The organism is Idiomarina xiamenensis 10-D-4 (assembly GCF_000299895.1).
GTDB classification, from domain to species: Bacteria; Pseudomonadota; Gammaproteobacteria; order Enterobacterales; family Alteromonadaceae; genus Idiomarina; species Idiomarina xiamenensis.
The window spans coordinates 55467-103337 of the sequence record NZ_AMRG01000013.1; the positions used below are offsets into that span (position 1 = coordinate 55467).

Consider the following 47871-nt stretch of genomic DNA (forward strand, 5'->3'; position numbering starts at 1 on the left):
ACGAAATTCGCTCATGTTTAAGACTCCCAGTTTAATACGACTTTACCCGACTGACCGGAACACATGATATCAAAGCCTTGCTGAAAATCATCGATCGGCAGTTGATGAGTCAATATCGGGCTTAAATCTAGGCCAGATTGCAGCAAACTTGCCATTTTATACCAAGTTTCAAACATCTCACGGCCGTAAATACCTTTGATAACCAGCCCTTTGAAAATGACCTGATTCCAGTCGATGGCGACGTTCTCTGGTGGAATACCCAACATGGCGATTTTGCCGCCGTGGTTCATCGTGGCTAGCATTTGTGAAAACGCCGAGGGTACGCCGGACATTTCTAAGCCAACATCAAAGCCTTCCTTCATTCCCAATTCTTGCATGACGTCGGTGAGTTTTTCTTTGCTGACGTCGACGGTGCGGGTAGCACCCATTTTACTCGCGAGCTGGAGGCGATATTCGTTAACGTCAGTAATCACCACATGGCGAGCACCGACATGACGAGCAACCGCAGCGGCCATAATGCCGATCGGGCCGGCACCGGTGATCAACACGTCTTCGCCGACCAAGTCAAAAGCTAGCGCAGTGTGTACGGCATTGCCAAAGGGGTCAAAAATCGCAGCTAACTCATCGCTAACGTCGTCGGGCAATTTAAAGGCATTTTCTGCAGGAATCACTAAGTATTCAGCGAACGCACCGGGGCGGTTAACGCCCACGCCGACCGTATTGCGGCATAAATGGCGACGTCCGGCACGGCAGTTGCGGCAATGACCGCAAGTAATGTGGCCTTCGCCAGAAACTCGGTCACCGACGCTAAAACCGCGTACGCCATCACCCATAGCGGCGACTTCACCGACATACTCGTGACCGACGACCATGGGGACCGGAATGGTTTTTTGTGACCAATCATCCCATTTGTAAATGTGCACATCGGTACCACAAATCGCGGTTTTTTTGATTTTGATGAGTAGGTCGTTGTAACCGTATTCAGGTTGCTCAACATCGGTCATCCAAATACCGGGTTCGGCATGTAATTTCGCTAAGGCTTTCATGGTGTTCTCCTTAAATCACGCCGAGTTCTTTACCAATACGAATAAACGCATCAATAGCACGGTCTAGCTGTTCGCGGGTATGCGCAGCCGACATTTGCGTACGGATCCGTGCTTTGCCTTTAGGTACTACCGGGAATGAGAAGCCGGTGACATAAATACCCTCGGCTAATAAGCGATCCGCCATCTGCGAAGCCACTTTGGCATCGCCCAACATGACCGGAATAATGGCATGGTCAGCACCGCTAAGGGTAAAGCCAGCAGCGGTCATTTTTTCGCGGAAGTAAGCGGCGTTCTGCCACAGTTGTTGGCGTAGTTTATCGCCCTCAGTCAGCATATCTAATACGCGAATAGACGCTTGTACGATAGCTGGCGCAACCGAATTAGAGAACAAATACGGACGCGAGCGTTGACGCAACCAATCGATGACTTCTTTTTTACCCGAGGTATAACCGCCTGAGGCGCCACCCAACGCTTTGCCCAAGGTGCCGGTGATAATGTCAACGCGACCCAGCACATCGCAATATTCGTGAGTACCGCGACCTTTATCGCCCAAAAAGCCAGTGGCGTGACAGTCATCCATCATCACCAGCGCGTTATATTTTTCGGCTAAGTCACAGATACCCTTTAGATTGGCAATCACGCCGTCCATCGAGAACACACCGTCGGTGGCGATCAATTTGAAACGCGCGCCATCGGCGTCTGCTTGCTGTAATTGCTTTTCCAGCTCCGCCATATCATTATTTTTATAGCGATAACGTTTAGCTTTGCTTAAGCGAATACCATCAATAATGCTGGCATGGTTTAATTCGTCGCTGATGATGGCATCTTCTGGGCCCATCAGGGTCTCGAATAAACCGCCGTTGGCATCAAAGCATGAGGAATAAAGAATGGTATCTTCGGTGCCTAAAAATTCACTCAACTTTTGTTCTAGCGTTTTGTGAATGTTTTGCGTTCCGCAAATAAAGCGTACCGATGCGGTACCAAAACCGTGCTCGTCTAAGCCTTTTTTAGCGGCCTTGACCAATTCTGGATGATTAGCCAAGCCCAAATAGTTGTTGGCGCAAAAGTTTAAAACCGACTCGCCGTTACCCACCTGAATTTCGGCACTTTGTTCGCCCAGAATAATTCGCTCGTTTTTATACAAGCCATCGTTCTTTAATTCTTCAAGCTGCTCGCTTAATTGCTGATAAAAGCCGTTGTTCATTACTGTCTCCATCGTTACTCCTTAATCGACGCTGACGGTCGCTGTGGCGGAGCGTGGGTTAACTGATTTAATGCGCACCATTTTACTGATCATCGGCGGCGTCCGCATCCTCAATTTTTACTTGGCATTTTACCTGCTGTAAGTTTCTGTATACTCTACTGCAGCGAATGACGGAGACCAATATGCACAAACGGGCTATTTATCCAGGCACTTTTGACCCCATTACCAACGGTCACGCCGACTTGATCGAGCGGGCGGCCAATTTGTTTGCCGAAGTATTAGTCGGGGTCGCTGCAAGCCCCAGTAAAAAACCATTATTCGACTTAGATGAGCGCGTGCAACTGGTGCGGGAAGTGACTGCCGATTTACCTAACGTGAGCGTGATTGGATTTTCCGGACTATTGGTTGAGTTTGCTAAGCAGCAGCGTTCGACAGTGCTGATCCGCGGACTGCGCGCGGTGTCAGACTTTGAATATGAATTTCAGTTGGCGAATATGAATCGACGCTTGGCGCCGGGGTTAGAGAGTGTATTCCTGACACCTGCGGAAGAGAATTCGTTTATTTCGTCTTCGTTAGTCAAAGAAGTCGCCTTGCACGGTGGTGACGTCAGTGGTTTTGTCGATACGCGGGTGGCGACAGCGCTCAAGCATAAATTCGCCGAGCGCTGATAGGCGCTGGTTACAGGGCAACGTGCACGAACACCCACAGCATCAATAACGGACATAAGTAGCGCATGTGGCAACGCAGTATACGCATGCGCCAATCTTTTTGTGCGAGTTCGCGCAAACGATTGCCACGTTGCCAAAACCATCCCACCACTAAAAAGTAAAAAACTCCCGACAGCGGTAATTGGAATTCCGTGATCAAACTCACTGCGGCGCCAAATAATGGGTCAAAAAATACGATCAGCAAGACCGCTAGCAGGGCGATAGCCGCCATCACTCGCCAAGTTGCTTGATGCCGTTTTAGGCCATGTTGTTCGAGTAAATAGGCAACGGGTACCTCGGCCGTCGCAATCGTGGAGGTCAGCGCGGCGATACTCAGTAAGGCAAAAAAGGCAAAGCCCAGCCATTGGCCACTATCGCCCATTTGCGCAAACAATTGCGGCAATACCCCAAAAATTAACTGTCCCTCAGCCACCAACTGTCCCTGCTCGGCGACGCTTAAACCTTGCGCCATAGCTACATAAAGTGCAGGAATAATGAGCAGCCCGGCAAGCAATGCAACGACAGTATCTAATGCCGCGACCGATAGGCTCAAACGGCCCAAGTTCGCGCCCGGCCGTAAGTAAGAGCCGTAAATCATCATGCCGCCTAAGCCGATAGACAGGGAAAAAAACGCTTGTCCCATCGCCGAAACAAATAGCTCACTTTGTTGCCAGTGACTAAAATCGGGGATGAGATAATGTTTAAAGCCTGCCATCGCACCGGGGAGGGTGGCGATGTATCCGATCAGGCCCAGCAGTAATATCAGTAATAATGGCATCAGTCGCCGCGAGGTTTGCTCGATACCCCGTTCCACCCCACGCGTAATGACGACACCGGTAGCGACAATGAATAGGCCGGTGAAAGTTAAATCGCGTAGTAGTGAGCCTTCACTTAGCCAATCGGCTGCTGCGTTCAAGCCAAAAGCGGAGCACAACGCCGCTAAACCGTGTGCCACCATCCAGCCGGCGACGATGTGGTAAAAGCTCAACATGAGCAAGGCACCGACCACGTTGAGCCGGCCCAAACCCGCGCCCCACGGGCTGCTACGACCTTGGCAAAGCTTTTTTAGCGCGCCAACGGGATTAGCTTGTCCTGCGTGGCCAATGAGTAATTCGGCGTATAGCGCGGGCACCGCAAGAATCAGTACCACGGCTAAATAAACAATGAGAAAAGCGGCACCACCGTGATTGGCGACTTGAGTCGGAAAGCCCCAGATATTACCCAGACCAATGGCTGAGCCGGCGGCAGCTAGAATAAAACCAAGACGGCTGTGAAAGGATTCGCGCATAATTATCTTTGCTAAAAATTTGCGCGCCATTCTAACCAATAACCGTCGTTTCACTCTATCTTTTTTGTTCATTTCACGGTAATATTCGCGCCCAATTTTTAACCGAAAAGAATGCGTTCCAACCCATTCATTGCATGATGTATTTTCAGGAGCCAGCACAATGACCGATCTGGATTTAAGCCAATACGGCATCACAGACGTCACGGAAATTGTTCATAATCCCTCTTACGAACAACTTTTTGAAGAAGAAACCCGCACCGACCTACACGGTTACGAAAAAGGCACAGTGACCGACTTGGGCGCAGTGGCGGTTGACACTGGTATCTTTACTGGCCGTTCGCCAAAAGATAAATACATCGTTCGAGATGAAACTACTGCCGACACCGTGTGGTGGTCTGATCAAGGTAAGAACGACAATAAAGCAATTGATCAAGCGACTTGGACGTCGTTAAAAGGCTTAGTTGCCGAGCAGCTTTCTCATAAACGTTTGTTCGTTGTTGATACCTATTGCGGCGCTAATGAAGACACGCGTTTAGCGGTGCGCTTTATTACCGAAGTTGCATGGCAAGCGCATTTCGTCAAAAACATGTTCATCCGTCCTTCAAGCGACGAACTGGCACAGTTCGAGCCAGACTTTGTAGTCATGAATGGCGCTAAGTGCATAAATCCTGATTGGCAAGCTCAAGGCCTGAACTCAGAAAACTTTGTAGCTTTTAATCTGACCGAGAAAGTGCAGCTGATTGGTGGTACCTGGTACGGCGGTGAAATGAAAAAAGGTATGTTCTCGATGATGAACTACTTTTTACCATTGCAAGGTATCGCCTCAATGCATTGCTCGGCGAATGTCGGCGAAGCCGGTGATGTCGCTATTTTCTTTGGGCTATCAGGCACCGGTAAAACGACCCTGTCTACCGACCCTAAACGCGCGCTGATTGGCGATGACGAGCACGGCTGGGATGATGATGGCGTGTTTAACTTCGAGGGTGGTTGTTACGCGAAAACCATCAATTTGTCGAAAGAAGCCGAACCAGATATTTATAACGCGATTCGCCGCGATGCCTTATTAGAAAATGTCACCGTTGACGACGCTGGCGTGGTCGACTTTGACGATGGTTCGAAAACCGAAAATACTCGCGTTTCTTATCCGATTTATCACATCGATAATATTGTTAAGCCGGTATCGAAAGCCGGTCACGCGAAAAAAGTTATCTTTTTGACTGCTGATGCGTTTGGTGTATTGCCACCGGTTTCTAAGTTGACTAAAGAACAAACTAAATATCACTTCTTATCGGGCTTTACCGCTAAATTGGCGGGTACCGAGCGTGGTATTACCGAGCCGACACCAACCTTCTCGAGCTGTTTTGGCGCGGCTTTCCTGAGCCTGCATCCAACTCAATACGCTGAAGTATTGGTGAAGCGTATGGAAGCCGCTGGCGCTGAGGCGTACTTAGTTAATACCGGTTGGAATGGCACGGGTAAACGCATTTCAATTAAGGCGACTCGAGCCATCATTGATGCCATTTTAGACGGCAGCATTGAACAAGCCGAGTTTGTTAATTTGCCGTACTTCAATTTATCTATGCCGACCGCGTTAGCTGGCGTAGAAGATAGCGACATCCTAGACCCGCGCAATACTTATGACGATTTAACCGATTGGGATTTAAAAGCCAAAGACTTGGCTGCGCGTTTTGTGGCGAATTTCGAGAAATTCACCGACAACGCAGACGGTCAGTCCCTCGTAGCGGCAGGTCCACAACTAGAATCGTAAGTTGTAAATAAAACTTACAATTGTTAGGCCTTGTAACATTGTTGCAAGGCCTTTTTGTTTTTATGATAGCGCCTGTTTTTATTCACAGGGCTGACACATGACAATTCAAGTGACCAATGTGGTCAAACGATACGCTACCGTAACCGCGGTTGATCACGTATCGCTGCAGGTCGAGCAGGGCCAAATTCTCGCTTTATTAGGACCCAATGGTGCTGGTAAGTCGTCGTTAGTACGGATGTTGGTTGGATTGACGCAACCCGATAGCGGTGAGTTAACGGTGCTAACGCCGGGGCGTTTCGGTTATCTACCCGAGGATCGAGGTTTATATCAAGATCGTAGTATCATCGATAACCTCAACTACATCGCCAAGCTACGCGATTTAGATAGCGCCCAGGCGCAGCAATCGATAGAGCAATGGTTAGCGCACTTTTCACTGAGTGATCGTAAGAAAGAGCCGATGCGGCAACTGTCCAAAGGTAATCAGCAGAAGGTACAGCTGATTGCTACGCTGATGCATGATCCCGACGTGGTGATCCTAGATGAACCGTTCTCCGGTTTAGACCCGGTCAATCAGGAAATTGTGTTGCAAGTACTCACGCAGTTGCGTGAGGCTGGTAAAACGGTGCTACTCAGTGCCCATCAAATGGCTCTAGTCGAGCGCTTGGCCGATAGCCTGGTGCTGATGAATCATGGCAAGGTACTGGCGCAAGGTTCGTTGTCGCAAGTGCGGCAACAACTCAAACCGGTGCCTCAACTATTGCTCAGTTGTGCCGAGCCCATTGATTTAAGCCAGCAGCAAAAACCCGCCGGTGTTAGCCAGTGGCAGCCTGTTGATACCGATCCAAAACAGCTTTATTTGACGCTACATGCTGAGGTTGACCGCCACCAATTACTGCAGCAATTGGTCGCGCAGTTGCCGGTTGTCGCCTTGCAAGAGGTGCAACAAAACCTGCATGAACTGTATTTGCAAGCGGTTAAACAACAGGAGCAATCATCATGAGTGCTATGAAAAATATGCGTACCGTTGCCCTGTGGGAGTTCAAACGGTTCTTTAAGTGGAAGCAGGAAATTATTTCGTTAGCTATCTTCTTGATCACTTTTTTGGTGGTTAGCTTTTGGGGCACTATTAACGCCGTGTTGGACCATGCCAAGCAGGTGGCGGTTGTCAGCGATAGCGGTGAAACCGTGGCGCTGGGTGAACTACAAGGCTTCGAGCTGCGCCAAGGTGGGCGAGTCGAGTTAGCAAAATGGCAGCAAGGCGAGCTTAGCGACGACTTGGATGCCGTGGTCATCATTCATGAAGACCTGAGCGCGACCTTGATCAGCGCCAAAGAGAAGAGCTGGATGGTGGATCTGAAAGCGGCGGTTAGCGCTTATATTCGTCAGCAAAAGTTGGATCAGTTACCGTTGAGTGCTGAACAAATCGCTGCGCTTGATGCCAAGCCGGTCATCAACACGCGGTGGTTAGATGCTGGCGAAAATGATAATAGTCGCGGATTGGCTGGCGCTGTCGGCTTTATCATTCTCGGTGCGGTGGTCATGTCACTGATGGCTGGTTTTGGCTTAATGATGATGTCGATAACCGCAGAAAAGCAGCAGCGAGTGACCGAGCAGTTGTTGACGTTAATGACTCCACAAACCTGGATGGACGGCAAAATCTTAGGTATTACCCTGCATGGGATTAAAGCCATTTGCACCATGGGCGCCTTCGTTGGCTTGATTATTGTCGGGGTAGCGGTGATAGGTGGTGAAGGATTTCCCGAGCTGTCGATTAATCTTTGGCTCATCGTTAATGTGATTGTCTTTCTGCTGTTGGGGTTATTACTTAATAACGCCATGTTGGCCGGTTTTTCTGCCACCATTGATGATCCTAACCACTCCTCCCGTGCAAGTATTATGATGTTGCCGGTATTACCCGTCGGTTTATGCTTTACCTTGGTCGAAACACCGGACAGCGTATTGGCGCAAATCATGAGCTTGTTGCCTATCAGCTCGTTTGCGATGATGCCGATTCGTTTGGTCAGCGGCGATGTACCTTGGTGGCAATGGGCATTGAGCCTGGCCTTGTTAGTGGGTTTTTTAGTGGCGGTGCGCAACGCGGCCGGGCGCTTGTTCGCCATGGGCATTAATATGTACGGTAAAGAACCCAAATGGGGCGACATTGGCCGCGCCATTCTGGGTAAAAATCAGTCATAACGACATATGAATGCATAGCCCGCGCATTGACCGCGGGCTATGTATGTCTATGCGGCGATGATTTAACGCTTACAGTTGCTCGGCATGAGGCAGTTCATGCGGTGGTTTGTCCTTAGCTTGCTGTACTAAGAAGTTATCCATCCAACGCATGAGTCGCATGCTGTAGTCCAACTGCGCTGCGACTTTACGGTTACCATGGCCTTCGCCAGGATATAGAACTAAGCGTACTGGCACTTGTCCGCGAGTTTTCATATAACGATATAGCTCCATCGACTGGCTAGGATGCACGCGAGTATCTTCTTTACCGTGTAGGATCAACAGTGGCGTTTGGGTATCGGCGGTATGGTAAATTGGGCTGCGCTCCAAATACCATTGCCACTTATCCCATGGATAGCTGCGCGCATGCACCGCGTGCATCTCTTTGGCGATATCGGTGGTGCCAAATTTGGACAGGTTATCGCTAATGCCAACAAACATGACGCTAGCGGCAAAGTGCTCGGTCAACGCCGTGGCTCCCCAAGCCGATGCATAACCACCATAAGAGCCGCCAGTAATGCCGACGCGTTTATCATCGACCAGGCCCTCTTGCACTAAATAGTCTTTACCATCGACTAAATCGTCAAACTCTTTGCCAGCGTAATCGTTTTGACCCAGTTTAGAAAAGGCCACACCACGGCCCGTGCTGCCTCGGTAATTGGGGAAGAATAGTGCATAGCCTCGTTGCGCCGCATATTTTACCGGGCTGCTGTAACTATCTAACCAGCCATTACTGTAATGTGACTCGGGACCGCCGTGCACGACCATGATCAACGGGTAACGCTGACCTTGCTGATAGTCTGTGGGATACACCACGATGCCCTGAATTGATTGTCCATCTCTGGCCTTATACTCAATACTGGCTTGCTGCGGCATGTCGATGTCGCTAAGCCAAGGGTTGGAGTCGGTTAAGCGCTTAAGCTGTCCACTAACCAACGCAAAGGCTTCGCGCGGGTGTTCAGCACGGTGTCCAATCAGGTTGATGACGGCACCATTAGCAGATACCTCAAGGTCGGTAAAAATGGCTTCGCCGGCAGGCACTAAGGTGCGGTTTTCGAGAAAAGTCAGCGTTAACGCTTGTACTTCAGATTCAGTACCTCGATGGCCCAGCCAAACTAACTCATCGCTGGCACGCCAGGCAAAATCAACGACCTGTCCCTGATAGTCTGGCAGCACATCGCGCATATCGTCACTGCGCGAGTCATACACGCGTAAACGTCCTGCCGCTGGATCGTTATAGTCCGCAGCGCTGATCATGGCTAAATAGCGACCGTCTGGTGAGAACGCGGCGGCGCCCAGTTTGCCGTCGCTGGCGTAAGTTTTTTGCTGTTCACCGGTTAAGCTAATCAACTCGTACCGACTGCTCATATAATTGTCGTCAATAAGCGCGGTCGGCGCAGTACGAATTAATAATGCTTGACCATTCGGATGAAAGGCCACCGATAATACCTGTCGATCACTCACTAAGGTTTTAACATCGGCACTTGTCGGAGGCTGGTCACCGCTTAAGCTTAATAAATAAAGCTCGGTAAAACGATTATCTTCCTCGTAGACCTCGGCTTTAAAACCCTTTTTAGCTAGAGTTTTGGCATTATCGTCAGCAGCAGCTGTAGCACGAAAGGCAACATACTGGCCATCGTTACTGAGGGCATAACTGGCGATGCTGGCATCGTGTTGAAACACGCGCTGCGCTTCACCACCGTTGACTGCAATACGATACAGTTGGCGTTGTTTGTCAGCGCCGCGTTTAGTCAAAAAATAAAGCCAGTTACCAGCCGCATCAAATTGCACTTGAGAGACATTGACGGCGCCGCTGATAAAGGCCTTTTCTTGACCATCACGGTTAACCAAATAAAGCTCGCTATAATCGCTACCGTCGTCATCGACATAGGGCTGCCGTGGTTGGTTTTTTATAACCGCAGTCCATTGTCCGTCGGCAGAACTAGCGATGGCTTGCACATAATTAACGCTAACCGTCTCTTGTAAACTGATGTCGCGTGCCTGAGCGGTGCTCAGTAAGCTGCTGGCAGCGAGGCCTAACGCCATCGCTGCTAACCACTTACGTAGTCGCTGTGGGGTAGCCTTAGTTTGCATGTTTCGACCCTTATTGTTATTGAACTGCTTGCAATACTAGCAATAAATGGCGCTTTTAAACACGACGTGTGGCTTCTGCGCCGCGAGCGACAATGCGGACTTGTTGAATAGTGTCTTCGGTAATTTTTTGGCGCGCTTCGTTGTCGACGTCTAAACAGTCGGCGCCGGCACTAAACACAATGCGCACGATGGCATCGGCTTGTAATTCGGCAATGGCGCTAGTGAACCCTTGTTCGTCGACGAGGTAGTCGATCAACTCCGCTTTAAAGTGTGATACTTCGCGCGCCACGGCTAAGCGAAAATCGCGGGAAGTGCCGGAGCGCTCTTGCAGTAATAGGCGAAAAATCGCTTTATGGTCATGTACAAACTGCATAAAGGTTTCTACCGACACGCGAATGATCGAGCCCCCCTTAGCAATTTGTTGTCGCGCCTGACGCAGCAGTTGACGTAAGGCAAGGCCACTTTCGTCGACCAAGGTCAGGCCGAGTTCTTCCATGTTACGAAAGTGACGGTAAAACGACGTCGGAGCAATACCCGCCTCGCGCGCGACTTCGCGCAGACTTAAGCTGGCAAAACCGGTTTCTGCGCTGAGTTGGTTCATTGCCGCGCTGATCAGCATACGTCGGGTTTTCTCTTTTTGCTTCGCGCGAACGCCAGCCATAAAACAATCCCTGTGATATCAGTATGTCGGCCAGTTTAGCACAAAGTTTCGACAGCTCACGCTTGAGTTTTACCCTCGAACAGGGTAGATTCGGCGAACACGTGTTCGCTCACGTGTTATTATGTTTACCTTGTCGTGTTTTAACAGGTTATTTTATGAAAAAACCGCCACTGATTTGGCTTAATGTCATTTTGTTTACCGTCACCTTTTTGCTGGCGGTTTTGGTTACCCCTTGGTATGGCTTCAGCCATGGCCTATCCGCCGGTTTATGGTGGGCAATGCTGGCAACGGTTCTGTTTGCTGGCTTATCGATCACCGCAGGTTATCACCGCTTATGGTCGCATCGCGCCTATGATGCGCATCCGATTGTTCGGGTGTTGTGGATGATAGGCGGTACGCTGGCATTACAAAACAGCATTTTACATTGGGCTTCTGATCACCGCGAGCACCACAAACACGTCGATCACGATGACCACGACCCTTATTCGGCCAGCCGTGGCTTTTGGTTTTCGCACATTGGTTGGATGCTACGTCATTACCAAGCCAACCGTTATCATGATTACGGCAACGTCAAAGACTTACAGAAAGATCCGATTGTCATGTTTCAGCACCGCTACTATTTGCCGTTGGTGTTGGTATTAAACTTTGGTTGGCCGCTGCTCATTGGCTGGCTACTAAACGATGTGGTTGGTGCGTTATTGCTGGTAGGTGTTGTGCGTATTGTCATCAATCATCATACGACCTTTTTCATCAATTCTTTAGCGCATATCTGGGGTGGGCAACCCTATACCGACCGCAACAGTGCACGTGACAACGGCTTTTTGGCGTTATTGACCTATGGCGAAGGCTATCATAATTACCACCACATTTTTTCGAACGACTATCGTAACGGTATTCGCTGGTGGCAGTTTGATCCGACTAAATGGTTAATTCGGGCATGTTCTTGGTTGGGCTTAGCCAGCAACCTGAAACGCTGCTCCGGTTATCAAATCGAAAAAGCCAAGCTAACCATGCAGTTTAAGCGCTATCAGGCTCGTTACGAAGCCAAACAGCCAACCACTTCACAGGTCGTTCTGGAGCGCTTACAGCACGACTACGAGCAAGTACTACAAAAATTGAAAGCTTACTACCAAGCACGCAAAGTGTTGTTAGATAGCAAAACGGCACGTTTGCGTGATCATGTACACGCCGACATCGACCAGCTTAAACATCAAGCTCAAGAGTTGCGTAGTGCCTTTCAGTTGCATCGCAAACGCTGGCGCGCAGCGTTAGCTGAACAACTGGCTTAATTCTCATCAGGCGGCAATCAATTGCCGCCTTTTTATTGATCGATACCGATTTTTGTTCAATAATTACCCAATTAGACGTTAGTCATTAAAAGGTTGGGGCTGTTATGGACATTTCAGGGGCGATTAATACTGCCGTGATTGGTATGGAGCGCAGCAGTCAGCAGGTTTCGCAAGCGAGTACTGAGATTGCTCAAGCGCCGGTGCGCGATGCCGAGCGGCAGCAGCGTATTAATGCCGGTGGCACCGAAACCGCAACACAAACACCGAGCGAGAGTGAACAGAGCGTGAATGCCAATGCCAGCGTCACCGACGCCTTGGTCGATTTAAACGTGGGCAAGAATGTGTTTCAGGCGAATGGCCGTGTATTAGAAAGCGCCGATGAAATGCTCGGCACATTAATCGATACCACCGCATAACTCCCTGCCTGGTTGCTATGAACATCACCACGGCACTGCCTAACATTCCATTTCCGCCAGCTCCGGCGGCGGAAGCCGTGCGTAAAGATAATCAACAACGTGAGCTGGTGCGTCAGCCCAGCGCCAATCAATCGTCGCAAGATAGCTTGCAAGGTGATAAGCAAGCTGAACCTCAGGCTGCAGGCGTCGCTAGCAATGCTAAAGCGCGTGGTCGGGAAGATGTCGAACGGGATGCTCGGGGTCGTTTAAGCGAGCGCAATGGTGCGGCTGAGCAACAACTTAGCGACGAAGAGTTGCAGCAGTTGCAAGACTTGCAAAGTCGTGACCGTGAGGTGCGTGTGCATGAGCAAGCGCATGCGGCGGTAGGTGGTCAGCACGCGGGATCTCCCAGTTACAGCTATGAGCGAGGGCCCGACGGTAAGTCTTATGCAACGGCTGGTGAAGTGCCGATTGATGTCTCTGTGGTGGCGAATGATCCACAAGCTACCATTCAAAAGATGCAGCAGGTGCAACGTGCTGCGTTAGCGCCCGCGCAACCCTCTGCCGCAGATCGGGCGATTGCCGCTGATGCGGCGATGAAGCTTAATCAGGCACGAGCCGAGTTAGCGCAATCGTCAGCGCCGCAGAGCCAGCAACAAACGCAAGATGAAACATCGGCTAGCAGTACTGATGAAACTGACCAGACCAGCGCTACGGCGAAAGCGACCGCGCGAAGCGATAACCTGAGCGATGCTGACAATCCGTTTATGCGACAAGCTGCCGATGTTGTCGCCCGCAGTGAGCGTATCGCAACGCACTATCAAGCAAGTTCGCGAGCGAGCGAAAACGCATTTAGCGCTTTCGCCTAACTCGCGCTGTCAAACCGTTAACCTTTTTTGGCTTTAGCAAAGGCTTCTGCAAAGGCGTTACCCATTGCCGCATTGCCGGGTTGTTGACGGGCTGGGCGTGAGCCTTTTGCCGTACTCGATTTTTGTGACTTAGCAGGCGCCGCTGATTGACCCCCATTATGAGCTTCACGCTTACGGTGGTTGTGAGCCGTCGACGGCGCCGTACCCACCTCGTCGTGTAAGCGCATGGTTAAGCCAATACGTTGGCGTGCTAAATCAACTTCAACCACTTTCACGTTAACGATATCTCCGGCTTTTACCACCTGCCGTGGATCCGAGACAAAGGTGTCGGATAGCGCAGAAATGTGCACTAAGCCATCCTGGTGCACACCGACATCGACAAAAGCACCAAAGTTAGTGACGTTAGTCACCACGCCCTCTAAACGCATACCGGGCTGTAAGTCGCTGACTTTATCGACACCCTCTTTAAAATTAGCCGTTTTAAATTCAGGGCGGGGGTCACGTCCGGGTTTTTCTAATTCACGCAGAATATCGCGAATGGTCAGCAAACCAAATTGTTCATCAACAAATTGCTGGGCATCGATTTGCTTGATACGGTCGGCATTACCGATTAAATCTGCCACGGCACAGCCCTGCGCAGTAGCCATTTTTTCCACCAGTGGATAAGCCTCGGGATGCACTGCTGAGCTATCTAGCGGCTGTTGTCCCTGATTGATGCGTAAGAAGCCGGCAGCTTGTTCAAACGACTTCGGTCCCATACGACTAACATCCAGCAATTGCTGGCGTTTCGTAAACGCGCCCTGCTGATCTCGGTGAGTCACGATATTCTTCGCCAGCGTCTTACTGAGACCCGCGACACGAGCTAATAACGCCACCGAGGCGGTATTCAAATCGACGCCAACGGCGTTAACGCAGTCTTCGACCACCGCATCTAGGCTTTGCGCCAACTGCGTTTGACTGACATCATGCTGATACTGGCCTACACCAATCGATTTTGGCTCAATTTTAACCAGTTCTGACAACGGGTCTTGTAGTCGCCGCGCAATGGAAACCGCACCGCGTAATGACACGTCTAATTCCGGAAATTCTTGGGCAGCCAATTCTGACGCTGAATAAACCGAGGCGCCGGCTTCGTTAACGATAACTTTATTAGCCTTGACGTCGGTGTCAGCCTTGAGCATCTCGGCGACCATTTTATCGGTCTCGCGTGAGAAAGTACCGTTACCGATGCTAATCAGTTCGACCTTATGTTGCTTGCACATGCCCGCTAGCGTGCGCTTAGCTTTATCCATTTGGTTTTGCGGCTGGAACGGAAACACGGTCGTGGTATCTAATACTTTGCCGGTACTATCAACAACCGCGACTTTAACTCCGCTGCGTACGCCAGGGTCCAGCCCCATGGTGGTTTTAGCTCCAGCAGGTGCTGCCATCAGCAAATCTTTTAGATTATTGGCAAACACCTTAATCGCGTCGGTTTCCGCGCGTTCCCGGACGCTAGCCATCAACTCGGTTTCCATGTGCATAAGAATCTTTACTCGCCAACTCCATTGCACCACTTGTTGTAACCACGCATCGGCGGGTCGTTGTTGGTCACGGATTTGGTAATGCTCGGCAATCAGGGTTTCGCCGTAGCTAGTGCGAATACTATCGTCTTGACCCGGGTCGGCGTCTAGGTTTAGTTGTAAGACGCCCTCGTTACGGCCGCGGAACAGTGCTAGTGCGCGATGCGAGGGAATTTTATGTAGCGCCTCGCTAAATTCGAAGTAGTCGCGGAACTTTGCACCTTCGGTTTCTTTGCCTTTTGCCACTTGGCTGACAATATGGCCTTGACGCCATAAATAGTCGCGCACCTTTTTGAGTAAATCAGCATCTTCGGCGAACCGTTCCATGAGAATAAAGCGGGCGCCTTCGAGCGCCGCTTTGCTGTCATTAATTCCGTGTTCGCTATTTAAATAGTCATTGGCAAGCTGCTCCGGGTCTAACTGCGGATCTTGATAGAGCGCATCGGCTAACGGTTGCAAACCGGCCTCGATAGCTATTTGTCCGCGTGTACGACGCTTTGGTTTGTACGGTAAGTACAAATCTTCCAGTTCGGTTTTTGCTTCGCAGGTTTCAATTTTTTGGCGTAGTTCGGCACTGAGTTTACCCTGCTCATCAATGCTGCGCAGGATGACTTGTTTACGCTCATCAAGTTCACGCAAATAGCTCAAGCGTTGCGCTAACTGGCGTAATTGAGTGTCGTCTAAAGCACCCGTTAGTTCTTTTCGGTAGCGCGCGATAAAAGGCACAGTGGCACCGTCATCGAGTAATTTGATGGTGGCGTCAACTTGTTGCGGTTTTACCTGTAATTCGGCGGCAATGCGCTGACTTAACTGCATCATGCGAAGTCTCTTTCGGTTAACAAATAGCAAAGCACTATGATAACACGGTCAGTCTCCAGGCGGGCAATCAGCGATCCGTCAATTATCGTAAATGTTTGCTTAAGGTGAGGTCAGTGTTGAACCAGTGGCAGAGTCAGCTGAGCTTGCAAGCCGCCACTGGCGGCATGACTGAGTATTAGCTCGCCCTGATGTAAACGAATGGCTTCTTCAGTGATCGCTAAACCTAGACCAACGCCGCCGCTATCCAAGTCACGGGCGTGGTCGGCGCGATAAAAAGGTTGACTCAGTAAGGCTAAATGCTGGTCAGAAACGCCTGCGCCGTCATCGCTGATGGTGACTCGTAGCCACTGCGATTCGCATTCAAATTGGCAACTTACTTGGTGGCGAGCGTATTTAATGGCGTTGCGTAATAAGTTGTCTAACGCCGACTGCAATAAGCCTGCATGCGCGAGTACGGTCACCGCTGGAATATCGTTATGGCACAAGACTTTATTCTGACAACCGGCTTCAAATAACGCCGCTTCAAGACATTGTTGCCAAATTTCGGGTAACGCTTGCTGTTGCATCGGGTAGCGATTATCTGCCGCTTGCATGGCGGTAAAGGTTAGTAAGCGCTCAATCAACTCGTTTAGCTTGTCGCCTTCGGCTTCAGCACGTTGCAAATAATCCTGTAAATGCTGTTGCTCAGCATCGGCGGCTAAACCGAGCAGCATTTGTAGGCGCGTTAATGGCGTACGTAACTCGTGGGAAATATCGGCGGTCAGACGTCGTTGGCTAGCGATGGTCTGTGCCAGTCGCGCGCTCATGGCGTCAAACTGACGAAATAACATACCGAATTCGTCGCGTCGCCGTTGTTCGTTTAAACGATAATCCAATTGGCCATGCTCTAACGCAGCGAAAGCTTGGTGTAGACGCCGGATTGGACGATTAACCCAACGTGCTAATAACCAGCTCATTAACAGGGTCACCAGCAGCGCGATAGCTATCTTACCGCTATTAGGCATAAAACGAAGCGCATCCATCATGCCACCCGGACGCGCTAATAACAGGTGCAACTGATAGTCGCCGGCAGCGCTGAAAACCGGCAATGGCCCGATAACGTCATAATCGGGACCATGCCAAATGTAGATCCGCGTTTGGTTATCGTCGTGGTGCTCGCTAACCGCGCTGCTGAATAAGTCATCTAGCGCGCGGTTGGGTAAAGAACGCCCGTTATGAGCAACGACTTGCCCGGTGTTGTCGGTGATCAGCCATTGCGAGCGGTCACGCTGGCGTTGCCAGCGCGTATTAAGCAACTGTTGCGGGGTTTTAGCATCATCCTGCATACGCGCCGCGAAGCTATGTAAAATACGTTGCTGGTGTTTATCGGCAGGGCTAATGTGACGTTGTTGGCTAACCAACCAAGCTAAGCTGGCGATACTAAAAATAACCAACAGCACGGTGGCCCAGAACCATAGCATCACTTTGCCGACAAAACTGCGCCATGGACGCACTAAGGTGTTGCTAAAAAGACCTGTTAACATACTAGGCTGTAGCCTTTACCGCGTTGTGATTGAATCTGGCTACGGCTGCCGGCTTGTTGCAATTTCTTGCGAATATTACTGACGTGGGTGTCGACACTGCGATCAAAGGGCGTCAGTTTTCGCCCTAGGCATTGTTCAGAAAGCTGTTGCTTAGCCACGGTCTGGCCGGGCGTCTTGCTGAGTAGCAAAATAATTTCATATTCCAACCCGGTTAGCGGTAGCACCTGTTGTTGGCAGCGTACTTCTCGTTGCGTGGTACTGATGTGTAAGTCACCAATCTGATTATCGTTGGCCTGTTGCTGCTGTTGAGTCATATCGCTACGGCGTAAAATGGCTCGCACGCGAGGTGATTAAAAGGTTTCGCCAAATAGTCGTCGGCGCCTAGCTCTAAACCGATAATTTTATCGGTATCCTCGCCTTTCGCCGTCAGCATCAGTACCGGCGTTTTTTGCTGCTTGCGCAGCTCACGGAGTACCTCAAAGCCGTCCATCTCTGGCAGCATAATATCCAGCAAAACCAACTCATATTCATGCGCTAAGGCTTGCTGTAAACCGGCTCGGCCGTTATACGCGCTGGTTACTTGGTAGCCATTTTGCTGCAGATATTCTGAGACTAATTGGGCTAAGGCGCGATCATCTTCTATCAACAACAAATGCATAAAGGGACTCCTCCTGACATAACTTTACGCAGCACGGTTAAATATGACCAGCAGGTTTGCCAATTTTTGCGCTACTTGACGTTTCTTAGCACGCCAGTCGCTAAGCTAGATAGGGTCAGTTATGTTGACTGCCGATGTGAGGAAAATACCATGTTGAAAAAATTAATTTTACCCGTAGCCGCTGTGCTAGCATTAAGCGGCCCGGCGATAGCTGTTGCAAAAGCTGGTCATGACGGTCCCAGACATCATGCGCCGTGGTCGTTCAAACTGTTTAAGGAACTGGATTTAAATGACGCACAACGCGCCGAAATCAAAGCGTTACGTCAGCAAGCGAGAGAACAGCGCCAAGCTCAGCGTGCCGATCACCAAGCACTCCGTGCGAAGTTTGCGCAGCTGCAACAACTGGTTTATTCAGATGCCTATAGCGAGGGCGAGTATCGCGCGCTACTCGATGAGCTGCATCAACAAAGCCTGCAAGCTAAGGTCGCTGGCGCCACTTTGAGCCATCAGATTTGGCAAGTGCTAACGCCGGCACAACGCCAGCAATTTGCGGAAAAACGGCAGGTAATGCTAGAGCGCATGCAGACTAAGTTTAAGCAGCGCCGCGCTAAACACGAAGAAAAGCGTGCCGAGCCGCAGCGTTAATCCCGCTGTAAAATCAAGCGGCCGCTTTGTTCTCGCCATTGGTGGCCGGTAGCCATACAATACTCATCAATCGCGCTGATAATATCGGCGCGCTTTTTTTCTGGGGTCACGGTATATAGCTGTGCTAGCAGTTCTACCGCCGCCGACCAGCCCAGTTGATTGTCATAAGCATTCAATTGCTCGGTTGTCATCACAATTTACTCCAAATGATGGCACATTCCATTGTTCGCCAGTAGATTACGCAGGTACCCTAAAAAGGGTTCATCGCTGCTGACGATTTAGTCTCGACAAATTAGCCATAGTGCATGACACAGCGATGACGATTCGGTAAAGCAATGATGAATTTGACGCCAGCTATTGGATAAGGTGGCGCTGAGGTGTGTGAGCAACAATATGAAAAGTCAGCTTATTACCCGCGAGGGTTATCAAAAATTGCGCCAAGAGCACGACCAGCTATGGTTTGAAAAACGCCCCGAGGTGACAAAAATCGTCTCCTGGGCGGCCAGTCTGGGCGACCGATCCGAGAACGGTGATTACATTTACAATAAACGTTTACTACGTCAGATCGACCGCCGCGTAAGATATTTGCGTAAATGTTTTGAACAACTCAAAGTCATAGATTACTCACCTCAGCAAGACGGTAAGGTATTTTTTGGTGCTTGGGTCGAAGTGCAAAACGATGCCGGCGATATCAAGCGTTTTCGTATTGTTGGAGCCGATGAAATTTATGGTGATAGTCGCGGTTATATCTCGGTCGACTCACCCATGGCGCGCGCCGCTATCGGCAAGCAAGTCGATGACGACTTTGAATTACGTACCCCTGATGGCCAAATACGTACGTGGTATATCAACGCGATACGTTATCAGCAGGGTTTTGAGTAACGACGACACATTTGGTAACACATCGCTGTGCTTAGCAACATCTGGGTGTTTGGCAAAAGCGCCGCGGCTACTTATAGTAAAGCAAGCGAAATGGATAGCGTGAATCTTTGCGCGCCAGGGTAAGCAAAAGAGAGAACAGGCATGAGCCAAGAAACCACGAAAATTCTAGTTGTTGATGATGATGCGCGGTTGCGCGCGCTGCTGGAGCGCTATTTGATGGAACAGTCGTTCCAAGTGCGTAGCGCCGCTAATGCCGAACAAATGGATCGCTTACTGGAGCGTGAGAATTTTCACTTGATGGTGTTGGATCTGATGCTGCCAGGCGAAGACGGGTTATCCATTTGTCGGCGTTTACGCAGTAAAGAAAACGACATGCCGATAGTCATGCTGACCGCTAAAGGCGACGAAGTCGATCGTATTATCGGTTTGGAATTGGGCGCCGACGATTATTTGGCTAAGCCCTTTAATCCACGCGAACTGCTGGCGCGCATTAAAGCGGTGTTACGTCGCCGTAGCAAAGAAGTGCCAGGAGCGCCGACCAGCGAGGATAAAGAAGTTTGCTTTAGTCATTATCGTCTTAATCTGGGTACTCGTGAGTTGTTTGACAACGATAAAGCTATCGCCCTGACCAGCGGCGAATTTGCGGTACTTAAGGCGTTAGTCATGCATCCGCGCGAACCACTATCGCGCGATAAGTTAATGAATCTTGCTCGTGGTCGCGACTACAGCGCTTTAGAGCGCAGCATTGATGTGCAGGTTTCGCGTTTACGCCGGATGCTAGAAGACGACCCAGCCAAACCACGCTACATTCAGACCGTGTGGGGGTTAGGCTACGTGTTTGTGCCGGATGGCCAGAGCCGACCTTAATGCGCTTATTCCCTCGCTCGGCCTTTGCCCGCACGGTTGGTTTGATCGCGCTGATTTTGCTGATAAACCAATTAGTGTCTTACGTGATGGTCGCGATGTACGTGGTGAAACCTAGCGTACAACAGATGAATGACCTGTTAGCTAAGCAGGTACGTACGGTGTTTTTGGGTCAAGAGCTACCGCGTGAATACGGTTTACAGCTGGCTCAAGAGTTTGAGCAAGCGACCGGTATTCGCGTTTTTCGCGAAGACAGCGCGCTGCGCGCGGGGCTGGGGCAAGCATTACAGTACCGTACGCTATCTAACATGATGAGCGAAGAATTAGGCGGCCCGGCTGAAGTGCGCATCGCGCAAGGACAAAATTACTTTGTTTGGGTACAGCCCCCACAAGCGCCGGGTTATTGGTTACGCATACCGCTCAGTAGCTTTGATGAAACACGCGTCTCACCGCTGGTGTTTTATCTGGTGTTAATTGGTGTCTTAAGCGTGGTCGGCGGGGCGTTATTTGCTAACTGGTTAAACCGCCCTCTGAAAGAGCTTGATGTTGCCGCACGCCGGGTGGCGCGCGGAGAGTTTCCGCAACCGGTTCGCGAGCGTGGGGCGTCCGAAATCATAGCCGTGACCCGTACTTTTAATCATATGTCACGCGGTATTCAGCAGTTGGAGCAAGACCGTTCCTTGCTGATGGCGGGCATTTCTCATGATTTGCGCACACCATTAACGCGCATTCGTTTAGCCGCCGAAATGATGCCTGAAAGTGAAGATTACTTGGCCGAAGGCATTATTAGCGATGTTAATGACATGAACGCTATCATCGACCAATTCATCGAATTTGTGCGTTTAGATCAAGAAGAAAACACCGAGTTAACCGATCTGAATGAGTTGATTGAGGCGGTCGTGAGAAGTGTGCCCGATAACTGGCAAACACCGGTTGATTTAGCCTTAGGCAGCTTACCGTCGGTACCGGTGCGGCCGGTATCGATAAAGCGCGTGCTGATGAACCTGTTAGAAAATGCAGAGCGCTACGGGCAGTCGCAAATACGTGTCAGCAGTGGTTATGATGCGCAGCGTGAGCTAGTTTGGTTTAGCATCGAAGACGATGGTCCGGGTATTCCGGCTGAGCAAATTGAAACTCTCTTTCAACCCTTTATGCAAGGTGATAAAGCGCGCGGCGGGCAGGGCTCAGGTTTGGGCTTGGCGATCATCAAACGTATTGTTGACCGCCACTCCGGACAGGTTCAGTTAAATAACCGCGAGCACGGTGGTTTATGTGCTCGGGTTACGCTACCCATCAAAGCTTAAACGCCTGAACCGTTAAATATCTTTACTGACAATACGGTTGATACCATTCAGCGCCGCCACCCGGTAAGCTTCGGCCATGGTCGGATAATTAAAGGTTGTATTAACGAAATAATCGATACTATTACCATCTCCTTTTTGCTCCATAATGGCCTGACCGATGTGGATGATTTCTGCGGCACGTTCGCCAAAACAATGTAAGCCTAGGATTTCGCGAGTGTCGCGATGAAAAATAATTTTTAGGCAGCCAACATCGGTATTAGCAATTTGAGCGCGCGCTAGATGCTTGAATTGCGCTCGACCCACCTCATAGGGAATACGATTGCGGGTGAGCTCTTCTTCGGTTGCTCCCACCGAGCTGATTTCCGGAATAGTATAAATCCCCGTTGGGATATCGCTGATCAGGCGGTTATCAGAACGACTATTAATAATGAACTGCGCGCAAATACGCCCCTGATCATAGGCGGCGCTGGCGAGGCTGGGATAGCCAATGATATCGCCTACCGCAAAAATGTTGTCGACCTCGGTTTGATAGTTTTGGCTAACCTCAAGCTGGCCCCGGTGGTTAGGCTTTAAGCCTACGGCGGCTAAATTTAAATCTTCAGAGTTACCCGAGCGGCCATTGGCGAACAGCAGGCAGTCGGCTGACATGCGTTTGCCGGACTTGGTTTGCAAGATAACGCTGTCTTCGGTGCCGACAACTTTATCGTATTCTTCGGTATGTCGAATGACTACGCCGCTATTGCGTAAGTGATAACTTAAAGCATCTGAGATTTCGGCATCAAGAAAAGAGAGTAAGCGCTCACGTTGATTGATCAAATCGACTTTTACACCAAGCCCACGGAAAATACTGGCGTACTCGCTGCCGACCACGCCGGCGCCGTATATGATGATGCTGCGCGGATCGTGTTTAAGCGATAAAACCGTGTCAGAGTCGTAAATACGTGGATGGTTAAAGTCGATGTCTTTTGGTCGATAAGGTCGTGAACCGGTCGCGATAACCACTTTATCGGTGGTGATATAGTCGATGGAACCATCGTGTTTACTGACTTTTAGCCGGTGAGGCTCGACAAACGACGCAGTGCCGTGGATGACAGTTACGCCGTTACGATCATAAAACGAACTGCGTAATTTAATTTGCTTACTGATAACGCTGTCGGCGTGCCGTAAAATGTCGGCAAAGGTGAGTCCGCGCTGCACGCTAGTGCCTGAGAACAATGGGTTAGCATTGTATTCGGCTAACCGACTGACCGAGTGGCGTAGGGCTTTTGATGGAATGGTGCCCCAGTGCGTGCAACCGCCACCAATACTTTCATACTTCTCGATAACGGCGACTTTTTTCTGACTTTTAGCCAACTGCATGGCGGCACCCTCGCCACCGGGACCGGTGCCAATCACTACCGCATCAAAATGCGCTTCTCGTTCTACCGCTTGGTTCCGACCTTTAGCCACGTTACCTCCACCGCAAACTCATTAGGTTGCTGACTAGTCTAGCATTTCAGTCTGATCTCATAAAATGTTTAAACGCTTCAAGCACCAGCCATTTTTTGATAATCCAACTCGCGATAATCGCTGAATGACTTAAAGCCGACCACGGCTTTGGCTGGCATGCCACTGTCAGGATTGGCAACCGCGATACATTCCGCAATACCAAACTGTTGTGCCGTACGCAGGATGCTGGTGTTGTCGTCAATAAACAGTGTACGCTCAGGTTGGAACGCGGTTTTTTGCTGTAATGCCTGCCATAGCTGCGGTGATTCTTTACTAAAGCCAAACGGGTGGGTTGACCACATTTGGTCACAATAATCAGCTAAATCGGTATGTTCGAGTTTTAGCGCCAAGCTATCAGGGTGAGCATTAGTCACTAAAATCACTTGCTTTTTGGCATGCCGCAATTGCGTCAAAAATGCTGGTACATCATCACGCACTTTAATGAGGTGCTGCAAATCACGCGACAGCGCTTTAATCGGCAGTTGCAATTGTTGCTGCCAGTAATCCAAACAATACCAGTTTAAGCTACCTGCTACGGCACTGAAGTGTTCGCGCAGGCGAGCGTCGGCTTGCGCCGGAGTCAAACCGTGTTGGCGCGCATAATGCTGCGGCAAATAGTGGTTCCAAAATTGATTGTCGTAATGTAGGTCGAGCAGCGTACCGTCCATATCCAGTAACACGGTATCAATTGACTGCCAATCAAGCATGGGTTTCATCACCTTTAAGGTTTATAGTAAGCTGAACATATCATCTTTTGATGTCTCTTATTATGGCAGATAACCAGTTACCGGAAATACTTGAACGACAAGTCGTAGCGCGCAGTCGCTTATTACGTATCGAAGCTATCGATTTGCGCTTCAGTAATGGCGTAGAACGACAATACGAACGCATGTCGGGTAGTGGTCGCGGCGCTGTGATGGTGGTGCCGTTTATTGACGCTAAGCGTTTCATTCTGGTGCGTGAATACGCTGCTGGTTTACATAGCTACCAACTGGGCTTTCCAAAAGGCCTTATCGATCCCGGTGAGTCCGCCGAACAGGCCGCCCAACGAGAGCTGCGAGAGGAAGTCGGCTACGGTGCTGGAGAACTACGAAAACTGCACACAGTAACCATGGCACCGCAATTTTTTTCGGCACATATGACACTCTTTGTGGGTCACCAGTTGTTTGCCGAAAAGCTTCCCGGTGATGAGCCTGAGCCGCTAGAACAAGTGATCTGGTCGCTCGATGATGTCGATGAATTATTGCGGCAACCAGACTTTACTGAGGCTCGCAGTATTGCTGCATTATTATTAATGATGCGCAGTAACTCGCAAGGAGGATAACGTTGAAATCTGATGATCGCACCGAGCCAGCGCTAGGGTTGGCAAACGAGCAGATAGAAACACTCTTGCAACAAGCCAGCGATATTGCCCGCCAAGCTGGCGCATTGATCATGAAACTTTATGACAGTGGTGATTTTGATACGCACGAAAAAGCCGATGAATCACCGGTTACCAGTGCTGATTTGGCCGCTAATCGGTTAATCGTCAATGCGCTACAAGCATTAACACCCAATTGGCCGGTGTTGTCGGAAGAAAGTGGGCATTTGAGTTTTTCTGAGCGGCAACAGTGGTCTCATTATTGGCTCATCGACCCCATCGATGGCACCCAGGAATTTATCGCTCGCAGCGGCGACTTTGCGGTTAACATCGCGCTAATTCAGGATAACCAACCGGTACTTGGCGTCATTTTTTGGCCCGCAGGCGAAACCCTGTACTACGGTTATCGCGGTTTAGGTGCGTGGAAACAAGACCAAAGCGGTGAGCAGCGCATACAAGTTAGGCGTTTAGATAACCCCGATGAAGACCCTATTATTTTGGCGATAAGCCGACGTCAACCGCGTGAGCGGGTGCTAGCACGGATGCAAGATAATCGCGAAATACAACCTTACCCGGCTGGCAGCTGTTCACTGAAAGCCTGTTTTATTGCCGAGGGAAAAGCCGATTGCTTTATGCGTGTCGGACCTACCGGTGAATGGGATACGGCGGCCTCGCAAGTCATCGTCAGTGAGGCAGGGGGTAGCATTGTCAGCGAATACTTTGAACCGATCACCTATAACGAAACCGTGAGTTTAATGAATCCAAACTTTTTAGTGTTAGGTGATGACCGCGTTAATTGGCGTGAGCTGTTTAAGTCGCCGTGATTTGATCGCGTGGCATAATGTTCACGCTTTCGTGCAGTTCAGACCAAACCAGTACGACATCTCCGCGCTGTAATTGTGCTTTCACGTCTTCGACTTTGCGCTGCAAAGAAACCTCTTGTTCGCCATAGTCGGTGCCTTCGCGTAACACAAACTGCTCGATCAACGCGTCTAAGGTGTCGGCATTCACTTCTTGCCAGGGAATAATCATGCTCGTTACTCTCTTGTTAGGGCGGTTATCACGGCGTTAAAAACTGATTAAGTACGCGACAAATACGGTCAGGTAACCAGCTTTTAAAATGACCCCGCTGAAAGTCAATAAAACCCATATGACCACCCCGCTGACTGAGTTCGTAAGTGGTTGCCGGGGCCAGTTCATTGGCCGTAGGAATGACCGCTGCCGTCATAAATGGGTCATCCTTGGCATGAATAATATGTAAGGGTGTTTGCACCTGCTTTAAGCGGGGTTTAGCACTGGCTTGAGTATAATAGTCATCGATGCTAGCGAAGCCGTGTAGGGGCGCTGTGATTTTATCGTCGAATTGCCAAAAGCTACGCATTGACGACACCTCGACCTTAGCGAGTGGGTGTTCGGCAGTGATGATACCCAGCGCTTGCTTACGTTGGAACTTTTGCTTTAACGGGGTTAATAAATAGCGCCGATAAATCTTAGAAAAGCCTTGGTCGATACGCTCTGCGGCGGCATATAAATCTAATGGTGCGGCGCAAACTACGGCACCGCTAAGCGGCACTGCGGGCTTTTCGCTCAATAGCTTAGCTAACATGTTGCCACCCAGACTAAAGCCGCAAGCCAGCATTGGTCGCTGCGGATTTTGTTGGCGCAAATAGTCTAACAACTCGCGGGCGTCGCCACTATCACCGCTATGATAAGCGCGTGCTAGGCGATTCAGTTGGCGCGGACCGCAGCCGCGAAAGTGCATCACCACGCTATCCCATTGTTGGTTTTTGGCGGCTTGCATCAGTTGCCATACATAAGGCGAGTCGACCGAACCTTCGAGGCCGTGAAAAATTACTAATAAGGGTCGAGTTGGCGAAGCCAGCGCATGTTCATGCCAGCACAGATCGAGCATATCGCCATCGCTTAACGTGAACGTTTGCCAACGCCCCTGAAATGGTCGTTTACGATACAGTAAACGCGGTAACAGAGTTTGTAAGTGACCGTTACCTAACCACCAAGGCGGGCTAAAATCACTGTTAATTATCGACATGACAGGGGCTCGGTGAGTGACTACTTAAGCAGTAAGAATGCAGTAAATTATCGACAGACATGGAAGCCAGTTTAGCATGCTTTGTGGTGTCGGCTCCAGCGTCAGTCAGTGACGCGACAGCACGTTATCAAGCTGTAAATAGGCTTGCTTGCCGAAAAGATATACGCATAATCAAGGTACGCATAGGCAAAGGTAGTCAATGATGTCAGGGATGCACTGGGCTAAAGTCGCAACCGCGCTGTTAGGGATAATGCTGATTAGCGCTTGTGAGCCAACCGACAAGCGCCGAGCCACCGAGAGCGATGCCGTGTCAGCACCGGCGCTACACTTATCGGCGCTGTTAAAAAGCCCTAACGATAAGCGCGAGTACGCCAGTATGACCTTAGCTAACGGCTTACAGGTGCTATTGGTGTCTGATCCGCAGGCGCAGCAATCGGCGGCGGCGTTGGCTATCGATGTCGGTAGCGCTGATGACCCTGACCAGCAGTTGGGTTTAGCACACTATTTAGAACACATGCTGCTATTGGGTAGCGAACAGTTCCCGCAAGCCGACAGTTACAGCCGTTTTATGGCCGCTAACGGCGGCTTACATAATGCGGTCACCAGCCACGATCACACCAGTTATAGTTTGCGGGTGAATCACGACGCCTTGGCCGAAGCTTTAAGTCGTTTTGCCGACTTGTTTATTGCGCCGACATTTGCTTCACAATATGCCGAGAAAGAACGCCATGCGGTGGATGCCGAATGGCGCTTAAGACGCGAGTCAGACAGTTACATGATGTATGCGTTGGATGCGCACCTGCTGAATCCTAAACACCCGCTATCGCGGTTTCGCATCGGTAACTTAGAGACGCTGTCGGATAAACCGGATCAGTCGTTACAGCAGGCGTTGCTGACCTTTTATCAGCAGCATTACTCTGCCGAGCGCATGGCATTAACCGTCATTAGTCCGCTGTCGTTATCGCAGTTACGTGACCTGGTTGCGCCTCGATTTAGCGCTATTCCAGAGCGGCAAACAGTTGCGACTGAGCTGACGCAGACCGCTATCACGCCTGCACAGCAGGGCTTATTTATCCATTATCGTCCGCGCATCGATAAGCAGATGTTGTTTATCGACTTTCCGATCAGCGATAACAGCCGTGATTTTAAAGCCAAGCCCAACCGCTATGTGACCTACCTACTAAATTCAGAGATGCCCGGTACGCCTGCGCCGATGCTGCGCCAGCAAGGCTTAATTAGCCAGTTAAGTGCGACCGCTGAGCCGCGCTTTTATCACAATAGCGGTCGTTTACGGATAGCCGTCGAGCTCACCGACCAGGGCTTGGCGCATTATGACCAAGTCATCGCGACCTTGGTGAGCTATCTGCAGTTACTGCGTCAGACGGGGCCGCAGCAAGCTTACGCCGAAGAGATAAAGACCGCCTTACAAAATCAGTTTCGTTTTTTAGAAAGGCAGGAGCCGTTTCAGTACGCCACCGAACTCTCGGCTAAGCAGTTACATCTACCCTTACAACACGTACTTGATGCCGATTATAACTTCAGCGACTTTAACCCAGACGCGATCAGCGGCGTTCTGCAGCAACTGACCTTGGAGCGCGCACGGATTTGGTTAGTGGCACCATCACTGGCCGTCGATAAGCATTTACCGTTTTATTCGGCAGCTTATCGGCAGCAACCGATCAGCAATACTCAGCGACAACGCTGGCTGACGCTCGCAGAGCAACAGCAGTTGCAATTACCCAGCGTCAACCAACTGCTGCCTGAAGACTTTGAGATTTACTATCAACCCGAAAAAGCGCAGCTAAAGCCAGTTGTCGAGCAAGCAAATGTTAGTGTTTGGCTGTCGGCGAGCCATTATATGACACAGCCGCGTGCCGAATTGGCGATACAATTGAATAGTCGTTTGCCTTATCAATCGGCGCGGCATTGGTTAGCAAGCCAGTTATTGTTGCTCTTGTTTGAACAACAGCAACAAGCACTAAGCGATGAAGCTCGTATCGCTGGCGTACAATTTAGCGTCAGTGTGGTGAACGGTATCTTGTTTCGATTGAGTGGTTTTAGTGATAAGCAGCCGTTATTGGCGACACGCTTAATGACGGCACTACAGCAAGTCGCCATCAACGATGCCTCGTTGCTTAACGTTAAACAACAGTTGCAGCAGCGCATTGATAACCGTGATAAAGCTTATCCCATCAATCGCGCCGCACAACAGCTGAGCAGCCTACTTAAAGTGCCGGGCTGGTCCGATCAACAGCTACTCGAGCAATTGACGAGTATCGATGTTGATGATGTGCGCGAATTACAGCAGCAGTTGTTGCAGCATAGTCAGTTACGCCTGCTCGCATTGGGTAATTTGACCGCTCCCCGCTTACGCCAATTGAGCTTAACGCTGCAGCAGCAATTACCTGCGGCGTCAGCCGCGGCGAGCGTTTTTCAGCAACCGGTGTTGACACCGAGTCGCGCTCAGCAGGTGAGTTGGCAACAACGCTCCAGTGGTGACGACAATGTCATGCTGGATGCTTATATCAGCTTGTCGGACGATATCACTGATCACGCGACGACGTTATTATTAAGTCAGCTACTATCTACCCCGTTTTATCATCAGCTACGTACCGAGCAACAACTGGGCTACGTGGTTGGGGTTGAGGCCTCGCGTGTAGGACGTCGCGCCATGTTGTATTTTTATTTACAGTCACCGCAAGCGTCGTTGGCCGCTGTTGGTCAGCAGTTTGTTGAGTTTTATCAACAATATGGACAACGTATGGCACGACTGCAGGACGCCGAATTCGAACAGTATCGCGACAATTTATTGCAACAGTTACAGCAGCAGCCGCAAAACCTTGGCGAGGAATTCGAACCGCTGCTTGACGATTGGCTCAGCGCTGAATTACCTCAGCGTTATCAACAGCGATTGATTGCGGCCGTACAGCAACTGCGCAAAGTTGATGTGCAGCAAGCTTACCAACGGCTATTGCTCGAGCAGCAAGGCTTTCGGGTGTTGTTACAGTTGCGAGGACAGGCACAAGCCAGTTCGCCTTGGTACAAAGCGGATGGTTTGACCGTGCTGCCTAATATTGAAGCCTTCCAACAGCGCCTACCAAGGCATTAGCTGGCATCAAGTTGTAAGTAATCGCGCCAAAAACTGGCAGATAACTGGCTGATCACGCGTGATTCCGCGTTTAGTAGCACCGCAATGCCTACGCGGTGCTGTTTTGAGTAGCTCATATCACCGACAAAGCCTTTCACCCAGCCGCTGTGATAAATCAGTGTTTCATCGTTATCTAATTGATAGATACGCCAACCCAAGCCGTAGTGCGCGTCGTTCATAAAATTGTGCCAGACCGCGCGATGAGTCTCGCGCTTTGAATGAACTTTCGGCGTACTCAGTTGTTGTAGCGATTGTGGTGATAACACCCGCGGATAATAACCCTGTTGGGCGATCAACCATTGCCCCATATCGCTAATGCTGGCGTTGACGCCGGCGGCGGATGGTACTTGATAGTACTCTGGGGTAACGTGTCCGGCAATCCAGCCATAGGCCGTTTTTAGGTGAGGCGTAGCGCGGTCGCTGGTGGCTAAAAAAGCGTCCATACCGACCGAAGCATCGTGCATACCCAGTGGTTGTAGCACCCGTTGCTGCAACGCCATCTCATAGGGTTGCTGAGTTATTGCTTCTAAAACCGGTTCGATAAACGCAAAAAGTACATTTTGATAACTGTAGCACTGACCAGGCGGGCAAAAGGGTTGTAAGGTGGCAAAGTTGTCGAACATTTGCTGCGGCGGAATGTTGGCCTCTAAAATGTTATCGAAAGCATTCGGCATCAGCCCCGAACTTTGTGATAACAAGTGTTTAATGGTGAGTGCATCACTGTAGCGTTGCTCTTTAAAACGCAGTTGTGGCACATAATCGGTCACGTGCGTTTGCCAGCTCAGTTGGCCTTGATCGACTAGCAAGGCGGTTAGGCTGGCGGCGAACGATTTTGATAGCGATGCTAACCGAAAAACGGTATGTGTGGTTAAGGGTTCGCGAGTTTTCTTGTCGCGTACGCCAACGGCTTGCATAGCCACAATATCGTTACCATAAGTGATCACATAAGCGCCGCCTGGAACGTTGTAGGCGGTTAACAGGTCACGAAAAGTACGATCAAAGCGATGTGCGACTTCTAAGGTGTAAAACTTTTGTCGCTGATACTCACGAGCGTGACTGGGATTGAGTTGGTGATCGAGCCGCTGCCATAATTCTACTTTGACATTAGCGGCGTTTGCGGTGTGATGAAATAGCACACTGCAACAAATGGTAAAGACGACATACAACGTCGCGCGGGACAACACCACAGATCGCAACTCCTCTGTTAAAGTGGACGCGCATCATACGGTATTTGCCCCTCGCGCAAAAGCCAAATGCTCTAAAACGAGCTTACAGCAGCTTCTGTAAGGCAGCTAAAGCTTGGTCATAATTGGGTTCTTGGCCAAGTTCAGGCACCAACTCTTGATAGCTGATTTTGCCTTGCTGGTCGATAACAAAGATAGCCCGGCTGAGTAGCCCCATATCTTTGATCAATACACCGTAGCTCTCACCGAATGAGCGCCATACTGCATCTGACAACACTTGCATGGATTCGATTCCCTCGGCGCCACAAAAACGTTTTTGCGCAAAAGGCAAGTCGGTGCTGATGGTCACCAGTGTTACGGCTTTGGGTAATTCTTCTACCGCTTGGTTAAAGTGCTTGGTTTGAATCGAACAAACGCCGGTATCAATGCTAGGCACTACGCTGATGAGTAACGGCTTATCGTTGAGATCGGACAAGCTAACGGGTTTAAAGCTTTGATCGACGACGGTGAACGTCGGTGCTTGATCGCCGACCTTAACTGCATGACCAAGCAGCGTTAATGGCTTACCTTGTGCGGTGACTTGCTGCTGATGAGCAACCGGTAATTGCTGCGCTAGCGCGCTGGAAGAGAGCAAACCACCGATGGCAATGGTGGCGGCTAAGCTGATGGATTTTAGCATAACGGTTTTACCTTGTGAGTTAACAACGTTAAAAAGCAGACTTGCGCGAATACTATCGTCGCTTAATACGTTAGCCGATGGCTAGCCGGATTACGCTACACAGTTTATGCATTCTCGGCAAGCCACGCGTGCAGTTGTGCGGAGTCGATGCCGTAGCTATCCCAAAAATGCTCAAGCTGCTGATCGAAGCGGCCGCGATAATGCCGATAGGTGTCTACGATCAGTTGCTGTTCGCGACGTTCAAAGAGCAGTTCAGCGGCCAACAAGTGTTGCTTTAATTGCTGCTCCGCTAGCGGCGTCAGCTCGGTGCGTTGCCAGTGCCGCCGCTGCTCCCGAAACTGCGCAGTATTAACGCCCTCGGCGCGCTGTGCCAGTTGTCGCCACAACTGACTATCTTGTGCTAGGCGATGGCGTTGGCAATAGCCAGTAAACAGCAACAGGTTAACGTTAATCCCATAGGTCTGTTGCCAGCTTAACAACTGCTCGGCATTACCGGGCTGGCTGTAGCGATGGTAGCTATACTGCCAGAAACGACTGACGTCTAATACGGCGTTATTGCTCATTAAGTAGTTGCTCCAACGCCTGTTCAGCGGCCATCCACTCGTTTTCGGTGGCAGCCAGTTGTTGGCTTAGGCGGGCTTGTTCAGCGAGTAAAGCTTTCAGTTGTTGCTTGGCTTCATCGCTATATAAGCTGCTGTCGGTCAACTGCTCGTTGAGCGTCGTTAGTTGTGCCTCGTAAGTCGCGATATCAGCCTCGTATCGGGCAATACTATCGCGCAGCGGTTTGCTTTTTTGGCGCAGCTCGGCGGCGGCTCGTTTTTCCGCTTTACGGTCGGTTTTAGCGGCGCTAGCGTTGTCAGTGGTCGCTGCATCGCTAGTGCTGTGGTTGTCCGCTTTAATGACCGCATTGGCTGATTTTTTGGCTTGTTGTTGTAACCAGTCATGGTAAGCGTCTAAATCGCCGTTGAAAGGCGCTACCTTACCTTCGGCGACCAAGTAAAATTCGTCAACGCTGGTGCGTAACAAGTGTCGGTCGTGCGAGACCAATACCATGGCACCTTCAAATGACTGTAAGGCCATGACCAATGCTTCGCGCATACTCAAATCTAAGTGGTTAGTGGGTTCGTCCAACAGCAGTAAGTTGGGACGCTGATAGACTAATAGCGCTAATACTAAGCGGGCTTTTTCGCCACCAGACATGGGTGCTACGGCAGCGGTAGCGGCGTCGCCGGAAAAACCAAAACCGCCAAGGTAGTCCCGCAACTGCTGTTCGCTGGCGTGACTATCTAAACGCTGTAAATGCAGCAGCGCCGACGCTTGTGGGTCGAGTAGTTCTAGCTGATGCTGGGCAAAATAGCCGATGCGCAACCCGGGGTTCAAGGTAATTTCACCGGCTTGCGGCGCTAACTGCTGTGCCAGCATTTTTACCAAAGTCGACTTACCGGCACCGTTGCGACCTAATAACCCAAAGCGGCTACCAGGTACCAAATTGAGCTGAATTTTTTCTAGAATGACGTTATCGCCGTATCCGCCTTGCACATCGCGCAAACTGATTAATGGGTTAGGCAGTTTATCGGCGGCTTTGAAGGCAAAGCTAAATGGGTTGGCGGCGCGTAAAGGTGCCTCGCTTTGCAAGCGCTCTAACGCTTTTAAACGGCTTTGTGCCTGCCGCGCCTTGCTGGCTTTATAGCGGAACCGATCGACATATTGTTGTAAATGAGCGCGCATTGCTTGCTCTTTTTCGAACTGACTTTGCTGTTGCGCCAGTTGTTCGGCTCGTTGCCGTTCAAATTGCGCATAGTTACCGTTATAACTATGGCAGCGTTGATGTTCAATATGAATGATTTGGTTGACCGTATTGTCTAAAAAATCACGGTCATGTGAGATCAAAATAACCGTGCTGTCAGTTTGCTTTAGCCAATCTTCTAGCCAAAAAATAGCATCCACATCCAAGTGGTTTGTGGGCTCATCTAACAGCAATAAGTCGGCCCGAGCAATCAGCGCTTGCGCCAAATTCAAACGCATTCGCCAGCCGCCCGAAAAGGCGCTGACAGGTTGTTGTAATTGCGCTTGTTGAAAGCCTAACCCAGCGAGTAAAATAGCAGCTCGGGCTTCAATATCGTAGCCTTGAATGGTGGCTAGTTGCTCGTGCAGGTGGCCAAGTTGTTCACCGTCATTTGCCAATTCTGCTTGTTTAATGGCTTGCTCAATACGACGGTAATCTGCATCGCCATCAATCACGTAAGCTAAAGCAGAGCATTCAAGCGCGGGAGTTTCTTGGGCAACGCTAGCGATTCGCCACTGTTTAGGGACGTGGCAGTGACCACTGTCGGCTTGGATTTGGTCACGCAATAAGGCAAATAGCGACGACTTTCCGCAGCCATTTCGTCCCACTAACCCCACACGGTGGCCGGGAAAAATGTTAAAATCGCTGTGTTCTAAGAGTATGTGACCACCACGCATCAGCGTGAGATCGCGTACGTCGATCATAATTTAAGCTACCTACGCTGAAAGCCAATGCGCGCATGATACCGAAAGCGCTGGTTGGGTGCGAGAGGGCAAGGTAGTTTTATGCAGTTATAGAGGTTAGCCGTGGCACGTCAAAAAAAGCGTTTTATCGCCGGAGCAACTTGTCCAAAGTGTCAATCAATGGACACATTAATGTTATTTTTCGAAAATAACATCGAACAAGTGGAATGTGTAAACTGTCACTACCGTATGAGTGAGCCGAAAGCTCAGGGCGGCGGCAGTCAGCGCCAGTTCGACCAAGTCATTGGCGTTTTTAAACCGGACAACGACGCCTAGGTAGGCGAATTATTGACGGCATGGATGACGCCGCAATTGGTCATTAACGCAGGAGGCGAGCTGAATATGGAAACCGAATTAGACACCATTACGACTCGACTGCCGCAGGTAATCTATCAAGCACAAACCATCCGTGCTGGTGAACAGGCTGCCGCCAAGCAATGCGGTGTGAGCATGAATCAACTCATGCTAGCGGCGGGTCATGCGGTATTTGAGTGGCTGACACAGGTAGCGCCAACGCTATCTGGCCAACGAAACATCAAGCGGGTCGTGGTGTTGTGCGGGAAAGGTAATAACGGCGGCGATGCTTACATTGTTGCTCGGTTGGCCTTGCAACGTGGTTATCAGGTCACCGTTTATGCCACTGATGAAGTCAGTGACGGCGCGCAAGCGGCGTATCAGGCTTGGCGCGATAGTGGTGGACGGCAATTAGCGTTAACTGAGTTCAACACCGAAGTCGATGCCGACGTTATCGTCGATGGTTTATTGGGTAGCGGCTTACAGGGTGAGGTGCGTGAACCCTATGCCAGTGCCATCAGCGCCTGCAATGCTCACCCTGCCTTGACCGTAGCGATTGATCTACCCTCTGGCCTGAGCGCCGATAGCGGGCAGCCTTTAGGGTGTGCGCTGCGGGCAGATGCGACTATCACCTTTATTGGTTTATTTGCCGGACTGTTCACGGGCGCCGGTGCGGATTATTGCGGTCAGATATTTTTTGCTGGACTTGGCGTCAATGACGCTTTTGACGCTCAGCAAGCGGCTTGGCTGCAGCGCTATCAACCGCAGCTGCCGTTATTGCCTCGGCGCGCAGCGGCATCGCACAAAGGTAGCCACGGGCATGTGTTGATTGTTGGCGGACAGCCGGGAATGAGTGGCGCGGTAACGTTAGCGATGCAAAGTGCGTTGCGCGCTGGCGCGGGTAAAGTATCGGTGGCGTGTCATCCCCAGGTACAAGCCATTGTGGCTGGGGGGATGGTGCAGGGCGTGGCCACGGTAGAGGCGTTACAACCGATGCTGAAGCAGGCCGATGTGGTGGTGCTGGGTTGCGGTTTAGGGCAAACTGATTGGGCCGAACAGTTATGGCGGGCGGTCATCGATAGCGGTAAGCCATTGGTTATCGATGCCGATGGCTTACAATGGTTAGCACGTTATCCGCGTCAATTGCAGTCAGCGATACTCACCCCTCATCCTGGTGAAGCAGCCACTTTATTAGGACGTGATACGGCTTGGGTGCAACAGCAGCGAGTTGAGGCGGTGCAGCAGTTGCAGCGGAACTTCGGTGCGCATTGCTTGCTCAAAGGTGCGGGTAGTCTAGTGGCGACTCGGCGTGCTAGCTACCTTGTCGATCGCGGCAGCGCGGCGCTGGCGGTAGCTGGCATGGGGGATTTACTAAGCGGTATAATTGCGGCGCTTTGGGTGCAAAACAGGAAGACGGCGCAAAACCTGAGCGGGGCGCAACTTGATGAAGCGCAAGCTATGGACAATGACGAGCTTGTTGCGCAACAGGCATTGCTAACCGCGGTGTGGCTGCACGCCGTTGCTGGCGAAAGGGCTGCAGAGCAGGGCGCCAGAGGCACCTTGCCTAGCGATTTATTAGGAATAATCAGACAGTTGGTTAATTAACATATGCAAGTTATCTGGGCCCTTGATGGTGAACATGAAACCCTAACGGTCGCGCGGCGTATGGCTGAGCTGATAGACAAACCGTTGGTGATTTATTTATATGGTGATTTGGGTGCCGGTAAAACCACCTTTAGCCGTGGCTTCATTCAGGCGCTGGGTCATGAAGGCGCTGTGAAAAGCCCAACCTACACGCTGGTAGAGCCTTATCAGTTGGTGCCGTGGCGCATTCACCATTTTGATTTGTACCGTTTAGCCGACCCTGAAGAATTAGAGTTTATGGGCATTCGCGATTATTTTGCCGACGATACCCTGAATTTAATTGAGTGGCCGCAACGCGGTGAGGGCTGGTTACCAGCCGCAGACCTTGCTATAAACTTAAGTTATCAGCCGCAAGGGCGGCAGATGCTTGTCGACGCGCTAACCGACAACGGTCAGGAACTACTAAAACAATTATTATGAAACGCTGGCTTTTATTAATCTTGCTGTGCTTACCCACAGTTCAGGCCGTGGCCGCCAATGACATTCAGAGTGTCCGGGTGTGGCCGTCGCCGGATAAAACTCGCATCGTGTTCGATTTGAGCGCGAAGCCCGATTATAGTTATTTTACCTTGTACGATAGCCAGCCTTACCGCTTGGTTATCGACTTTCGCGACACTGAGCGTAAGGCAAGCCTAACGAACTTGGGTGAAGAATCGTTGCTCGTCAAAAAGGTGCGCACAAGTTCGCCCCAGTATGCCAACAGCACGCGTATTGTGATTGAACTGAACAGTAAAAGTCAGCCAGAAGTCTTTTCGTTGCCCGCTAACGAGACTTACAGCGACCGATTAGTCGTTGATTTACCGGGGGAGTCGGTGCGACGAACCGGACCAGCTAAATCGGTGGATGAGCTGAAAGAGCGGGTGGTTACGGTCGCCATTGATGCCGGTCATGGCGGTGATGATCCGGGCTCAATTGGTCCGTCAGGGACCTACGAAAAACACGTCGTATTGAAAATTGCGCAAGCGTTGGCGACCCAGATCAACAACGATCCGGGGATGCAGGCTTATCTAGTACGTACCGGTGATTATTATTTAACTCCCGATAGTCGCCCAGAAAAAGCTCGTGAAGCCAAAGCCGACCTGTTTATCTCGATTCATGCCGACGCCTTTACCTCGCCCGGACCTAATGGCGCGTCGGTTTGGGTCTTGTCGAAGCGGCGTGCTAATTCCGAAATTGGTCGCTGGCTAGAAACCCGCGAGAAACACTCTGAGCTATTGGGTGGAGCGGCGGAAATTTTGCAGGGCAACGATAGCGAATCTTATTTGGCGCGCACCTTGCTCGATATGTCGATGGATAACTCAATGGCGGGTGGCTATAACGTAGCCAATGAGATCATTGATGAAATGAAACGTATTACCCGGATGCACAAAAGCAAGCCGCAAGCGGCCAGCTTTGCGGTGCTGAAATCACCGGATATTCCATCGATTTTGGTTGAGACAGGTTTTATATCTAACCCGCGTGAAGAAAAAAACTTATTGAGCCGTAATCACCAAAATAAACTCGCTAGCGCGATATACAACGGCGTGCGTCGTTATTTTGTACAAAATCCGATCGATGGGACTTACTTCGCTAAGCACCGTTCGACGCGTCATATCGTTAAATCGGGAGAATCGTTATCGATCTTGGCGCAGCGCTACAATACCTCTATATCGGCAATTAAAAGCCACAATAACTTGCAATCGACGGTGCTGAAGATAGGTCAGGTACTCGAGATACCGGCGTCGTAATGATGATTCAGTTATTACCAACAGAACTAGCCAACCAAATCGCGGCTGGCGAAGTGGTTGAACGACCGGCGTCAGTGGTTAAAGAACTGCTAGAGAATAGCTTGGATGCTGGCGCTACCGAGTTACAGATCGATATTGAACAGGGCGGCGCTAAGCGGATTCGCATTCGTGATAATGGCGCGGGTATTGCCCGTGACGAACTAACCCTGGCCTTAAGCCGCCACGCCACTAGCAAAATCAAAAGTCTGGATGATCTGGAGGCTATTTTGTCGCTGGGTTTTCGTGGTGAAGCATTAGCCAGTATCAGTTCGGTATCGCGCTTACGCTTGACATCAAAACCAGCGCAGCAAGCGGAAGCGTGGCAAGCTTGGACCGAGGGACGCGACATGCAGGTGCAGATTGAGCCTGCCGCACATCCCGATGGTACCACTATCGACGTACAAGACTTGTTCTTTAATACGCCGGCGCGGCGGAAGTTTTTACGAACCGAAAAAACCGAATTTAATCACATTGATGATGTCATCAAACGTATCGGTTTGGCGCGCTTTGATATTGGTTTGACGCTACGCCATAACCACAAGGTGATACGTCAATTTCGTGCTGCCGGCTCCGAGCAACAGCAGCTCCAGCGAGTCGCCCAGATTTGTGGCAAAAACTTCGCCAGCGAAGCTTGTCGATTGACACTAACTAGTGGTGATTACCAGTTGGACGGCTGGGTCGCGGCACCGCAACATTGTCGCCATCAAGCCGATGTACAGTATTTTTACGTTAACGGACGGATGCTACGCGATCGGCTTATTTTACACGCGCTGCGACAAGCGTATGGCGAATGGCTTGGTGACGAACGTTCGGCGACATTTGTGTTGTACCTGACGTTACCTGCTGCCGACGTTGACGTGAATGTGCATCCAGCCAAACATGAAGTCCGGTTTCAGCAAAGTCGGCAGGTACACGACTTTATTTATCAAGCGGTACGGCAGGCGCTACAACAGAGTCTACCCACGCCTGCGCAGGAGCCGGTAGCCAATGTTGCTGCGCACCAATATCAAACTCAGCCTAGCAGCGAAGCTGGCGAGTTGCGGGTGGCCGGACGTTCGCCCTTACCGGCGGCTTTTACTGGCAGCGGTAGCGGCACCGGTAGCGGCAGCAAACCCAGCTATAGCCAGACTCCGCAGCGGCCGCTGGGGCAGGCCGATTGGACCGCTTTAGCCGATGCTGGACCGAGTTCTGCTACACCTAAGCACCATCATGCCGATGCGAATGCCTCTGCACCAGCGACATCGACTGCAGATTGGCGGCCGCTGTCGGTACTGAATGGTTGCTGGTTGTTGCTACAGCAGCAATTGCCATCAGCGTCACGCTTGGCGTGCCTAGATTTGGTTAGCGTCGCGCAACATTGCCAACGGCGCCAACTACAACAACAAATTACTCAAACCGGGTTAAGCGGACAACCGTTACTACTGCCGGTGACCTTGCGTGATAGCGCTGTTAGCCAAGCGTTAGCGGCGGTCGACGGCAAGCTGTTGGCACGCTTAGGTGTGTTATGTCAGCAACGTGCTGAGCAAGTTACGGTGCAACAAATGCCGGCTATGTTGCGGCAGGGGGATGTGACCGCATTACTGTGGCAATTGCTGCAATACCTGCAGGGTGTCTCCACAGTACCGGATACGCTGCTCGATTGGTTAGCCGAACGCGCCACGCCAGCACAGTTCCGACAAACTCAGGCAGAGCATTGGTGTGAGTATTGGCAGCAACAGCTACAGGCTGATACGGAGTATCTGGTTGAGCTTGCCTTACCTGCAGTCATGGAGCAAAATCATGCATCAGACTGATGCTTATGCGGTGTGTATTTATGGTCCGACGGCGGCTGGCAAAACGGCGTTATCGCTGAGTTTAGCCGAACAACTTAACGGCGAAATTGTGTCGGTCGATTCGGCACTGGTGTACCGCCACATGGATATTGGTACGGCGAAGCCTTCTGCCGCTGAACAAGCGCGCGCGCCGCATCATCTATTAGATATTTGCGATGCGGCGGAAAGTTATTCGGCGGCCAATTTTGTTAGCGATGCGCAGGCCTGTATCGCCGATATAATCAGTCGTGGCAAAGTGCCCATTCTGGCCGGTGGCACCATGCTATATTTTAAGGCGCTATTGGAAGGCTTATCGCGTTTACCGGAGGCCGATTGGCAATTGCGTAAAGAACTGCAACAACAGGCCGATGAGCAAGGGTTGGCGGCCTTACATCAACGCTTGCAAGCGATTGACCCGGTCAGTGCTGCGCGTATTCACGTGAACGACCCGCAGCGCTTATTGCGAGCGCTGGAAGTTTATCTGTTGAGTGGGCGCAATTTAACGGAACTGACGGCAGAGCGTGAGGGTCAACTGCAATTACCGATATTGCAAATTGCGTTGGCACCAGCGCAGCGTAGTGACTTACACGAACGCATTGCACAACGCTTCCAGTTAATGTTGCAAGCGGGCTTTGAGGATGAAGTCCGAGCATTATATCAGCGCGGTGATTTACATCTGGATATGCCGTCCATGCGCTGTGTTGGTTATCGACAAATGTGGCAATATTTGACAGGTGAGCTAAGTTATTCTGAGATGGTTGAGCGTGGTGTTATCGCAACGCGACAACTCGCAAAGCGGCAATTAACGTGGTTACGGGGCTGGCCAGCGGTACATTGGTTAACGACTGGCGACCCGCAATTGGTTAATAAAGCCATGGACATTCTCGCGAGCAAGCCGAAAAGATTTAATAGTTAAGCTTGAAATTTGGGTCTATTAACCATAGATCAATTCTCGACGTCGATTCGTATTAGCCAAAACTTTGCATTATTTTTCGATGGTCTGGGATGAGAAAAGCTAATAATATCGTTAGCATATCAGTCGCGCATGCAAGTCTCGACAGATAGCTGACAGTGTTATGGTGCGCTCCGAGATTCTAAAAACAAAAAGGAAATTAGCAATGGCCAAGGGGCAAACGTTACAAGACCCATTTTTGAATGCGTTGCGCAGAGAGCGCGTTCCGGTTTCGATTTATTTGGTTAATGGCATCAAGTTGCAGGGCCAAATTGAATCTTTTGACCAATTTGTGATTCTGCTAAAGAATACCGTCAGTCAGATGGTTTATAAGCATGCGATTTCTACCGTTGTACCGGCTCGTATCCCGCAAAACTACCTGAGTCAGGGCGGCCAGTCGGCGGATGAAATGGAACACGCTAATTAATTCCCTAACCGTGGTTTGGAGGCAGTACTCGCTTGTTTGACAGGTATGAGAGTGGTGAACAAGCAATCCTTGTACACGTTGATTTACCCGCCGAAGTAGACCGTGAAGACTTATCCGAATTGAAGCTTCTGGTAAGCTCGGCGGGTGTAGAAACATTGGGTGTGGTCACCGCATCACGGGCATCTCCCAGCCCCAAGTTTTTTGTCGGGAGTGGCAAAGCAGAAGAGATAGCCGAACAAGTTAAGGCACTCAATGCTAATATCATTATCTTTAATCACGCCTTATCGCCAACCCAGGAACGTAATTTAGAGAAAGTCTGTGAATGCCGAGTGCTTGACCGCACCGGATTGATTTTAGATATCTTTGCCCAGCGCGCGCGTACCCACGAGGGTAAATTGCAGGTCGAGTTGGCGCAGTTACGTCATATTGCTACCCGTCTGGTGCGCGGTTGGACCCACTTGGAGCGGCAAAAAGGTGGTATCGGCTTACGCGGACCGGGCGAAACCCAGCTAGAAACCGACCGTCGCTTAATTCGTGGACGTATTAAGAATATTTTACGTCGCCTTGAGCGTGTGCAAAAGCAGCGCGAACAAGGTCGCCGTGCGCGTAAACGGGCAGAAGTGCCGACGGTGTCACTGGTGGGTTATACCAACGCCGGTAAGTCGACCCTGTTTAACCGACTGACGGCGTCAGATGTGTATGCCGCCGACCAATTATTTGCGACACTCGATCCGACCTTAAGACGTATCGATGTTGACGAAGTGGGACCGGTCATCTTAGCCGATACCGTAGGCTTTATTAGACATTTGCCGCACGACTTAGTGGCGGCCTTTAAAGCCACCCTGCAAGAGACCCAAGAAGCGGATTTGTTGCTACATGTGGTGGATGTTGCTGACGAGCAGCAACAAGAGAATATCGATCAGGTGGCCGAGGTTTTAGCAGAAATTGAAGCAGACCAAGTGCCACAGCTGCTGATTTGTAATAAGATTGATAAATTGGCTGAGGCGACGCCGCGCATCGATTATGACGATGATGGTAAACCACAACGGGTATGGCTGTCTGCGCAAAGTGGTGCTGGCACTGACTTGATTAGTCAAGCCCTGCAACAGTTGTTGGGGCCGTCGATGCATGACATGACGCTAAGTTTACCGCCAGCAATGGGTAAGTTGCGTGGTGTTTTGTATCAGCTTGATGCAGTGCTCGAAGAGCAGTTGACCGAGCAGGGTGAGTTAGCATTGCATGTGCGTATTGCCGATATCGACTGGCGTCGTTTATTAAAGCAGTATCAGGAGCAAGGCAAGGATTTAGAAGCCTATATTGATCGGCGCTAATTTGCTATTGTTCAGCTCAGAATTCTTATGTGCTTTTTAGGTGGAGTAACCCATGGCTTGGAATCAGCCGGGGAACGGCGGTAATAATAACGACCGTGACCCATGGAAAAATCAGGGTGGCCGCGACCAAGGCCCACCGGACCTAGACGAGGCAATGCGTAAGTTCTTTGCTCGTTTTGGGCTGGGTGGCAAAGGCGGTAACGGTGGTAGCAGCAGCGGCGGTGTGCCAATGAAAGGCATCGCGTTTATAGTGGTTATCGCCATTATTGTCTGGATTATCGCTGGCTTTTACACGGTAAAAGAAGCCGAGCGCGGTGTCATTTTGCGCTTTGGTCAATACCATTCGCAAGTCGAATCCGGCTTACACTGGCGCCCAGTGTTTATCGATACGGTCATTCCCGTTGACGTTAACAACGTGAAATCGCAAAGCACCAGTGGCTTTATGCTGACGCAAGATGAAAACGTAGTGCGAGTCGAGTTGGACGTGCAATACCGTGTCATCGAACCGCGTAACTACCTGTTTGCCGTAGTCGATGCCGACAACAGTTTGTCGCAGGCGACCGATAGCGCGCTACGTTATGTGGTGGGTCACACCACCATGGACGAAGTGTTAACCACTGGCCGTGAGCAAGTGCGTGCTGACACCTTAGATTTGTTAGAGCGGATCATCGAGCCATACAATCTGGGCTTACAGATCGTTGATATCAACTTGTTACCAGCGCGTCCGCCTGAAGCGGTGAAAGATGCCTTTGATGACGCTATCTCAGCGCAAGAGGATGAGGAGCGTTTTATCCGCGAAGCCGAAGCTTATGCTCGTGAAGTCGAGCCTTTAGCGCGTGGTCAGGTACGTCGGATGTTGCAAGAAGCGCAGGCTTATCGCGAGCAAATCGTGTTAGAAGCGCAGGGTGAAGTGGCGCGGTTTAACGAGCTGTTACCGCAATACGAAGCTGCACCGCAGGTTACTCGCGAACGTATTTACTTAGATACCCTGCAAGACATCTACTCAACCACCAGCAAAGTCTTGGTTGACGTCGACGGCAGCAGCAACATGTTGTATCTGCCATTAGATAAGATCCTTGAAAAACAAGGTGTCAGAAGCGGTAACCAAAGCCAAGTGCCAAGCTTGTCATTGCCTGATAACGTCAACAATGGCAGCAGCAACAGCAGTAACTCAAGCACGCCGCGCGATAGTAGTCGCCAAGTGCAGCGCTCGAGTGGGAGGGGCTAAGTCATGAAAAATTTAATAGCCGCCGTAGTGGTGTTACTGATCATTCTCGGTTTTTCATCGCTGTTTGTGGTGAAAGAGGGCGAACGCGCTATCGTTGTTCAATTTGGTAAAGTTGAACGTGATGCCGATTCCGGTGAAGCGCGGGTATTTGGACCCGGCTTGCACTTTAAATTGCCATTTATTGAGCAAGTGCGTCGTTTAGATGCACGTATCAAAACCCTAGACGGCGACCCTGATCGCTTTGTCACCAGTGAGAAGAAAGACTTGATCGTCGACACTTACGTGAAATGGCGTATCAACGACTTCGCTACCTACTATTTATCGACTAACGGTGGTAACCAGCTGCAAGCCGAAGCGTTATTGACGCGTCGTATTAACAGTGGTTTACGTAGCGAGTTTGGTAATCGTACGATTACCGATATCGTTTCTGGTGAGCGTGATGAGTTGATGCGTGATGCGCTGATTTCGGGAGCGGAAAGCGCGCGTGAGTTGGGCATTGAAGTATTAGATGTGCGGGTCATGCAGATCAACTTACCGAACGAAGTTAGCCAATCGATTTATCAGCGTATGCGTGCCGAGCGTCGTGCGGTAGCGACCGAGCACCGTTCGCAAGGTCGTGAGCAGGCTGAAATTATTCGTGCCGATGTGGACGCGCGAGTCACAGTGATGTTAGCCGATGCTCGTCGCCAAGCACGTGATTTACGTGGTCAGGGTGACGCTGATGCGGCAAAAATTTATGCCGACTCTTACAACCAAGACCCGGAATTCTTTGCTTTTATCCGCAGTATGGAAGCGTATAAGAAGTCGTTTGACGGTAATAACGATGTGTTAGTGTTACAACCGAATAGTGATTTCTTCCGATTCTTGCGTGATATGCAAGGTCAAGCCAGCAATTAAGCTCGCTTACAACTCATGCAAAACCCGCGACCCGTCGCGGGTTTTTTTATGGGCTGGTTTCGGCAACCGATGACGGTATACTGAAATCCATCACCGATCTTAAAGCTTGGATATCTGACATGTATAAGCAGCATTATCAGCGATTCTTACAATATCACCGCGATGAGCTTCATTGTGCGCCGCACAGCCATCATTATTGGCCCGATGTTACTTTTGATGCGCAACAATTGTATTGGTTAGATAGCGCCCGTGGTGCTGATGAAAAATGGCAAACTTTATTTTCTGAGCGGTTGCCCGCAGTGCAACAACAGCTGACCGAATTACTCGGTAATGCAAGTCCATCGCAATGGGTCTTTGCCAGCAATACGCACGAACTTTTATACCGCATCATCAGCTGCTTTGAGGCGACAAAGCCGTTACACATCGTTAGCACCGATGGCGAGTTCCATAGTTTTTCACGACAACTGGCGCGTTTGCGCGAGCGCCGCAACGTTAAAGTTTCGCTAGTACCCTGCCAGCCCTATGACAGTTTTGCCGAACGTTGGCAGGCAGCGACTCAGCAAGCCGACATTGATTTAATTTTTACCAGCCAAGTATTTTTTAACTCAGGCGTGATCGCTCCTAACTGGCAGCAATGGTTACCGCAAGTGGCTGATGACGTGGTGGTGGTGGTCGATGGTTATCACGGTTGTGGTGCCATCGATACCGACCTAAGCGCGTATGCCGACCGCATTTTTTATCTCGCCGGTGGTTATAAATATTTACAGGCGGGTGAGGGCTGCTGTTTTATGTCGGTGCCGCGTGATTGCCCGTTACGGCCAGAATATACCGGCTGGTTTGCCGATTTTGAACATCTTGAAGGGGCGCAGCCGGAACCGGTGCAATACGCCGAATCGGGACAGCGGTTTGCCGGTGCAACTATGGATTTTAGCGGTATTTATCGTTTGCATGCGGTGTTAGATTGGTGGCAGCGCGAGCAACTTAGCGTGGCGCGACAAAATCACTATATTGATGAACTTAAAAAGTCTTTTTTAAGCCATTTAAAAAATCTTGACCATCCGCTATTAAACGACAACAACCGCTTGCAACATCACGGACAAGCGCATGGACGTTTTTTCACCTACGAAATCAACGACAAAGACCAATTACAACGTCTGTATGAACGATTACTTGAGCAAGGTGTGAAGACTGACTATCGTGGCAACCGTTTACGTTTTGGCTTTGCTCTCTATCATGACCCTGATGACTATTGCCGCATAAAAGGGTAGAATCGCGTTTCGTTTTTTTAGGCGGGGTGAACATGGGTAAGAATGTAGTCATTCTCGGCACTCAATGGGGTGACGAAGGCAAAGGTAAAATCGTCGATTTATTAACAGATAAAGCGACCTATGTTGTACGTTATCAGGGTGGCCACAATGCTGGACATACGCTGGTTATCGACGGCGAAAAGACCGTACTGCACCTTATCCCGTCGGGTATCTTACGCGACAATGTGACCTGCATCATTGGCAACGGCGTGGTACTGTCTCCAGCAGCGTTGATGGAAGAAATCGACATGTTGGAAGCGCGCAACGTGCCAGTGCGCGAACGCTTGCTGATTAGCGAAGCCTGCCCACTGATTTTACCCTTCCATATCGAGCTTGATAAAGCGCGTGAAGCGGCCCGAGGCAAAAAGGCTATCGGTACCACCGGTCGTGGTATTGGGCCCGCATACGAAGACAAAGTTGCGCGCCGCGGTTTACGTGTGGGCGATTTATTTAACTTCGAGCAATTCGCCGATAAATTGCGTGAAGTGCTGGAGTACCATAACTTCACCCTGACGCAATATTACAAAACCGACGCAGTCGATTACGATCAAGTGCTTGAGCAATGTCGTGAAATGGCAACCATACTGAAGCCGATGATTGCCGATGTCTCAACTGTACTTGATAAAGCGCGTAAAGCCGGCGATGACATCATGTTTGAAGGCGCGCAGGGTACCTTGTTGGATATTGATCACGGCACCTACCCCTATGTCACCTCATCGAATACCACCGTTGGCGGTGTCGCCACCGGCGCAGGCTTTGGTCCGCGCTACATCGATTACGTATTGGGTATCGTTAAAGCCTATACCACCCGCGTCGGCAGTGGCCCGTTTCCAACCGAGCTCGACTGCGAAGTAGGGCAGCATTTGGGTGTTAAAGGTCATGAATTTGGCGCGACGACTGGCCGTAAACGTCGTACTGGTTGGTTTGACGCGGTAGCGATGCGTCGTGCCGTGCAAATCAACTCAATCAGCGGCTTTTGCTTGACCAAGCTGGATGTCTTAGATGGTTTGGACGAATTAAAGATTTGTACGTCTTATAAGTTATCGGACGGTAGCGTGAGCGAGTATCCGCCATTAGCCGCCGAAGATTACGAATTGGTCGAACCGGTTTATGAAACCATGCCAGGTTGGCAGCAAAGTACGGTGGGTATTACCGAACATAGCCAGTTACCGCCCGAAGCGTTAGCTTATATTGCCCGTATCGAAGCGTTAACCGGTGTCCCTGTAGATATCATTTCGACAGGCCCTGACCGCAACGAAACTATCGTCTTACGGCACCCATTTGCGGTCTAAAACGGTGGCCTTCAAGGCCACGTCAATAACCGTTTAACTGTTGCTTTTTCAGACACATCAACTAAAAAGTGAGCAGTTAAACGGCGTTCTTGAAAAAAATTGGCATTTTCTATTGCATCAGCAAAATCGATCCAATAGAATGCGCTCCACCTAACCGGGGTGCCGGCATAGCTCAGCTGGTAGAGCAACTGACTTGTAATCAGTAGGTCGGGAGTTCGACTCTCTCTGCCGGCACCAACTTAGAAAATTGCGCGGAGGGGTTCCCGAGCGGCCAAAGGGATCAGACTGTAAATCTGACGGCTCAGCCTTCGCAGGTTCGAATCCTGCCCCCTCCACCAGCAGTTTAGAACGGAATGAGGTGGCCCAGATCACAAGGCATGCGGGTATCGTATAGTGGCTATTACCTCAGCCTTCCAAGCTGATGACGTGGGTTCGATTCCCACTACCCGCTCCATTTAAGTGCTGATATAGCTCAGTTGGTAGAGCGCACCCTTGGTAAGGGTGAGGTCGGCGGTTCGAATCCGCCTATCAGCACCATTTTCCTGTTTCTGGCCCTCTTTGCATCGTCGTCGCGGTTGGTGAATCACTAACTGAACAATATCAAGCACGTGTTGAATAACACCGAAAGTTTGTTAAAGAGGCTGTCATGTCTAAAGAAAAATTTGAACGTTCGA

General features: G+C 50.5%; 45 protein-coding genes and 4 tRNA genes (1 of these 49 cut by a window edge). 30 read left to right on the top strand and 19 right to left on the bottom strand.

Annotated features, from left to right (window positions below):
- The 3 genes in view from glpE to A10D4_RS10445 are tightly spaced (at most 10 nt apart) and all read right to left on the bottom strand, a layout consistent with a single transcriptional unit that may run on beyond the window.
- On the bottom strand, positions 1–15 hold the beginning of the coding sequence (gene glpE / locus A10D4_RS10435; RefSeq protein WP_008489433.1) for a thiosulfate sulfurtransferase GlpE. Its footprint begins 312 nt before the window's first position; the window shows 15 of its 327 coding nt (coding positions 1–15); its start codon is at positions 13–15; its stop codon lies off the left edge, out of view.
- Positions 16–17: 2 nt separating this feature from the next.
- Complete coding sequence (gene tdh / locus A10D4_RS10440; RefSeq protein WP_008489434.1) at positions 18–1046, bottom strand: L-threonine 3-dehydrogenase; 1029 nt, start codon at positions 1044–1046, stop codon at positions 18–20.
- 10 nt (positions 1047–1056) lie between these two features.
- The gene (locus A10D4_RS10445) at positions 1057–2250 is read right to left on the bottom strand and encodes a glycine C-acetyltransferase (protein ID WP_008489435.1); all 1194 of its coding nucleotides are present in this window, start codon (positions 2248–2250) and stop codon (positions 1057–1059) included.
- 182 nt (positions 2251–2432) lie between these two features.
- Here A10D4_RS10445 and coaD point away from each other — a divergent pair, with 182 nt between their 5' ends.
- Positions 2433–2918, top strand: coding sequence for a pantetheine-phosphate adenylyltransferase (coaD, locus tag A10D4_RS10450; protein ID WP_008489436.1), 486 nt, complete (start codon positions 2433–2435; stop codon positions 2916–2918).
- Positions 2919–2928: 10 nt separating this feature from the next.
- On the opposite strand, the gene A10D4_RS10455 is transcribed toward coaD, so the two are convergent.
- The gene (locus tag A10D4_RS10455) at positions 2929–4245 is read right to left on the bottom strand and encodes a sodium-dependent transporter (protein WP_040502874.1); all 1317 of its coding nucleotides are present in this window, start codon (positions 4243–4245) and stop codon (positions 2929–2931) included.
- 160 nt (positions 4246–4405) lie between these two features.
- On the opposite strand from A10D4_RS10455, the gene pckA reads away from it, so the two are divergent.
- The 3 genes from pckA to A10D4_RS10470 all read left to right on the top strand — a co-directional run bounded on the left by pckA (position 4406) and on the right by A10D4_RS10470 (position 8209).
- Entirely contained in the window at positions 4406–6013 is a 1608-nt protein-coding gene (gene pckA / locus A10D4_RS10460) for a phosphoenolpyruvate carboxykinase (ATP) (RefSeq protein ID WP_008489438.1), read from the top strand.
- A 97-nt stretch (positions 6014–6110) separates the two neighbouring features.
- Positions 6111–7013 (top strand): ABC transporter ATP-binding protein, encoded by a 903-nt coding sequence (locus A10D4_RS10465; RefSeq protein ID WP_008489440.1) that lies wholly within the window; start codon positions 6111–6113, stop codon positions 7011–7013.
- Positions 7010–8209: an ABC transporter permease gene (locus tag A10D4_RS10470; protein WP_008489442.1), complete on the top strand. Its 1200-nt coding sequence runs from the start codon at positions 7010–7012 to the stop codon at positions 8207–8209. The genes A10D4_RS10465 and A10D4_RS10470 overlap by 4 nt, the downstream gene beginning before the upstream one ends.
- A 69-nt stretch (positions 8210–8278) precedes the next feature.
- Here A10D4_RS10470 and A10D4_RS10475 read toward each other — a convergent pair whose 3' ends face one another.
- Both A10D4_RS10475 and fabR read right to left on the bottom strand, forming a co-directional pair.
- Positions 8279–10339 (bottom strand): S9 family peptidase, encoded by a 2061-nt coding sequence (locus A10D4_RS10475; RefSeq protein WP_008489443.1) that lies wholly within the window; start codon positions 10337–10339, stop codon positions 8279–8281.
- A gap of 55 nt (positions 10340–10394) precedes the next feature.
- Positions 10395–11000 carry an HTH-type transcriptional repressor FabR gene (fabR, locus tag A10D4_RS10480; protein WP_008489444.1) on the bottom strand — a complete coding sequence of 202 codons (606 nt, stop codon included), beginning with the start codon at positions 10998–11000 and terminating at the stop codon, positions 10395–10397.
- 155 nt (positions 11001–11155) lie between these two features.
- Between fabR and A10D4_RS10485 the strand changes: the two genes are divergently transcribed.
- From A10D4_RS10485 to A10D4_RS10495, 3 genes are all read left to right on the top strand, one after another.
- Positions 11156–12289 carry an acyl-CoA desaturase gene (locus A10D4_RS10485; RefSeq protein WP_040502876.1) on the top strand — a complete coding sequence of 378 codons (1134 nt, stop codon included), beginning with the start codon at positions 11156–11158 and terminating at the stop codon, positions 12287–12289.
- Between the two features lie 104 nt (positions 12290–12393).
- Entirely contained in the window at positions 12394–12705 is a 312-nt protein-coding gene (locus tag A10D4_RS10490) for a flagellar basal body rod C-terminal domain-containing protein (protein ID WP_008489446.1), read from the top strand.
- A 17-nt stretch (positions 12706–12722) separates the two neighbouring features.
- Complete coding sequence (locus A10D4_RS10495) at positions 12723–13553, top strand: putative metalloprotease CJM1_0395 family protein (RefSeq protein WP_008489447.1); 831 nt, start codon at positions 12723–12725, stop codon at positions 13551–13553.
- Positions 13554–13570: 17 nt separating this feature from the next.
- Here the strand turns inward: A10D4_RS10495 and A10D4_RS10500 are convergent, their stop codons facing one another.
- The 4 genes from A10D4_RS10500 to A10D4_RS14555 form a co-directional block, all read right to left on the bottom strand.
- A complete protein-coding gene (locus tag A10D4_RS10500; RefSeq protein ID WP_008489448.1) occupies positions 13571–15934 on the bottom strand; it encodes a Tex family protein in 2364 nt (787 codons plus the stop codon).
- A 110-nt stretch (positions 15935–16044) separates the two neighbouring features.
- Complete coding sequence (locus A10D4_RS10505) at positions 16045–17457, bottom strand: ATP-binding protein (protein ID WP_008489451.1); 1413 nt, start codon at positions 17455–17457, stop codon at positions 16045–16047.
- On the bottom strand, positions 17451–17771 hold the full coding sequence (locus A10D4_RS14550) for a winged helix-turn-helix domain-containing protein (protein WP_008489452.1): 321 nt from the start codon (positions 17769–17771) through the stop codon (positions 17451–17453). The genes A10D4_RS10505 and A10D4_RS14550 overlap by 7 nt, the downstream gene beginning before the upstream one ends.
- Complete coding sequence (locus A10D4_RS14555; RefSeq protein ID WP_008489453.1) at positions 17768–18115, bottom strand: response regulator; 348 nt, start codon at positions 18113–18115, stop codon at positions 17768–17770. The genes A10D4_RS14550 and A10D4_RS14555 overlap by 4 nt, the downstream gene beginning before the upstream one ends.
- A 150-nt stretch (positions 18116–18265) precedes the next feature.
- Here A10D4_RS14555 and A10D4_RS10515 point away from each other — a divergent pair, with 150 nt between their 5' ends.
- Positions 18266–18760 carry a Spy/CpxP family protein refolding chaperone gene (locus A10D4_RS10515; RefSeq protein ID WP_008489454.1) on the top strand — a complete coding sequence of 165 codons (495 nt, stop codon included), beginning with the start codon at positions 18266–18268 and terminating at the stop codon, positions 18758–18760.
- Here the strand turns inward: A10D4_RS10515 and A10D4_RS10520 are convergent.
- Positions 18757–18954 (bottom strand): hypothetical protein, encoded by a 198-nt coding sequence (locus A10D4_RS10520; RefSeq protein ID WP_156812143.1) that lies wholly within the window; start codon positions 18952–18954, stop codon positions 18757–18759. The two genes, A10D4_RS10515 and A10D4_RS10520, sit on opposite strands and share 4 nt — an antisense overlap.
- 199 nt (positions 18955–19153) lie before the next feature.
- Here A10D4_RS10520 and greB point away from each other — a divergent pair, with 199 nt between their 5' ends.
- The 3 genes from greB (at position 19154) to envZ (ending at position 21810) form a co-directional block, all read left to right on the top strand.
- Positions 19154–19642 (top strand): transcription elongation factor GreB, encoded by a 489-nt coding sequence (gene greB, locus A10D4_RS10525; protein WP_008489456.1) that lies wholly within the window; start codon positions 19154–19156, stop codon positions 19640–19642.
- A gap of 141 nt (positions 19643–19783) precedes the next feature.
- Entirely contained in the window at positions 19784–20509 is a 726-nt protein-coding gene (ompR, locus tag A10D4_RS10530) for an osmolarity response regulator transcription factor OmpR (protein ID WP_008489458.1), read from the top strand.
- The gene (envZ, locus tag A10D4_RS10535) at positions 20509–21810 is read left to right on the top strand and encodes a two-component system sensor histidine kinase EnvZ (RefSeq protein ID WP_008489459.1); all 1302 of its coding nucleotides are present in this window, start codon (positions 20509–20511) and stop codon (positions 21808–21810) included. Before ompR ends, envZ begins: the two co-directional genes overlap by 1 nt.
- A gap of 12 nt (positions 21811–21822) precedes the next feature.
- Here envZ and sthA read toward each other — a convergent pair whose 3' ends face one another.
- The gene (gene sthA, locus A10D4_RS10540; protein WP_008489460.1) at positions 21823–23259 is read right to left on the bottom strand and encodes a Si-specific NAD(P)(+) transhydrogenase; all 1437 of its coding nucleotides are present in this window, start codon (positions 23257–23259) and stop codon (positions 21823–21825) included.
- 77 nt (positions 23260–23336) lie between these two features.
- On the bottom strand, positions 23337–24005 hold the full coding sequence (gene yrfG, locus A10D4_RS10545) for a GMP/IMP nucleotidase (RefSeq protein WP_008489461.1): 669 nt from the start codon (positions 24003–24005) through the stop codon (positions 23337–23339).
- A gap of 62 nt (positions 24006–24067) precedes the next feature.
- Between yrfG and nudE the strand changes: the two genes are divergently transcribed.
- Together nudE and cysQ are read left to right on the top strand one after the other, a co-directional pair.
- The gene (nudE, locus tag A10D4_RS10550) at positions 24068–24622 is read left to right on the top strand and encodes an ADP compounds hydrolase NudE (RefSeq protein ID WP_008489462.1); all 555 of its coding nucleotides are present in this window, start codon (positions 24068–24070) and stop codon (positions 24620–24622) included.
- Between the two features lie 2 nt (positions 24623–24624).
- The gene (gene cysQ, locus A10D4_RS10555; protein ID WP_008489463.1) at positions 24625–25482 is read left to right on the top strand and encodes a 3'(2'),5'-bisphosphate nucleotidase CysQ; all 858 of its coding nucleotides are present in this window, start codon (positions 24625–24627) and stop codon (positions 25480–25482) included.
- Here cysQ and A10D4_RS10560 read toward each other — a convergent pair.
- Positions 25469–25690, bottom strand: coding sequence for a YheU family protein (locus tag A10D4_RS10560; protein ID WP_008489464.1), 222 nt, complete (start codon positions 25688–25690; stop codon positions 25469–25471). The two genes, cysQ and A10D4_RS10560, sit on opposite strands and share 14 nt — an antisense overlap.
- 28 nt (positions 25691–25718) lie before the next feature.
- Complete coding sequence (locus tag A10D4_RS10565; RefSeq protein WP_008489465.1) at positions 25719–26708, bottom strand: hydrolase; 990 nt, start codon at positions 26706–26708, stop codon at positions 25719–25721.
- Between the two features lie 199 nt (positions 26709–26907).
- Here A10D4_RS10565 and ptrA point away from each other — a divergent pair, with 199 nt between their 5' ends.
- Positions 26908–29817, top strand: coding sequence for a pitrilysin (gene ptrA / locus A10D4_RS10570; RefSeq protein ID WP_083849653.1), 2910 nt, complete (start codon positions 26908–26910; stop codon positions 29815–29817).
- On the opposite strand, the gene A10D4_RS10575 is transcribed toward ptrA, so the two are convergent.
- The 4 genes from A10D4_RS10575 to A10D4_RS10590 all read right to left on the bottom strand — a co-directional run bounded on the left by A10D4_RS10575 (position 29814) and on the right by A10D4_RS10590 (position 34209).
- Positions 29814–31043 carry a serine hydrolase domain-containing protein gene (locus tag A10D4_RS10575; protein ID WP_008489468.1) on the bottom strand — a complete coding sequence of 410 codons (1230 nt, stop codon included), beginning with the start codon at positions 31041–31043 and terminating at the stop codon, positions 29814–29816. The genes ptrA and A10D4_RS10575 overlap by 4 nt on opposite strands.
- Before the next feature lie 82 nt (positions 31044–31125).
- Positions 31126–31719, bottom strand: coding sequence for a thiol peroxidase (gene tpx / locus A10D4_RS10580; protein WP_008489470.1), 594 nt, complete (start codon positions 31717–31719; stop codon positions 31126–31128).
- Positions 31720–31823: 104 nt separating this feature from the next.
- Positions 31824–32282 carry a DUF2390 domain-containing protein gene (locus A10D4_RS13715; RefSeq protein ID WP_008489471.1) on the bottom strand — a complete coding sequence of 153 codons (459 nt, stop codon included), beginning with the start codon at positions 32280–32282 and terminating at the stop codon, positions 31824–31826.
- Positions 32272–34209 (bottom strand): ATP-binding cassette domain-containing protein, encoded by a 1938-nt coding sequence (locus A10D4_RS10590; protein WP_008489473.1) that lies wholly within the window; start codon positions 34207–34209, stop codon positions 32272–32274. The genes A10D4_RS13715 and A10D4_RS10590 overlap by 11 nt, the downstream gene beginning before the upstream one ends.
- A 102-nt stretch (positions 34210–34311) precedes the next feature.
- Here A10D4_RS10590 and A10D4_RS10595 point away from each other — a divergent pair, with 102 nt between their 5' ends.
- From A10D4_RS10595 to A10D4_RS10670, 16 genes are all read left to right on the top strand, one after another.
- A complete protein-coding gene (locus A10D4_RS10595) occupies positions 34312–34524 on the top strand; it encodes a YheV family putative zinc ribbon protein (RefSeq protein WP_040502864.1) in 213 nt (70 codons plus the stop codon).
- 66 nt (positions 34525–34590) lie between these two features.
- The gene (locus A10D4_RS10600; RefSeq protein ID WP_040502883.1) at positions 34591–36147 is read left to right on the top strand and encodes a bifunctional ADP-dependent NAD(P)H-hydrate dehydratase/NAD(P)H-hydrate epimerase; all 1557 of its coding nucleotides are present in this window, start codon (positions 34591–34593) and stop codon (positions 36145–36147) included.
- Positions 36148–36150: 3 nt separating this feature from the next.
- On the top strand, positions 36151–36606 hold the full coding sequence (tsaE, locus tag A10D4_RS10605) for a tRNA (adenosine(37)-N6)-threonylcarbamoyltransferase complex ATPase subunit type 1 TsaE (RefSeq protein WP_008489479.1): 456 nt from the start codon (positions 36151–36153) through the stop codon (positions 36604–36606).
- A complete protein-coding gene (locus A10D4_RS10610; RefSeq protein WP_008489480.1) occupies positions 36603–37913 on the top strand; it encodes an N-acetylmuramoyl-L-alanine amidase in 1311 nt (436 codons plus the stop codon). The genes tsaE and A10D4_RS10610 overlap by 4 nt, the downstream gene beginning before the upstream one ends.
- Positions 37913–39745, top strand: a complete 1833-nt coding sequence (gene mutL / locus A10D4_RS10615) for a DNA mismatch repair endonuclease MutL (RefSeq protein WP_008489481.1) — start codon at positions 37913–37915, stop codon at positions 39743–39745. Before A10D4_RS10610 ends, mutL begins: the two co-directional genes overlap by 1 nt.
- A complete protein-coding gene (miaA, locus tag A10D4_RS10620; RefSeq protein ID WP_008489482.1) occupies positions 39732–40679 on the top strand; it encodes a tRNA (adenosine(37)-N6)-dimethylallyltransferase MiaA in 948 nt (315 codons plus the stop codon). The genes mutL and miaA overlap by 14 nt, the downstream gene beginning before the upstream one ends.
- Positions 40680–40881: 202 nt before the next feature.
- Complete coding sequence (gene hfq, locus A10D4_RS10625) at positions 40882–41142, top strand: RNA chaperone Hfq (protein WP_008489483.1); 261 nt, start codon at positions 40882–40884, stop codon at positions 41140–41142.
- A 32-nt stretch (positions 41143–41174) separates the two neighbouring features.
- Positions 41175–42473, top strand: a complete 1299-nt coding sequence (gene hflX, locus A10D4_RS10630) for a ribosome rescue GTPase HflX (protein ID WP_008489485.1) — start codon at positions 41175–41177, stop codon at positions 42471–42473.
- Between the two features lie 52 nt (positions 42474–42525).
- Positions 42526–43701, top strand: a complete 1176-nt coding sequence (hflK, locus tag A10D4_RS10635) for an FtsH protease activity modulator HflK (RefSeq protein WP_008489486.1) — start codon at positions 42526–42528, stop codon at positions 43699–43701.
- 3 nt (positions 43702–43704) lie between these two features.
- A complete protein-coding gene (gene hflC, locus A10D4_RS10640) occupies positions 43705–44598 on the top strand; it encodes a protease modulator HflC (protein ID WP_008489487.1) in 894 nt (297 codons plus the stop codon).
- A 119-nt stretch (positions 44599–44717) separates the two neighbouring features.
- Positions 44718–45866, top strand: a complete 1149-nt coding sequence (locus tag A10D4_RS10645) for an aminotransferase class V-fold PLP-dependent enzyme (RefSeq protein WP_008489488.1) — start codon at positions 44718–44720, stop codon at positions 45864–45866.
- Between the two features lie 32 nt (positions 45867–45898).
- The gene (locus A10D4_RS10650; RefSeq protein ID WP_008489489.1) at positions 45899–47197 is read left to right on the top strand and encodes an adenylosuccinate synthase; all 1299 of its coding nucleotides are present in this window, start codon (positions 45899–45901) and stop codon (positions 47195–47197) included.
- Between the two features lie 161 nt (positions 47198–47358).
- A tRNA-Thr gene (locus tag A10D4_RS10655) sits at positions 47359–47434 on the top strand.
- A gap of 16 nt (positions 47435–47450) precedes the next feature.
- Positions 47451–47535 (top strand) — tRNA-Tyr (locus A10D4_RS10660).
- 41 nt (positions 47536–47576) lie between these two features.
- Positions 47577–47651 (top strand) — tRNA-Gly (locus A10D4_RS10665).
- A gap of 7 nt (positions 47652–47658) precedes the next feature.
- Positions 47659–47734: transfer RNA gene (locus A10D4_RS10670), tRNA-Thr, on the top strand.
- The last annotated feature ends 137 nt before the right edge of the window (positions 47735–47871 follow it).

Coding starts and splice junctions, on each gene's coding strand:
- ompR (WP_008489458.1), top strand. CDS start 19,784: ATGAGCCAAGAAACCACGAAAATTCTAGTTGTTGATGATGATGCGCGG.
- hflK (WP_008489486.1), top strand. CDS start 42,526: ATGGCTTGGAATCAGCCGGGGAACGGCGGTAATAATAACGACCGTGAC.
- A10D4_RS10490 (WP_008489446.1), top strand. CDS start 12,394: ATGGACATTTCAGGGGCGATTAATACTGCCGTGATTGGTATGGAGCGC.
- A10D4_RS10495 (WP_008489447.1), top strand. CDS start 12,723: ATGAACATCACCACGGCACTGCCTAACATTCCATTTCCGCCAGCTCCG.
- A10D4_RS10610 (WP_008489480.1), top strand. CDS start 36,603: ATGAAACGCTGGCTTTTATTAATCTTGCTGTGCTTACCCACAGTTCAG.
- envZ (WP_008489459.1), top strand. CDS start 20,509: ATGCGCTTATTCCCTCGCTCGGCCTTTGCCCGCACGGTTGGTTTGATC.
- tsaE (WP_008489479.1), top strand. CDS start 36,151: ATGCAAGTTATCTGGGCCCTTGATGGTGAACATGAAACCCTAACGGTC.
- A10D4_RS10645 (WP_008489488.1), top strand. CDS start 44,718: ATGTATAAGCAGCATTATCAGCGATTCTTACAATATCACCGCGATGAG.
- A10D4_RS10650 (WP_008489489.1), top strand. CDS start 45,899: ATGGGTAAGAATGTAGTCATTCTCGGCACTCAATGGGGTGACGAAGGC.
- yrfG (WP_008489461.1), bottom strand. CDS start 24,005: ATGCTTGATTGGCAGTCAATTGATACCGTGTTACTGGATATGGACGGT.
- fabR (WP_008489444.1), bottom strand. CDS start 11,000: ATGGCTGGCGTTCGCGCGAAGCAAAAAGAGAAAACCCGACGTATGCTG.
- A10D4_RS14550 (WP_008489452.1), bottom strand. CDS start 17,771: ATGACTCAACAGCAGCAACAGGCCAACGATAATCAGATTGGTGACTTA.
- A10D4_RS10445 (WP_008489435.1), bottom strand. CDS start 2,250: ATGAACAACGGCTTTTATCAGCAATTAAGCGAGCAGCTTGAAGAATTA.
- ptrA (WP_083849653.1), top strand. CDS start 26,908: ATGATGTCAGGGATGCACTGGGCTAAAGTCGCAACCGCGCTGTTAGGG.
- A10D4_RS10515 (WP_008489454.1), top strand. CDS start 18,266: ATGTTGAAAAAATTAATTTTACCCGTAGCCGCTGTGCTAGCATTAAGC.
- A10D4_RS13715 (WP_008489471.1), bottom strand. CDS start 32,282: ATGAGCAATAACGCCGTATTAGACGTCAGTCGTTTCTGGCAGTATAGC.
- A10D4_RS10565 (WP_008489465.1), bottom strand. CDS start 26,708: ATGTCGATAATTAACAGTGATTTTAGCCCGCCTTGGTGGTTAGGTAAC.
- tdh (WP_008489434.1), bottom strand. CDS start 1,046: ATGAAAGCCTTAGCGAAATTACATGCCGAACCCGGTATTTGGATGACC.
- pckA (WP_008489438.1), top strand. CDS start 4,406: ATGACCGATCTGGATTTAAGCCAATACGGCATCACAGACGTCACGGAA.
- nudE (WP_008489462.1), top strand. CDS start 24,068: ATGGCAGATAACCAGTTACCGGAAATACTTGAACGACAAGTCGTAGCG.
- mutL (WP_008489481.1), top strand. CDS start 37,913: ATGATGATTCAGTTATTACCAACAGAACTAGCCAACCAAATCGCGGCT.
- hflC (WP_008489487.1), top strand. CDS start 43,705: ATGAAAAATTTAATAGCCGCCGTAGTGGTGTTACTGATCATTCTCGGT.
- A10D4_RS10470 (WP_008489442.1), top strand. CDS start 7,010: ATGAGTGCTATGAAAAATATGCGTACCGTTGCCCTGTGGGAGTTCAAA.
- A10D4_RS14555 (WP_008489453.1), bottom strand. CDS start 18,115: ATGCATTTGTTGTTGATAGAAGATGATCGCGCCTTAGCCCAATTAGTC.
- A10D4_RS10465 (WP_008489440.1), top strand. CDS start 6,111: ATGACAATTCAAGTGACCAATGTGGTCAAACGATACGCTACCGTAACC.
- A10D4_RS10505 (WP_008489451.1), bottom strand. CDS start 17,457: ATGTTAACAGGTCTTTTTAGCAACACCTTAGTGCGTCCATGGCGCAGT.
- A10D4_RS10455 (WP_040502874.1), bottom strand. CDS start 4,245: ATGCGCGAATCCTTTCACAGCCGTCTTGGTTTTATTCTAGCTGCCGCC.
- greB (WP_008489456.1), top strand. CDS start 19,154: ATGAAAAGTCAGCTTATTACCCGCGAGGGTTATCAAAAATTGCGCCAA.
- A10D4_RS10475 (WP_008489443.1), bottom strand. CDS start 10,339: ATGCAAACTAAGGCTACCCCACAGCGACTACGTAAGTGGTTAGCAGCG.
- coaD (WP_008489436.1), top strand. CDS start 2,433: ATGCACAAACGGGCTATTTATCCAGGCACTTTTGACCCCATTACCAAC.
- A10D4_RS10590 (WP_008489473.1), bottom strand. CDS start 34,209: ATGATCGACGTACGCGATCTCACGCTGATGCGTGGTGGTCACATACTC.
- miaA (WP_008489482.1), top strand. CDS start 39,732: ATGCATCAGACTGATGCTTATGCGGTGTGTATTTATGGTCCGACGGCG.
- tpx (WP_008489470.1), bottom strand. CDS start 31,719: ATGCTAAAATCCATCAGCTTAGCCGCCACCATTGCCATCGGTGGTTTG.
- A10D4_RS10500 (WP_008489448.1), bottom strand. CDS start 15,934: ATGATGCAGTTAAGTCAGCGCATTGCCGCCGAATTACAGGTAAAACCG.
- A10D4_RS10485 (WP_040502876.1), top strand. CDS start 11,156: ATGAAAAAACCGCCACTGATTTGGCTTAATGTCATTTTGTTTACCGTC.
- hfq (WP_008489483.1), top strand. CDS start 40,882: ATGGCCAAGGGGCAAACGTTACAAGACCCATTTTTGAATGCGTTGCGC.
- A10D4_RS10600 (WP_040502883.1), top strand. CDS start 34,591: ATGGAAACCGAATTAGACACCATTACGACTCGACTGCCGCAGGTAATC.
- A10D4_RS10560 (WP_008489464.1), bottom strand. CDS start 25,690: ATGATTATTCCCTGGCAAGAAGTGAATGCCGACACCTTAGACGCGTTG.